The organism is Corynebacterium gottingense (assembly GCF_002285125.1).
Lineage (GTDB): Bacteria > Actinomycetota > Actinomycetes > Mycobacteriales > Mycobacteriaceae > Corynebacterium > Corynebacterium gottingense.
The window spans coordinates 57,142-114,007 of the sequence record NZ_NSGN01000001.1 but is presented as its reverse complement, the minus strand read 5'-3'; the positions used below and the strand labels follow the sequence as shown (position 1 = coordinate 114,007).

Here is a 56,866-nt window from a genome sequence, read left to right as displayed (position 1 = left end):
GTCGCCGCGCACGCGGTAGGACAGAGGCCTGACGTTTTCCGCTTCCCGGTCCGCAGCGCCGAACGCGCGCAGCGAGTCGTTGAACGTTTCCAAGTCCAGCGCTTGCGCGGTACCGAACGATACGAGCGGGTAGTCCTCGTGGGAGGTGAGCTCCGCCGGCTCGCCGGTGGCAACGACGCGCCCCCGATCCACAATGACCACGCGGTCCGCCAGCGATTCGGCCTCGTCCATCAGGTGGGTGGTCAGCACGATCGTGGTGCCATCGCGCTTCATCGCATTGACCAGCTCCCACACCGCGAGCCGGGACTGCGCGTCCATGCCTGCGGTGGGTTCGTCGAGGAAGAGGAGTTCGGGCCTGCCGATAATGGCCAGGGCGAGGGAGAGTCGCTGCTGCTGCCCGCCGGAAAGTCTGCGGTACGTCGTTGACGCTACCCCCTCGAGCCCGAGCAGCTCGATGAGCCAGTCGGGGTCGTGCGGGTCCTCGTTGTAGGACGCCGCGAGGTGCAGCATCTCCCGCACCTTGACCCCGGAGTATGATCCGCCGCCCTGGAGCATGATGCCGATGCGGTCTCGAACCCGCTGTGGCTCGGTCGCGGGGTCGTACCCTAAGACTCGGATGGACCCGGAGGTCGGCTGCGTGAACCCCTCGCACATCTCGATGGTGGTGGTCTTGCCCGCCCCGTTTGGCCCCAGCAGCGCGAGAAGCTCGCCGCGTCGAGCGGTGAATGAGACCCCGTCGACAGCGCGCTTGGGCCCGAATTGCTTGACTACCTCGTTGAGCACGAGGGCTTCAGGTTCCATGCTTGGCATGGTTGGTTAGTGTAGACCTCTCCCGGCCGTACGGCGGTACCAGAACCACGCGGCGGCGCACATGACCGCAAACCACACCGCGGCAGCGAGATAAATCGTCGCGACGGTCCCCGGCGGCAGCGCGAGCCCGCGCGGCAGCACCAAGAAGCTAAAAAGCGCAGAGTAAATCGCGACGGCAGCCCGGAAGAAGAAGCGATTCGCCCACGCCGCGAGCGGCAGGATCCCCCAGAGCGGATACCAGGGGTGAACCACTGGGAAGAGCAGGACGAGCACGAGCGTGGCCACACCCAGCCCGCCGACAGGGTGGATGGAACCGCGGAACGTCGCCCAGAGCATGCGCACGAGGAACGCGCCGGCGACGAGGAGTCCCACGCCGCGCGTGATGCTCAAGATCGCCTCCGTGTGGTCGCCCAGCTGCAGCAGCATCCCCGTAAAACCGCTGATCACGCCGATGTCCGTGGTCAGCGACAGCCAGCTGCGGATCGTCGCCGCGCCGCCTTGCCCGGTGACCCACCCAAGCCCGATTCCGGTGAACCAGGAGATCAGCCCAGCCGTCACCGCAAGGCACCCCGCCTGGACGAGGGCCGCGGTGCAAATTGCGCTTATCGACGCCCGCTTGCCCCCACCTCGCGCCCACACCCGCGCCAGCGCCATGCCCGTAAACCCGAGGGCAATAAACCCGGTGACCTTGACCAGCCCGCCGCAGGACAGGAGTGCCCCGGAGATGAGGAACAGCGCCCACCCCCGACGCCGCTGCCCGCCGGCCGCAAGCGCGTCGATGCCCCGTAGCCCTACCTCCATACCGACGAGGAGGAACCCGAGCATGATCGACTCGTTGTGGATGCCGGCAATGAGGTGCAGGATTGCCAGGGGGTTCAAGACCCCCAGCCAGAGCGCGGTCGCGCCGTGGACGCCGCACCGTCGTGCCAGCGCGCGGATACCCCACGCCGCGGCCACCACGCCGGCGAGCGACAAGACGCGGTGGCACAACACCCCGAAGTAGATCGAGTCCTGGGTGATCCATGACACCGCGGAAGCAATCCCGAGCGCAACGGGGCCGTACGGGCTGGGGGAGTGCGCCCAGATGAACGGGACGGACCGTGCGAGCCGGTTCTCGGTGCCCAGCAGCTCGACGGGGCCCGCGGCGTAGGGGTCCAGCCCCTGCCGAACGATGGATCCCTGCGCCAGGTACGAGTAGATGTCCTGGGTAAACAGGGGCGCGGTGAGCAGCAGGGGCGCCGCCCACACCAGGAAGGTCCGAAACACCACCCGGGCGCTGATTCGCGCATGGTTGGTCCCGGCACCGACGAACGGTCCCATGAGCAGCCACGCGACCACGAGACAGCCGACGCCGATGAGCACGAGTGAGGAAGAGGCCTGCAGCATCCTCCCCATGAACGCGCCGCCGGGAAGGTCGAACCAGGGGTTGTCCACCACGGGCAGCGCCCCGCCACCGAGCCCGCCGAGGCCGATCAGGAGCGTGCCGACCGCGCCCAACCAGCGCAAAAGCGCGAATCGATTGAGCTCGACGACGGACGCGCGAACCCCCTCGTCCGAAATCCCAGCGCGGTGCAGCGCGGCTGAGCGGGAGCCGGGCGCACCGAATCGGGGCAGGGCGTCGACAAGCGTGGACGGCCGCGTGGTCTCGGGGGTGGGGCGTGCAGGGGTCACATCACGCATTCTAAGGCCCGGGCGCTCGCAGAGCGGCAATGCTTTGCGACACGCTGGGGACCCGCCGCAGCGGAAATATTTTGGAAACACTAGTGTTGTGTAAAGGCGAAAGGATCGTCCTTTTGTCCGCGGATTTCGCGGAGACGTCGAGCGACACGGAAGCTGAGGTGAAGCAATGGCCGAGCAGCACCACGCTGCGGGGAGCGATACCCGCACCGAAGTCATGCGCGCGCTTCTCACGCTTGGCCCGGTGACCGCCACCGACATAGCCGCGCAATTAGGCCTTTCTGCCGCCGGTGTGCGCCGCCACCTTGACAAACTCATTGAGTCGGAGCTGGCGGAGACGTGCGGTCCGCGCGCCATCGCCGGAGAAGAAGCGACGCGGGGGAGACCCGCCAAGCACTTCCGGCTCACTGACAGCGGGCGGCGCTCATTTGGCACGCAATATGACGACCTCGCAGTCGAGGCCGTCGAAATGATTAAGACACTCGGGGGTGAGGCGGCCGTGCGCGATTTTGCCCGCGCCCGGATTGACAAGATCCTCCAGGGTGTCGACGGGGCCCACGGGGCCGACACATCGCCGGAAGGAGACAGCGAGGCGGCGCGCACGCAGGCTACCGTTGAAGCTGTCGCCGAGGTGCTTGATCAACATGGGTACGCGGCAACGGTGAGCGCCGTTGGCAACGGAATCCAGTTGTGCCAGCACCACTGCCCAGTCTCCGAGGTTGCGTCCGCGCACCCGGAGATCTGCGAGGCAGAGCACGAGGCGATCTCGGCTCTGGTGGGCAAACACGTGCAGCCGCTCGCGCTGATCGCAGACGGCAACGGCATCTGCACAACCAACATTCCACTCGCCGCTACCGCTACGGCGGCGGGAACCATAAACGAAAGGAGCGGAGACTATGACGAAAGCTAACCCCGCACCCGGCCTGGACAAGCCGATGAATGATGATGAGATCATCGACTCCATCGGCGCCTACAGCTACGGCTGGCACGACTCCGATGTGGCTGGCGCCTCCGCACGGCGCGGTCTGAACAAGGACGTTGTCAAGGACATCTCCGGGATCAAGAACGAGCCGGAGTGGATGCTTAACCAGCGTCTCAAGGCGCTCGACATCTTTGACAAGAAGCCGATGCCGACCTGGGGCGCAGACCTCTCCGACATCGACTTCGACAACATTAAGTATTACGTGCGCTCCACGGAGGAGCAGGCGGCCTCTTGGGACGATCTTCCGGAGGACATTAAGCACACCTACGACAAGCTCGGTATTCCTGAGGCGGAGAAGCAGCGCCTCGTCGCCGGCGTCGCGGCTCAGTACGAGTCCGAGGTGGTCTACCACCAGATCCGCGAGGACCTGGAGGAAAAGGGCGTTATCTTCGTCGACACCGATACCGCGCTGCGCGAGCACGAGGAGCTGTTCAAGGAGCACTTCGGCACGGTGATTCCGGCCGGCGATAACAAGTTCTCCGCGCTGAACTCCGCTGTCTGGTCTGGTGGCTCCTTTATCTACGTTCCGCCGGGGGTCCACGTGGACATTCCGCTGCAGGCCTACTTCCGCATCAACACGGAAAACATGGGCCAGTTCGAGCGCACCCTGATCATCGTCGATGAGGACGCGTACGTCCACTACGTCGAGGGCTGCACAGCCCCGATCTACAAGTCGGACTCCCTGCACTCCGCGGTCGTGGAGATCATCGTGAAGAAGGGCGGCCGCTGCCGCTACACCACGATCCAGAACTGGTCCGGCAACGTGTACAATCTGGTGACCAAGCGCGCGAAGGCCGAAGAGGGCGCCACCATGGAATGGGTCGACGGCAACATCGGCTCGAAGGTGACCATGAAGTACCCGGCCGTGTGGATGACTGGCGAGCACGCGCGTGGCGAGGTCCTTTCCGTCGCGTTTGCGGGCGAGGGCCAGTTCCAGGACACCGGCGCGAAGATGACCCACATGGCACCGCACACCTCCTCGTCCGTGGTATCCAAGTCCGTGGCTCGCGGCGGCGGACGTTCCGCGTACCGCGGCCTGATTCAGGTGAACGCGAACGCGCACCACTCCACCTCCAACGTCGAGTGTGACGCCCTGCTGGTGGACGACATCTCCCGTTCCGACACGTACCCCTACAACGACATTCGTAATGACCGAGTCACCCTCGGCCACGAGGCGAAGGTTTCCAAGGTCTCTGAGGAGCAGCTGTTCTACCTCATGAGCCGCGGCATTCCGGAGGAAGAAGCAATGGCCATGATCGTGCGCGGCTTCGTCGAGCCGATCGCCAAGGAGCTCCCGATGGAGTACGCCCTTGAACTGAACCGTCTCATCGAGCTGCAAATGGAAGGATCGGTGGGCTAACCCCAATGACCGTCTCTGTTGATCCCGTACAAAACGCCACCCCGCACAACAACAAGGGTGACCTCTTCCAATCCTTCACCGTCGACGACTTCCCGGTCCCGGGCGGTCGCGACGAGGTCTGGCGCTTCATCTCCCTGCGTCGCCTTCGTGGTCTGCACAACGGCAAGTTCGCCGACGCTGCAAAGGCGCAAATAAAGATCGACGCCCCCGAAGCGGTCAGCGTCGAAGAGGTCGCAATTGACGACGATCGCCTCAAGGTCGTTGGCGGCGCCGTCGATCGCGTCGCAGCGCAGGCCTGGTCCTCTGCGAAGTCCGGCTACATCGTGTCCATTCCGGCAGATACAGAGTTGGACGAAGACGTGACCATCACCGTTAGCGGTGCAGGTGAGGATGTCACCACGTTCGGCAACATCCTGGTTGAATCGGGCACGCACTCCAAGGCGAACGTCATCCTGCGCTACGAGGGCACCGGTACCCACGCCGACAACGTGAACTGGCACATCGGCGAGGGCTCCCGCGTCCACGCGATTGTGGATGCGGAGTGGAACTCCGACGCTGTCCACATCGGACAGCAGTCCGTGCTGGTCGAGCGCGATGCCACGCTGCGCCACCACGTCGCAACGTTCGGCGGCGAGGTTGTCCGCATCACCCCGCGCGTGAAGTTCGCAGCGCCGGGCGGCGACGCGGAGCTGACCGGCGTCTACTTCGCGGACGCGGGCCAGTACATCGAGAACCGCATGCTCGTTGACCACTCCGTCCCGAACTGCCGCTCCAACGTCCTGTACAAGGGCGCACTGCAGGGCGACAAGCAGTCTTCGCTGCCGGAGGCCCGTACCTGCTGGGTTGGCGACGTCCTGATTCGCTCCGACGCGAAGGGCACCGACACCTACGAGACGAACCGCAACCTGGTGCTCACCGACGGCGCACGAGCCGACGCGATTCCCAACCTGGAGATCGAGACCGGCGAGATCGCCGGCGCCGGCCACGCAGCGACCGTGGGACGCTTCGACGATGAGCAGCTGTTCTACCTGCGCTCCCGCGGCATCCCGGAGGACGAGGCGACCCGCCTGATCATCCGCGGATTCTTCAACGAGGTCCTCAACCAGATCCCTGTCGAGTCCGTCCGGGACGAGCTCATCGCCCGCGTTGCCGGCGAGCTCGAGCGGAGCAACTCCTAAGCGCCCCAGCTACGTCGCTGTACACCTGTAAAACCCGCGTCACCGAATAAAGAAAGCTGAAAACACCGAATGTCTACGCTTGAAATTAAGAACCTGCACGCCAACGTCTTGCCCACGGAGGAAGGTCAGGAGCCGAAGCCGATCCTCAAGGGCGTGAACCTGACCATCAAGGCGGGCGAGACTCACGCAATCATGGGCCCGAACGGCTCCGGCAAGTCCACCCTGGCCTACACCCTTGCGGGCCACCCGAAGTACGAGGTCACCGAGGGCGAGGTGCTGCTCGACGGCGAGAACATCCTGGAGATGGAGATCGACGAGCGCGCTCGCGCCGGCCTCTTCCTGGCAATGCAGTACCCGGTTGAGGTCCCGGGCGTGTCTTCGTCCAACTTCATGCGCTCCGCCGTCACCGCGGTGCGTGGCGAGTCCCCGAAGCTGCGCGAGTGGGTTGCTGAGCTCAACGCCGCCCGCGAGTCCCTGCAGATGGACGCCTCCTTCTCCGAGCGCTCGGTCAACGAGGGCTTCTCCGGCGGCGAGAAGAAGCGCCACGAGGTCATGCAGCTCGCGCTGATGAAGCCGAAGTTCGCTGTCATGGACGAGACCGACTCCGGTCTTGACGTTGACGCGCTGCGCATCGTCTCCGAGGGCATCAACAAGTACCAGGAGGAAACCAACGGCGGCGTCCTCATGATCACCCACTACAAGCGCATCCTCAACTACGTCCAGCCGCAGTTCGTGCACGTGTTTGCTGACGGCAAGATCGTGCAGACCGGCGACGCATCGCTGGCAGACCAGCTCGAGGCAGAAGGCTACGAGAAGTTCATCTAATGGGATACGTCAACGACAACGGAACACTCAACGTGGAGGCGATCCGCGCGGAGTTTCCGATCCTGTCGCGCACCGTGAGGGACGGCAAGAAGCTCGTCTACCTCGACTCCGGTGCGACGTCGCAGCGACCGGAACGCGTGTGGAACGTCGAGCGAGACTTCGTCCTCAACACCTTCGCGCCGGTGCACCGCGGCTCCTACCAGCTTGCTGAAGAAGCCACGGATGCCTATGAGACGGCACGCGACGCCATCGCGGCGTTCGTCGGCGCGGACGGGCACGAAATCGCGTTTACAAAGAACGCGACTGAGGGACTCAACCTCGTCGCCTATGTGCTTGGCGACGAGCGCGCGGGCGATCTCGCGGTGCGTGAAGGCGACACCATCGTCATCACCGAGCTTGAGCACCACGCCAACCTCGTGCCGTGGCAGGAACTCGCCGAGCGCACTGGTGCGACCCTGAAGTGGTACACGATGACGCCGGACGGGCGGATCGATCTGGACTCGCTCGAGGTGGACGAGACCGTCAAGGTCGTGGCGTTTACGCACCAGTCGAACGTCACCGGTGCTGTCGCTGACGTTGACGAGCTGGTGCGCCGCGCGAAGGCCGTCGGCGCCTTGACGGTGCTCGACGCGTGTCAATCGGTGCCGCACATGCCGGTCGACCTGCACGCGCTCGACGTCGACTTCGCTGCCTTCTCCGGCCACAAAATGTGCGGGCCATCGGGCGTCGGCGCCGTGTACGGCAAGGGCGACATTCTCAATCAGCTGCCGCCGTTCCTCACGGGCGGCTCGATGATTGAGATTGTGAAGATGGAAAAGACCACCTTCGCGCCGGCACCGCAGCGATTTGAGGCGGGCACCCAGATGACCAGCCAGGTCGTGGGGCTAGGTGCCGCAGTCGAGTTCCTCAACGAGGTCGGCATGGACGCCATCCACGCCCACGAGCAAGAGCTCACCGCGTACGCGCTCGAGCAGATGCAGGGCATCGAGGGGCTGCAGATCGCGGGGCCGCTCACCGCCGAGCAGCGTGGCGGTGCGATCTCGTTTACCGTCGACGGTGTGCACCCGCACGACCTCGGTCAGGTGCTGGACTCCGAAGGCGTGGCAATCCGCACCGGGCACCACTGCGCGTGGCCTGCCCACCGCGGCCTGAACCTGCAATCCACCTCGCGCGCAAGCTTCTACCTGTACAACACGAAGGAAGAAGTGGATACGCTGGTGGCAGCGATTGGCAAGGCGAAGGAGTTTTTCGCACGATGAACCTTGAATCGATGTACCAGGAAGTGATCCTGGACCACTACAAGAACCCCCAGTACGCCGGGCTGCGCGAGCCGTACGAGGCGGAGGTGCACCACGTGAACCCGTCCTGCGGCGACGAGCTGACGCTGCGCGTTCACCTTTCCGAGGATGGGAAAACGGTGGAGGATGTTTCCTACGATGCGGCCGGTTGCTCGATCTCGCAGGCGTCGACAAGCGTGATGGCGGAGGAGCTGAAGGGGCTCCCCGTCGAGCAGGCGATGGAGAAGCTGGGGTCGTTCGAGGAGATGATCACCTCGCGCGGCACCATCGAGGGCGACCCGGAGCTGATTGGCGACGGCGTTGCGTTCGGTGGCGTGGCGAAGTTCCCGGCGCGTGTGAAGTGCGCGCTGCTCGGGTGGAAGGCCTTCGAGGCGGCAACGCACGAGGCCCTGGAGAAAAAGGAGAGCTAGGACATGGCTGAAGACAACGTCAACGAACAGACCACTGCTGCCGACGTTGATGCTGCCAAAGGCGGCTCCGCGTCGAACTTCGGCGGCGCGGGCGAGCGTCCGCCCCAGACCGATGCACAGCTCAAGCTGGCCGGAGAGGTGGAGGAGTTCCTCCGCGACGTGATCGACCCGGAGCTGGGGATCAACGTCGTCGACCTCGGCCTGGTCTACGACCTGTGGATTGAGGAGCGCGACGGCAAGACGATCGCGTGCATCAACATGACGCTCACCTCGCCGGCATGCCCGCTGACAGATGTGCTCGAAGAGCAGGCGCAGCAGGCCGTGGTGGGCAACACCGAGGCGGACGACATCGTGCTCAACTGGGTATGGATGCCGCCGTGGGGCCCGCAGATGATTACTGAAGAGGGCCGCGAGCAGCTCCGCGCTCTCGGGTTCGCGGTGTAGCACCCCTCGGTGTCCCCCTCACGGTTCGCGCCGTGAGGGGGACCTTTTGCATTGCTGACCCTGCTGACCCTGCGGTGTCGATTTGGGGGTGCTTGCTACAGTGATCCCGTGATTGTCACCAATGATCTCGAAGTCCGCGTCGGCGCACGCACGCTCCTGTCTGCGCCCGGTCAGCACCTGCGCGTGCAGCCGGGCGACCGTATCGGGCTGGTGGGGCGAAACGGCGCGGGCAAGACGACGACCATGCGCATCCTCTCGGGGGAAACGGAACCGTATGGCGGTTCGGTGACGCGTTCGGGCGAGATCGGCTACCTGCCGCAGGACTCCAAAGAGGGTGACATCGAGCAGACCGCACGCGCGCGAGTGCTTTCCGCTCGCGGCCTCGACCAGATCCAGCGCTCGATGGCCAAGCAGCAGGAGATCATGGAGACCACCGACGGGGCGGAGCGCGACAAGGCGATTGCCAAGTTCTCCCGCCTGGAGGAGCGGTACCAGGCGCTCGGCGGCTACGAGGCGAACGCGGAGGCGGCGCAGATTTGCGACAACCTCGGTCTGCCCAGCCGAGTCCTGGACCAGCAGCTGAAGACCCTGTCGGGTGGCCAGCGCCGCCGCGTGGAGCTCGCGCAGATTCTCTTCGCCTCGCGCCAGGGGTCGGGCAAGTCGCAGACCACGCTGCTTCTCGACGAGCCCACGAACCACCTCGACGCCGACTCGATTAGCTGGCTGCGCAACTTCCTGTCCAAGCACGAGGGCGGCCTCATCATGATCTCGCACGACGTCGAACTGCTCGACGCCGTGTGCAACAAGGTCTGGTTCCTCGACGCCGTCCGCGCCGAGGCGGACGTGTACAACATGGGCTTTGCCAAGTACAAAGACGCACGCGCGCTCGACGAAGCGCGCCGCCGCCGCGAGCGCGCCAATGCGGAGAAGAAGGCGTCTGCGCTGCAGAAGCAGGCGGCAAAGCTCGGTGCGAAGGCCACGAAGGCAGCTGCGGCGAAGCAGATGCTCGCGCGCGCCGACCGCATGATGGAGCAACTCGATGAGGTCCGGGTGGCAGACAAGTTTGCGTCGATTAGCTTCCCCGAGCCAGCGCCGTGCGGCAAGACTCCGCTGTACGGCAAGGGGCTGACCAAGATGTACGGCTCGCTCGAGGTCTTTGCCGGGGTTGACCTGGCGATTGACAAGGGCTCGCGCGTTGTCGTGCTCGGCACCAACGGCGCGGGTAAGACGACGCTGCTGAAGCTGCTGGCCGGTGTGGAGCGCACTGACGGCGAGGGCGGCCTCGTGTCCGGGCATGGGCTGAAGATCGGATACTTCGCGCAGGAGCACGACACGATCGACGGCGACAAGAGCGTCTGGGAGAACACCATCGAGGCCTGCCCCGATGCCGGCCAGCAGGACCTGCGAGGCCTGCTCGGCGCCTTTATGTTCTCGGGCGACAAGCTCGAACAGCCGGCTGGCACTCTCTCCGGCGGTGAGAAGACGCGCCTCGCGCTCGCCACGCTCGTTTCCTCCCGCGCCAATGTGCTGCTTCTCGACGAGCCCACGAACAACCTGGATCCGCAATCTCGCGAGCAGGTGCTTGACGCGCTCAAGACCTACACCGGGGCCGTCGTCCTGGTCACCCACGACCCGGGGGCAGTGCGCGCGCTCGAGCCGGAGCGCGTGATCATCATGCCCGAGGGCGACGAGGACCTGTGGAGCGACGAGTACATGGAGATCGTGGAGCTGGCGTAGCGGGATGAGTTCGCCCGGCTAGACTCGCTGGTATGACGAAGAACAACGACCTCATCACCATGTTCCGCGACGCGTGGAACGCCATGTCGAGCGACCAGAAGACCATCGTCGGCATGCTGGCCGCCATTGACGCGCTCGGCAAGGCGCTTGCGCTGCGCGACCTTGCGCGTGCGAAAGACGGCAGGGTGCGCGGCCCGAAGTGGCTGTGGGCGCCCATCATCGGCGCGGTGAACACGCTTGGCTGGGCGGCCTACTTCCTCATCGGGAGGAAGCGCCACTAGTTCCTAAAACCGTGCACCGGTGCCGGGATGAAGCCGCCGCGCCGGATCATCTCGGCGCTGCCCTTCGTGTTCACCGGAATGACTGGCGCGTAGCCGAGCAGTCCGCCGAAGTTCACCTCGTCGCCCGGCTTCGTGCCCGGGACTGGGATGAGGCGTGCGGCGGTGGTCTTATGGTTCATGATGCCGATCGCGGCTTCGTCGGCAATCATGCCCGCGATGGTTTCGGCCGGGGTGTCGCCGGGGATCGCGATCATGTCGAAGCCGACGGAGCAGATCGAGGTCATCGCCTCGAGCTTGTCCATGGAAATTGCGCCGGAGTGCACGGCGTCAATCATGCCCTGGTCCTCGGAGACCGGGATGAAGGAGCCGGACAGGCCACCGACGCGGGAGCAGGCCATCATGCCGCCCTTTTTCACCGCGTCGTTGAGCAGGGCGAGCGCCGCCGTAGTGCCGTGGGTGCCCACCTGCTCGAGCCCGATGTGTTCGAGGATGTGCGCCACGGAGTCGCCGACCTCCGCTGTCGGGGCGAGCGAGAGGTCGACGATGCCAAACGGCACGCCGAGTCGTTCGGCGGCCATATTGCCCACGAGCTGGCCAGCGCGCGTGATCTTAAACGCGGCCTTCTTGATCTCCTCGGCGATCTCGTTGAGCGAAGCACCCTTGAGCGGGGTGATCGCGTTGTCCACGACGCCCGGGCCGGATACGCCGACAGAGACGACGGTGTCCGGCTCCTCAATGCCGTGGAATGCGCCAGCCATGAACGGGTTGTCTCCCACGGCGTTGGCAAACACGACGAGCTTCGCGCAGGCGATGGAGGACTCGTCCTTGGTCAGCTCGGCGGCCTCCTTGACTACCTCGCCCATGCGCGCCACGGCGTCCATGTTGATGCCGGCGCGCGAGGTACCCACGTTCACGGAGCCACAGACGGCCTGGGTCACGCTCAGCGCCTCGGGGATCGAGTCGATGAGCCGACGGTCCGAGGACGTCGTACCCTTTTCCACGAGCGCGGAGTAACCACCGACGAAGTTCACGCCGAGCTCCGACGCCGCCTTGTCCAGGGCACGTGCGATGTCGACCGGGTTTCCATCCACGCCGGCGGCGACGAGCGAGACGGGGGAGACGGAGATGCGCTTGTTCACAATCGGGATGCCCAGCTCGCGCTCGATGCCCTCGCACACCTCGACGAGGCGGGCGGCGCGTGCGGTGACGCGGTCGTACACCGCCTGGCAGGTGGCGTCCATGGTGGAGCGGGTGCAGCCGATGAGCGAAATGCCCATGGTTACGGTGCGGATGTCCAGGCGGTAGTCCTCGATCATCTTAATGACGTCGAGGATGTGGGCGGATTTGAAGTCGAAGTCTGTAGCCATCGCGCCGCCCCTAGACTTCGTTCATCGCGGTGAACAGGTCCTCGGACTGAATGCGCACGACCACCCCGAGCGCGTCGCCCACTTGCGTCAGGTGATCCTGGAGTTCGCCCATATCCGGGGTGTCGTCCGGCAGCGCGACGCGCATGACCATGGTGAAGTAGTTGTCCATGAGCGTCTGCGAGACGTCGAGAATGTTCAGGTTGCGCTCTGCTGCGGCGCCCGCGACTGCGGCGATGATGCCAACACGGTCCGGGCCGGTAGTCGTAATAATTGCGTGCATGAGGGACCATCATAGTGGCACGTACGGACGCGGGTGAGAGTTGCGCCACAGCGAGTCCGCGCCGACTTGGTTACGGTGGGTCGCATGACTGAATCTGCGAACACCCCCAATGCTTCTGCACCCCAACCATTTGCCACCACGGCGTCGGAAACGCCTGAGCGCACCGCGCGTGTGCTCGTCATCGGCGCGGGCGGTCACGTGAGCCGCCACTCGGTGCCGCTGCTGGTCCAGCAGGGCCACGAGGTCACCGGCCTTGTGCGCAATCCCGATCACGTCGCCCGCATCGAGCAGGCGGGCGCGCAGGCAATGGTGCGCGACATCACGGGGCTCTCCGTAGAGCAGTGGGCGGCGCTGCTGTCCAAGTTTGATGTGGTGGTGTGGTCCGCTGGCGCGGGCGGAAGCTCCGCCGAGGCGACCTACGCTGTGGACCGAGACGCGGCGCTGCGCGTCGTGGAAGCGCTTGAGCAGCTCACCGAGCACACGCCCCGACTTCTCATGGTGTCCTACGCGGGCGCGCGCTTCGCCACCACGGATGATGACGGCGCGTGGTACGCCTACGTCGAGTCCAAAAAGACGGTCGATGTGCGCATCATGGACAGCGACCTCGAGCAGGTCATTCTTGGCCCGGGCATGCTTGTCGACGGCCCCGTGCCCGGCTACGCCACCATCGACCTCGAGGGCGACGACGCCCAGGGCCACCCGCAGACCTCGCGCGAGCTCGTCGCTGAAGTGATCGTCGAGCTAGCTGGTCGCGACAGCGTCGCGGGCATTGCGAACCCGTTCGAGTTCCAGAACGGGCAGACCCCGGTGCGCGAGATCGGGCGCTAACCCGCCACGGGACTCCCTCCAGGGCTCCTGCTACACCTTCGGCGCGTGGGCCGGGCTGCGGTCGAAGCAGTACTGTGCAAAGTTCCGCAGGATCGCGTTGGCCCAGGCGACGTCGTGGTTGGGCAAATCGGCGACGATACGAGCGTAGTCCTCGGCGGGGAAGTACCCGTAGTTGTAGAAGAAGTCCATCCGGGTGTGCATCGCGGCGGCGTCCATTTCAGCGTGGAACTGGGTGGCCCACACGTGGTCGCCGTAGCGGACCATCTGGACGGGGCAGGTGGGTCCGGTGGCGAGGACGGTAAGCGCCTCCGGGAGACTGTCTACGTCCGGGTTCTCGGTGTGCCCGGTGAGTGCTGTGAACTGCTCCGTGGCGCCGCGCAGCAGCTTGTCGCCGCGGCCGGCTTCCGTCAACGCAACGCTCGTCGGGCCTGAGTTCTCCGGGTGTGTGTGGCCGACGGTGCCACCGAGGTGATCAACCAGCCACGAGATGCCAAAGCAGACGAAAAATACTGGCAAGCCCGATTCGACCACGCCCGCGAGCACGTCGTTAATGTGGCGCTGCCACGGTGAGTACTCGGCGTTGCTGACGTTGAGCGAGCTGCCGCCGATGATGATCCCGCTAATGGCCTCCAGCGAGCCAACTTCCTCGTCAACCCGGTCCAGGATCTTGAGCTCGACGTCAACCTCGCTCAGGCCGGCGGCGTTAAGGACGTCGTGGTATTCGGCACGCGCGATCTCGGGTGCGAGCTCGCCTTGTCGCAGGGAGAGGAAAAGCAGCTTGGACATAGCGGTAATTCTATACCGCTTGGTCTATTTTTCACTAACCGGCTTACGGACCGACTGCTCGACGAGCGAGAGCATGGCCTCTAGGCGCTCGACGGGCTCGCCCGCAGCGAGCTTGACCACGAATCCTTCGAACACCGTCTCCAGGTAAGTCTGGACAACGTCGATGGCGACGTCCTCGCGCATGGCTCGGTTGGACACGATGCGATCATGGACAGCTTGGTCCAGAACCTCTTGGTGAGCGCGCCACCGTTGCTCAAACTCCGGGTCGGTGCGGAGCTTGCGGACGATCTCCGCGCGGGTGACAAACCAGTCGTTCTTTTCGCGGTGGTGGAGCATGTCGCGCATGACCTCGACCAGGCCCTGGTTGCTCACCACCGCCGCCTGCCGCTCCGCGTCCTCGCTCGCGATGGCGAGAAACAGCGCTTCCTTATCCGCAAAGTGATGGAAGATTGCCCCGCGCGTCTTGCCCGTAGCCTGTTCGAGCTTGGCCACGGTAGCGCCTTCGAAGCCGTAGTGGGCGAAGCAGAGCCGAGCGGCATCAATGATTTCTTGGCGCCGACGTGCGAGTTCGCCTTCACTGACGATGGGCATGCGCGGTGCAATCCTTCCTGTAATAGGGGTGCGGGATGAATGGTTCGGTGGTGAGAAAACGAAGAGGGGTACCCGGGCGGGAAGCCCGGGTTACCCCTCTACAGGGTCAAGGAGTTAGTTCTTGACCATCTGGCGCAGCACGTACTGCAGGATGCCGCCGTGGCGGAAGTACTCTGCCTCACCAGGCGTGTCGACGCGGACAACTGCGTCGAACTCGACCTTCTCGCCGCCGTCCTTCGTTGCTGCAACGTGGACGGTCTCCGGGATCGTGTCGCCGTCGTTAAAGGCGGTGATGCCCGTGACCTCGAAGGTCTCGGTGCCGTCGAGGCCCAGGGAGCCGTGCGACTGGCCCTCGGGGAACTGCAGCGGCAGCACGCCCATGCCGATGAGGTTCGAGCGGTGGATGCGCTCGAAGGACTCCGCGATGACGGCCTTCACACCGAGCAGGTTGGTGCCCTTTGCGGCCCAGTCGCGGGAGGAACCGGTGCCGTACTCCTTGCCGGCGATGACCACGAGCGGGATGTTCTTCTCTGCGTAGTTCATCGCGGCGTCGTAGATGTACGCCTGCGGTGCGCCCTCCTGGGTGAAGTCGCGGGTGTAGCCGCCCTGCTCGTCCACCAGCTCGTTGCGCAGGCGGATGTTGGCGAAGGTACCGCGGACCATGACCTCGTGGTTACCACGACGGGAACCGAAGGAGTTGTAGTCGTGGCGTGCCACACCGTGCTCGTCCAGGTAGTTCGCCGCCGGGGTGCCCGGCTTGATGGAGGAAGCAGGGGAGATGTGGTCGGTGGTCACTGAGTCGCCGAGCTTGGCCAGCACGCGTGCGCCGGCGATGTCCTCGACTGCCTCCGGCTGCTCCGGCATACCGTCGAAGTACGGAGCCTTGCGGATGTAGGTGGAGTCCTCGTTCCAGTCGAAGGTCTTGCCCTGCGGGATGTCCAGGTTCTGCCACTGCTCGTCGCCCTTGAACACGTCGGCGTAGTCAGCCTCGTACATCTCGCGGGAGATGATGCCGGAGATGGTGCTCTCGATCTCTTCGGTGGACGGCCAAACGTCCTTGAGGAAGACGTCGTTGCCGTCGGCGTCCTGGCCGAGCGGCTGGGCGTCGAAGTCGAAGTCCATGGTGCCGGCAATGGAGTACGCGATAACCAGCAGCGGGGAGGCCAGGTAGTTCATCTTCACGTCGGGGGAGATGCGGCCCTCGAAGTTACGGTTACCGGACAGGACCGCGGTGGCGGTCAGGTCGTACTCGTTGATGGCGTCGGAGACCTCGGTCGGCAGCGGGCCGGAGTTACCGATGCAGGATGCGCAGCCGAAGCCGGTGAGGTAGAAGCCGACTGCCTCGAGGTCCTTCCACAGGTCGCCGCGCTCGTAGTAGCCGTCGACAACCTGGGAACCGGGAGCCATGATGGTCTTGACCCACGGCTTGGCGTGCAGGCCCTTTTCAGCAGCCTTGCGCGCGAGCAGTGCGGCGCCGACCATGACGGACGGGTTGGAAGTGTTGGTGCAAGAGGTGATTGCAGCGATGGCAACCATGCCGTGGTCGAGGGTGTACTCGCCGCCCTGCGGGGACTCGACGATGACCGGCTTGGAAGCGCGGCCCTCGGCGCCGTCAGCGGCGGACTCGCCGTGACCCGGCCAGGACTGGTTGTAGTCCACGGTCTCGGACTTCTCGGCGCGCACCGGCTCGGTGACGTCGTTGCCAGCGGTGTTGTAGTCCGGCAGCTGGGTGCGGAAGGTGTTCTTGGCCTCGGACAGCAGGATGCGGTCCTGCGGGCGCTTCGGGCCGGCGATGGACGGCACGACGGTGGAGAGGTCCAGCTCGAGGTACTCGGAGTACTCGGCCTCCTCGGCGTCCTGCTCCAGCCACATGCCCTGTGCCTTGGCGTATGCCTCGACGCGGTCGATGTCCTCCTGGTCGCGGCCGGTCAGCTCGAGGTAGTTGATGGTCTCCTCGTCGATCGGGAAGATCGCGCAGGTGGAGCCGAACTCCGGGCTCATGTTGCCGATGGTGGCGCGGTTTGCCAGCGGGATCTGCTTGACGCCGTTGCCGTAGAACTCGACGAACTTCTGCACCACGCCATGCTCGCGGAGCATCTCGGTGATGGTCAGCACGACGTCGGTAGCGGTCACGCCGACCGGGATCTCACCGGTGAGCTTGAAGCCGACAACGCGGGGGATGAGCATGGACACCGGCTGGCCCAGCATGGCCGCCTCTGCCTCGATGCCGCCGACGCCCCAGCCCAGGATGCCCAGGCCGTTCTCCATGGTGGTGTGGGAGTCGGTACCAATGCAGGTATCCGGGTAGGCAAGGCCCTCGTTGTCAAAGACGACGCGGGAGAGGTACTCAATGTTGACCTGGTGGACGATGCCGGTTCCCGGCGGAACGACGCGGAAGTTGGAGAAGTTCTCAGCACCCCAACGCAGGAACTGGTAGCGCTCCTCGTTGCGCTGGTACTCGATCTCGACGTTCTTATCCAGTGCAGCGTCGGAGCCGAATGCCTCGATGATGACGGAGTGGTCAATGACCATCTCGGCCGGGTTCAGCGGGTTGACCTGGTCCGGGCTGCCGCCGAGGTCGCTAACTGCCTCGCGCATGGTTGCAAGGTCGACGACGCAGGGCACGCCGGTGAAGTCCTGCATGAGGACGCGGGCCGGGGTGAACTGGATCTCAATCGACGGTTCTGCCGACGGATCCCAGTTGGCGATTGCCTTGATGTGGTCTTCGGTGACGTTCTTGCCGTCCTCGGTGCGCAGCAGGTTCTCGCCGAGCACCTTCAGGGAGTAGGGCAGCTTCTTCATGCCGTCAACCGCATCGAGGGCAAAGTAGTCGTAGGACTTACCGCCGACCTCGAGGGTCTGCTTAGCGTTGAAGGAGTTCTTGCTTTCAGCCACAGTGAGCTCCATTTCTCGTCGTAATGCAAATCTGGGAACTATGACACGTGATGGTCAACCAATAATGATATGCGACCTCTCACGGTTCCGTCGCCATAATAACAGTACGGTCGTTATGTTTTGCGCTGGGGCGCGCTTATCGACGCCCCGGAGCATCCAAATCCCCTCATCCGCGGGGGCAAACGCACCCGGATAACCAAAGCACCTGGGCAAACGCAGCGACGGCGAGGGCGGAGCGCGCTCACTCTGGCCACACTGCTTACCCCCAAATGCGTGGTAGGTTTCCGGCTGCGTGTTGGAAGACCGGAGCGCAAAGGGTGACGGCGAGCCGATTACACTCCGTAACGACGGCGAATGAGAGCGGAAAGGGACGACGTGATTCCAGTAGACGTTGACATGGCGAGTCTGGAAGCCCAGCTCCAGGAGGATGGGATCGCCTTTGGGACGGAAAACCCCGTCAACGTACCGCTCGAAGCCGCAATGCGCGACGCGCTGACGCAAGCACCGTCCGACGACATGGGGGCGGCCGGGCTCGTTGTGCTTGAGCAGACCCCACTGCAGATTGCAGACCTTCGCGACGTCGCACAGGACCTCCTCAATGGCACCGGTTACGACACGGTCGTGGTCCGGACGCCGAACGCCGCTATCGCGGTGAGCGATTCGCTCAGCCGGGCGGCGATCGAGCGCGGGCAAACCGCAATGGTGGCCCAGCCTGACTACCCGCAAGGGGTCGTCGCGTTCGCGGAGGCGGCGCAGGGACACTCCGTGGCGTGGGGGATTGCCGTTGGATCGGTGGTGCTCGCGCTTGCGTGCATCGCGGCGTTGTCCGCCTGGCGCGCACGCCGTTAGCCACCCCCTCAATAAGTCAAGTCGTTCGCCTTGACGGTTCTGTCTTGCATCAAGGGATACGCAGCCACATCGCGATCCCAGCGCAACGGCCATGGCGACTTGTTCCCCCTGCCGGGAAATGTGTCGAACTTCACACTACTTGTTCGTATCGGCTATATCTGCTGTACCTGGCGCTATCAGGTCATGTGAAAAGCCTTGACTGTTGTGGTTTTTGGTAAAGATTGTGCAACAAGTTGATTACGTGTCGTATGGTCTTGCTGTCGGCTCGTGAGCTGAATGCAACACCAATCGTTTCAGGCCTTACTCCTTGACTGAACTCGTCATTCGGTCAAGGCCCCGGTTCGGGCATGTGGGGAAGCACGCCAAGAACCAGGCCAGTAACGAAGGTGGGGCTGAAGGCTCGCGTGCCTGCATCAGTAGTCAACCCATTAGGGCTGCGCGTCAAGGCTGCAGGCTAGTCACCTGTGGCGGTGAATCGTCGAGAAGCACTTTGCTCCTCGCTTGATTTGTCATGCCTGGGCGCGCGGCGTGAGGAGCCCCATTCCGTGGTAGAACCATCGAGGTTCACCCGGTCGGGTCGCGCGCGCATTGCGCTCGGCACGATCGCGTGTTCCACAACTCTGTCTCTCGCGGCGACGCTGGTCACCCCAGTGGCAACCGCGCAACCTGCGTCCATGACGGAGCTGGTCACCAGCATTTCGCAGGCGCAGTCCAACATCGATGACCTGAACTTGAACATCGGCGACCTGCAGGAAAAGGTCAATCAGGCGCTCGTGGACCTCAAGGATGCCCAAGGCCGCGCCGAGCAGGCTCGCCAGGGTGCAGAGGAAGCGAAGAAGCGCCTGGAAGCCTCGGAACACGCCGTCGAGGAGGCGCGAGCAGCGCTCGACGAGGTCACGCGGTCGCAGTACCGCGGCGCCGGCCAGAGCGGCGGGCTCGACATGGCCACCAGCGGTGACGCCCAGAAGGACGTGCTCGACCGTTCGCTGTACCTGCGTCAGCGCAGCGACGAACGCCGGGCGAAGCTCGACGAGGTCGAGCGCGCACGCACCGAGGCAGCCAACGAGGCGTCGATCCAGCGCAAAGCGAGCCAGCTCGCGGAGTCGACCGCCAGCGAGGCGGAGGCCGCGGAGGCCGAGGCCCGCGAGCTGCTCGACTCCACCAGCGAGGCCCTGGCCGAGCAGCGTCGGGAGCGTGATCGGGCGCAGTCCGAGTTGGACAGCGCTCAGGCGTCGTTAGCCGAGCAGCGCCAGGCGTCGGGATCGGCCCCCCAGACCGATGCGAGCGAGTCCGGTAGCCCGACTGAGGCGGCGGACTCGGGCGAGACGGCGGCACTTGCAACCTCCCAGACGGCTGAGTCGGAGGGGGCGCAGCAACAGTCCGCGCAGGGCCAAGCCGCGCAGCCGAGCATTGAAGCGTCCGCTGCCGCCCCTGAGCAGCAGGTCACTGCTGACGAGATCCCCGAGGACGTGGTGCTTCGCGTCGAGCAGCACGCGGCGGACATCGATCCCTCGGTCGCACAGCTGAGCTCGGAGACGGTCGCGCAAGCCCTCACCAACGCCGCCGCAGCGAACGGGGAGAGCCTGCAATCGGAGCCGGAGGCGGGCGCAGCCGGCGCACCCGACGCGCCAGCGCCGTCCTTCAGCGGCATGTCCAGTGACCTGAACATCTCCGAAGACACCATCGCCGCGGCGGCAGGAATCATCGCCGCCGCCGCGATGGTTGGCGCGACCCAAGCCAACCACACAAGCCTGGAAAGCCCGTACGGCTCCTCGAGCGACAGCGAGGTCATCGCGGCGTTCGCCGGCGGGCTGAGCGACGCGCTCGGTGGCGGTGCGGCCGCGCAGGTGAGCCAGACCTCGGACGAAGAATCCGCATCCACTGGCACCACTGAGGATCTCAACTCCGTGCTTCCGGAGGTCGACTCCGCAGCAACGGTCTCGGACACGATTCAGAGCGCCGTGGGCAAGGCCAGCGGCTCGCAGAGCGCCTCTAGCTCCGGTTCCATCGAGACCGTGATCGCCCGCGCCCAATCCGCCATCGGCACCCCGTACGTGTGGGGCGGCGGTGACGCCAACGGTCCGACCACGGGCGTGGACGGCGGCAGCCAGGCGGGCTTCGATTGCTCGGGCCTCGTGCTCTACGCCTTCGCTGCGGTGGGCATTTCGCTGCCCCACTACACCGGGTACCAGTACCAGCGCGGCACCCAGGTGCCGGCGAGCGAGGCGCAGCGCGGCGACCTCCTGTTCTGGGGTCCGGGCGGCAACCAGCACGTGGCCATCTATCTTGGCGACGGCACCATGATCGAGGCCCCGCAGGCCGGGCAGAACGTGCAGATTTCCCCGGTGCGCTATTCCGGAATGGCCCCGAACGCGGTGCGTTTGCTCTAGGCGGCGAAGCGGTGTGACGCCGCGGATTGCCACCGAACTACCATCAGTGGCATGAAGCTATCTGACTACGATGCACTCCTCGTCCTTTCCTTCGGCGGACCCGAAGGAAAGGACGAGGTTATTCCGTTTTTGGAGAACGTCACGCGCGGCCGGGGCATTCCCAAGGAGCGACTGGCCAAGGTCGGCGAGCACTACTTCCACTTTGGTGGTGTGAGCCCCATCAACCAGCAGAACCGCACGCTGATCGCCAACATCCGCGCCGAGCTGGAGCGCCGCGGGATCGAGTTGCCCGTTTATTTTGGCAACCGCAATTGGCACCCCTTTGCGGAGGACACCGCGAAGCAGCTCGCCGCAGACGGCGCGCGCCGCGTCCTCGTCTTTGTCACGAGCGCGTGGGGTGGCTATTCCGCCTGCAGGCAGTACGACGAGGACATCCAGCGCATGCGCGAGGTGGCACCCGAAGTCGAGTTCACCAAGCTGTGGCAGTTCTACGGCAATGAGGCGTTCATCGACCAGGTCGCAGCAGGCCTCAAAGGCGCAATCGCACGGGCGCAGGACAAGGACTACCGGGTGCTGTTTACTGCCCACAGCGTGCCCACGGCGGCCGATGTCAGCTCGGGCGGCCCCGATAACGCAAACCTCTACTCCCGGCAGGTCGCGGAGGCCGCGCGGCTCGTCGCGGAGCGCGCTGGCGCGCCCGACTACGAGGTGGTCTGGCAGTCCAGGTCGGGCAACCCGGCCACGCCGTGGCTCGAGCCGGATGTGGTGGACCGGGCGGAGGCGCTTGCCGACGCCAACGTGCAGCACCTCATCTGTGTCCCCATCGGGTTCATTACGGACCACATGGAGGTCGTGTGGGACCTGGACACTGAGCTGCAGCACGCCTGCGACAACCGCGGGGTCACGCTGGACCGCGTCGCGACCGTCGGGCTGACCCAGGAGTTTGCGTCCATGGTCGTCGACATCGCGGAGGCGGTCGCCCGGGGCGAGCAACCAGCGAGCCTGTCGACGCTCACCGTCCAGGGCTGCACCCGCAACGGCGCCCCGTGCTGCGAGGGGTGCTGCGAGCCGCAGAAGCGGCCCGCCCGCGCGCTTAACGGCTAAGCGCCGCCGGTGGACCCCGCGTACTCGCGCTGGTAGTCCACCACCGCGTCGGCGACGCCTGCCATGCGGGCGGTGCGGATATGGCGCCACAGCGCGAAGAGCTGGGGGTCGAAGGAGTGATCGTCCAACCGGTCGGTCACCGTCTCAATGATCGCCGCCACCCGGTCAGCGCGGGCGAACAACCTCGCGGCGCGCGACGTGACGCCCGCGGGCAAGCCGGGCGTGTCGTAGAAGTCCGCGAGCGTCCCCACAGTCAGGCGCGGGTTGGGGAGTTCGCGAAGCGCTTGGTTTGCGGGGCTCGCGGAGCGCGTGGCGTCGATAAGCACTGCTGCCTGGTTGGTTGCCTGGGACAGAAGCGCGTCGGCCTCGCCGGGGCTGAGCCACGCGGGCTCCGGGAGCCGGCGGGACTCCTCGAACCACCGCCAGTGCACGGACGCGCCCGTGTACTCGGGGACGAGGATGTGCGATTGGTCCGCGCCACGGACGACGATCGCGCCGGCCGGGGTGAGAGCTTCCATAGCGGGGCTGCCTGCGATGAGTCCGGCGGCCTGGCCCGGTCCCCAGAGGATGAGGCGGACCGCTGGACCCGGGGTGTCCAGGTCGGCTGCGGCGCGGACGTCGCGAAGCAGCGGCAACAACGGGCCGCCGAGGTATTCGTGGGTGCCGCCGAGGTCGCGCAAGGCGTCCATGGTTTCGTCGCTGGTTTCGACGTTGTACAGCCATGCGGCGAGCCACACGGCAGTGTTCTGGAGCGGTGAATAAACCTCGGCACGAGTTTGCATCCGGGGTATCCTAACAGGAACCGGGGGTTGGGGAAGATACACTCTGGTCACTATGAGCTATGACGACCGCTACGGAGCAGACATTTTTCAGGGTCATGTGCGACGCAAGCGCCCGACCTACCCGGAGATGCCGGCAAAGCCCGGGATCATCGTCGAGATCGTGGGCAACGACTTCGTCGGGGCGGTCATCGGCTTCGAGCGCACCTACGACGGCGACTTCGTCCGCCTCGAAGACCGCTACGGCACCGAGCGACTGTTTAAGATGCTCCCCGGCGCGTTCATGGTGGAGGGACAGCGCGTCACGCTGACCCGCTACGTACCCAAGCAGGACTCCGGGCCGAAGCGCTCCAACTCGGGCTCCCGGAAGGTTGAAAATGTCCGCGCGAAGGTGGCCATGCCGAGCCGGATCTGGGTCGAGGGCATTCACGACGCCGCGATTGTGGAAAAGGTCTGGGGCCACGACCTCCGGGTCGAAGGCGTCGTCGTGGAGTACCTCGAAGGGTTGGACAACCTGCAGGCGCGCCTGGACGAGTTTCAGCCGGGGCCGGGGCGCCGAATCGGCGTGCTCGCAGACCACCTCATCGAGGGCACGAAGGAGTCGCGCCTGGTCCGCAACGTCGGTGAACACGTGCTCGTGACGGGGCACCCATACATCGACATTTGGGCAGCGGTGAAGCCGGAGAAGCTGCGAATGCGCGCCTGGCCAGACGTGCCGTACGGGGAGGACTGGAAGACGGGCGTGTGCAAACGCCTCGGCTGGTCGGACCCGAAGGAAGGGTGGCGCCGCGTCTATTCGGCGGTGGAGACGTTCCGCGATCTCGACTCGACCCTGATCGGCGCGGTTGAACGGCTCGTCGACTTTGTCACCAACCCAGAGTTATCCAAAGAGGATCTGTAAGCTCCTGTAACCTTGAGCACGTGGGAGCACTCGTTTGGTTTGTCGCAGCAGCTGTCCTCGCCGGCCTTGAATTGGCGGTGGGTGAGTTCACGCTACTCATGCTCGGGGCCGGCGCACTCACTACCGCCGGGGTGGCACTGGCCGGGGTTCCGCTGTGGGCGGAAGTCCTCGCGTTCGTCGCCTCCTCGGCGGCGTTCTGGTTTTTCTTGCGGCCTTACCTGCACAAGCGCTACCACCAGCCGAAGGTGTACGACGATTCCCCGCGAGCCCTGGTGGGGCAGCGCGCGGAGGTGCTCGAGGCCTTCGGCCCCACCGGCGGCCAGGTCCGGATGGACGGTTCCATCTGGTCCGCGAGGTCGCTGGATCCGGCGGACACAATCGTCGCCGGCGATATTGTCACAGTGGCAGACATTGACGGCCCTGTCGCGGTCGTCTGGAAGGAACGTTAGATGGGCCCAACTATTGTCCTCGTCGTCATCATTGCGCTGGTGGCGGCGCTCCTCTTCGCATCGGTGAAACTGATTCCACAGGGTGAAGCCGCGGTGATCGAGCGGCTTGGCCGCTACACCCGCACGGTCTCCGGTGGCTTGACCCTCCTCATCCCGTTCATTGACTCCGTCCGCGCACGCGTGGACACCCGCGAGCGCGTCGTGTCCTTCCCGCCGCAGGCCGTGATCACGCAGGACAACCTCACCGTCGCCATCGACACGGTGGTCACGTTTCAGATCAACGATCCCGCCAAGGCCATCTACGGCGTGGACAACTACCTTGTCGGCGTGGAGCAGATTTCTACCGCCACACTGCGCGACGTGGTTGGCGGCATGACGCTTGAAGAGACGTTGACCTCCCGCGAAACCATCAACCGCCGCCTGCGCGGCGAACTTGACGCGGCCACCGGCAAGTGGGGCCTTCGTATCAGCCGAGTTGAGCTTAAGGCCATTGAACCGCCGCCGTCGATCCAGCAGTCCATGGAGATGCAGATGAAGGCGGACCGAGAAAAGCGCGCAATGATCCTCACCGCAGAGGGCAGGCGTGAATCCGACATCAAAACTGCCGAGGGCGAGAAGCAAGCACGCATCCTCTCCGCCGAGGGCGAGAAGCACGCCGCCATTCTGAACGCGGAGGCGGAGCGTCAGGCTATGATCCTGCGCGCAGAGGGCGAGCGCGCCGCGAAGTACTTGGCCGCACAGGGCGAGGCACGCGCGATCCAGAAGGTCAACGCGGCCGTGAAGTCCTCCGGCGTCACACCGGAACTCCTGGCGTACCAGTACCTGGAAAAGCTGCCCAAGATCGCGGAGAACGAGGCAGCCACGATGTGGATGATCCCGTCCCAGTTCGGCGATTCGCTGCAGCAGTTTGCGCAGGCGTTCGCGGGCAAGGGCGAGGACGGCGTGTTCCGCTACGAACCTGCAAACGTGGACGAGGAAACCAAGGAGATGGCGGAGGCGGAAAACACGGACTCCTGGTTCGACACCTCGACCGACCCGGAGCTGGCTAAGGCGCTCGCCGAGGCCCGCGCGGTAGCCAACAAGCATGTCGACGACCCGGATCCGACGCAAGACGCCCCGCAGGTTGCCCCGGGAAGCAGTCGCCGTGAACTCGGTGCGGGCCCGCAGGATCCGCTGCCGGCCGACGAACCGAATCGCCCGTACCAGGGGTAGCGCATTAAGCGCTTTGCGACGCCTGCGTGAGCAGGTTCAGCGCCAGCTTCCACCCCGACTGCTCCGCCTGCCAGCCGGCGGCCTGCAGCCGCTGGCTTATCGCCTGCTTGGAGATGCCTAGCTCCGCAGCCGCTTCGTTCTGATTGAGGCCACCTCGCACCAGCGAGGTGGCCTCTCGGCCTTCCAGGGTGCGCTTGTGCAGCACATACCCCAGGAGCGCGAACGTCGCCTCGATGTCGTTGGCGGAGGTGCCGGGGTCCGGCGTGTCCACTACGACCTTCACCTGCGCGGGTCGCGTGCCCACCGCGTCCGTCGCCGCGAAGACGGCGCGTCCATGTCCCGTGATCCCCAGGCCGATGGCCCAGTCGCCATCAGAGAGTAGCGCCATAATCACGTTGAGCGCGTGCTCGGGCCCGACGACATCGGCGCGGATGTCCTCCACGCTGCACAATTCAAACTCGCCGACGCCAGGCAGCGTCGCGAGCGCCTCGGCCGAGCGCCGTACGACCTCGGCGCGCGCCTTATCCCTTCCCCGGTACCTCGCGTGGACTGCAATCATGACCGAGATGTTACGCCTGGTCTACGTTCAGGCCTTTACTCTTCGGGGTGGGCGTGTCGCGGGTGGGCAGGGTGGCGTCGATAAGCAAGCCCCCGACACCCAGCACTGCTAACACGACAACGGCGACGATGACCCACGGGTTGGCGTGGCCCGTGAGCGTGTCTCCGAAGACTGCGACGAGCACGGTGTTGGGCGCTGAGCCGAGGAGCGTGGCGATGGCGAAGGGAAGGACGCGTACGCGGGTGAGTGCTGCGGCATAGTTCATGATGGAGAAGGGGACTCCAGCGATCATGCGCAGGCTGGTCACGGCCAGCCAGCCGCGCTGCTCCAGGCGCGCGTTGATTTTTTGCACGGCGGGGTGGGTGAGGCGGGGCTCGACCCAATCGCGCAGCAGGAATCGCACGATGAGGAGCGAGATGACCGCGGCGACCGTGGTCGCCGTCAGCGAGAGCGCGATGCCGAGCCCGGTGCCGAAGAGGATGCCCGCAGACAGCGTCATGACCGTCCGCGGGATGGGGAACTGCGTGATGAGTACGTAGAGCAGCCAGAAAACGAGCGGGAACCAGGGGCCGGTCGATTCCGCCCACGTGCGGAGCGTGGCGAGGGAGGGGACGTCCAGGAGCCACCACGCGGCTACGAACCCCACCGCAGCGAGCGCGAGCAGCGCGATCCGACCGGTTGAGGGGCGCGCTGTAGGTTGACGCTGCGCCACCGCCAAACCTCCTTGTACAAAAAGAAAGCCGGCCTCCATCGTAGGAGGCCGGTCGGTTGTGCCCGAGGGGGGACTTGAACCCCCACGTCCGTTAATAGGACACTAGCACCTCAAGCTAGCGCGTCTGCCATTCCGCCACCCGGGCCGGGTGTTTCAGCCTCTCGGCTGGGCACTTGAAACACTATAAGGTGCACGGCGTAAAACACACAAATCGCCTGCACAACACCGCTTTTTTAGGGCACAATGGACAAAATTGCGCTTCCAAACCACACCCTTGGCATTCTGCTGCCCCCTCCCATCACGCATCACGCCGTGATCCCACAGAACTTTTAGTGAAAATCATGGCGAAAGTCACAGCGCTGGGGTAGGAATATCTGTATGACTGCTTCCTACGTTTCAGACCGTTTTCCCGGCCCGGACCCGTACGCAGCGTTGAAGGACCTGCCGTCGTTCCCGCTTAGCTCCACCGACTTCGAGGACGGCGCCGAGCTGCCCGACTCCCTGGTCGGCGACGATGCCACGTCGCCTCAGCTGGCCTGGTCCGACCTTCCGGAGGGGACCAAGTCCCTGGCCATTACGTGCTACGACCCAGACGCGCCGACGACCTCTGGCTTCTGGCACTGGGCCGCGTTCAACATTCCGGTGAGCACGCAGTCCATTGCGACCGGCGATGCGTCCAAGGAGGACTTGGGCGTCGGTGCGATCCAGCTGGTTGGTGATTCGGGCGCGCCTGGCTTCTACGGCGCGAACCCGCCCGCGGGGCACGGCCCGCACCGCTACCTGTTCGCGGTGCACGCGGTCGACGTGGAGGAGCTGCCGGCGGACCAGATCGCGAACCCGACGCAGCTCGGCTTTAACCTGTACTTCCACAGCGTGGGCCGCGCGATCGCGTGGGGCTGGACCGAGACCAAGTAGACCGATCCGTCATGGCCCCGCTTCAACTTCGCGTCGGCGGAGCGTTTATCACGCTCGCCGCCGCGCTCTTCCTCTTTACTATTCTCTCGGTCTTGCGTGGTGAGGAGCTCTTTGCCCTCACACTCCAAACCCTGACCGTCCTCATCGCTGCGGTGATCATCGGCGCGTTCGCTACGGTGAGCACCTCGCACGAGGGTTCGCGCACGCAGGTCGCCGCGCTTATTATCGCGCTCGTGCTCATCGGCTTGGGCGTCGCGTTGCCTACGCACACGCTCTTCTACACGCAGACGTACTGGCCCGCCCTGTGGGGCGTCGCAGCGTTACTCTGCGCCATCGTGCTGCGACGCACTACGCGCCCACGGGCGTAAGCGGGGGAGCGACTACCGCAGGTAGGGCAGCTCGCTGCCCACCGCCTGCGCGATGTTTTCCAGCCCGTGGGCGCGCACCTGCGCCGCGATCCCGCGGTGAATACGGCTGATCCAGGCCGGACCGCCGTAGATGAACCCGGTGTAGCCCTGGAGAAGGCTGGAGCCTGCGGCGATGCGCTCCCACGCCTGCTCCGGCGTGGAAATACCCCCAACGCTCATGAGCGTCAGCTGGTCGCCCACGCGCGCGTGCAGCCGGCGCAGGACCTCAAGGGCGCGATCGTTCAGCGGCGCGCCTGAGATGCCACCGGCGCCCATCGCTTCCACCTCATCCGCGGGGGTGCGCAGGCCCTCGCGCGAAATGGTCGTGTTGGTGGCCACGATGCCGGCGAGCCCCAGCTCCACGGCCAGGTCGGCGACCGCGTCGATGTCCTCGTCGGAGAGGTCCGGGGCGATCTTGACCAGCACCGGAGTGGCGGTGGACTCTGCAACGACGGAGAGGATCGGGCGCAACTCCTCAACCGCCTGGAGGTCGCGCAGGCCGGGCGTGTTTGGCGAGGACACGTTTACCACCAGGTAGTCGGCGTGTGGCCCCAGCACGGTGGCGCCGGCCCGGTAGTCCGCCACCGCGTCGGTCGCCGTCTTGTTCTTGCCGATGTTGATGCCCACAATGTCGTCCGACTTCCGGGCGTCCAGGTTCAGCGCGGCGGGCAGGGCGCCGTCGTTGTTGAACCCCATGCGGTTGAGGATCGCTTTGTCCGCGGGGAGGCGGAACAGGCGCGGAGCCGGGTTACCGGGCTGCGCCTTCGGCGTGACCGTCCCGACCTCCGCGTAGCCAAAGCCGAGCGCGCCCCACGCGTCGAGGGACGACGCGTTCTTGTCAAAGCCGGCGGCAAGGCCCAGCGGCGCGGGGAAACGAACGCCAAAGCACTCCTGCTCGAGCGCGGAGTCGTGCACGCGCACGACGCGCTCCGCGAGTCGGTTCACCGGGCTCGCCACGTGCAGCGCGCGCAAGCCTGCGTTGATGATCCCGTGGATGCGCTCGGGCGGAAGGAGGAACATCGCCTTCAGCGCGGCGGCGTACGCCGCGTCGTAGGCCGCTTCGGAAGCCTTCGTCAGTTGCGTACCGTCGGGCAGGGAGTGCATTGCTTTTTGGAGAAACGTCATGATTAACCCTCGTTGTGCTGGGAGGAAGGAGACTGTTGGGTCGGGGCGTCGGCCGCTGCGGTCGCCGCCGGCAGTTCGTCGAGGTGGAGCTCGTCCGGCTCAACGACCTGGAGGCCGCCGCCGGAGGCGGAGGCGATGAGCAGCGTGGCGTCGTCAAGCGTGGCAATGCTCTGCGCATCGCCCACCGTGGCCAGCTCACCCCGCTGAAGCGGAACGCCGCGCGAGATGTCGTAGCCGGTGGCGGTGTTCGTCGCCGTCGAGGTGACCCACGCGACCTGGTTGCTGTTGTCCCAGGCGGCGTCCCACGGGCTCTCCGGGACCGGGGCCATCTGGTGCAGACGGATGATGTCGTCGGTGGTGTAGACGAGGAGCTGGTCGCCCGTGGCGTCGGCGGCAAGCAGCAGACCATTCGCCCCGGCGGCGATCTTGCCCACACCGAGACCTGCGCGCAGTGTGCCGCCCTGGCGCCCGTTGCCCCAATCGATGTCCTGGACGGTGGTGTCGAAGCGGTTGGTACGCACGACGCTGTCCGCCTGGCCGTCGACGGGTACGGCCTGGAGCTGGTCGGTCTCGCGCGCCACCGAGAAGGTGTCCGCGAGCTCACCGTCGCGGTAGAGCCAGACATCGCGCTCGCTGTTGCTGCCGGCGAGCACGTCACCACTGGAAGTCACCGTCGCGGACGTTACGCGCTCATCCACATCGAGCGTGTCCGCCTGCCCGGGGTCATCGGCGCGCACCAGCATGATCGAGGTGCCGCAGCCCAGCGCGAACGTGCCCGCGTTTGCAGAGACATCGCCGCACTCGCCGGAAAGCGGATGCGCGGCGGCGCTGCCGTCCCGCAGCTGGTCGAGGGTGCCCACCGTGAGTGCATTGGCGGTGCGGACGGCGATCACGCCGTCGGTGGTGTCGAGGTCTTCGATGGCGTCGAAGGGGAAGACCGTCCCGGCGGGGTCCGCGGCCTGCGGCGACGGATCGGGCGTCGCGTTGCCCATGCTTTCTTCCAGCTGGTCACCCGTCACATCCGAACCGCAGGCGACGAGCGCCAAGGACGTCGCGGCCGCGAGCGCAACGGCAAATCTCTTTCCGTATTTCACAACCCCTAACCCTAGCAACCTGCCAGCTTCGCTCCGGCCGTGTGTGTTCGGTCCCTGCAGCCACTCGCGGGTAGTGTGTTCTGCCATGACTGATCCGACACAGTTGGCCGAATCCATGTCCTGGGTTCAGGTCATCGTCCTCTCTATCGTGCAGGGGCTCACCGAGTTCCTCCCGGTCTCTTCGTCCGGGCACCTCCGCATCGTCTCGCAGCTCTTCTGGGGCGAAGACGCCGGCGCGAGCTTCACCGCCGTCATTCAGCTGGGGACCGAGCTCGCGGTCCTGGTCTACTTTGCCAAGGACATCTGGCGCTACCTCTCCGGCTGGTTCGTCGGCCTTGCAAACAAGGACAAGCGCGGTTTTGACTACCGCATGGGCTGGATGGTCATCGCCGGCACCATCCCCGTCGCTGTGTTGGGCGTCCTGCTCAAGGACCTCATCCGAGACAACTTCCGCAACCTCTGGATTACCGCGACGGTGCTCATCATTTTCTCGCTCGTCTTCATTCTTGCGGAGCGCCGCGGCACCAAGACCCGCGGCTTCGAGGACCTGACCATGAAGGACGCCGTGCTCATGGGCTTCTGGCAGTGCCTCGCGCTGATTCCGGGCGTCTCCCGCTCTGGCGGCACCATCTCCGGCGGCCTGTTCCTCAACCTCGAACGCGAGGTGGCCACCCGCTTTAGCTTCCTGCTCGCCATTCCCGCAGTGCTCGCGTCGGGCCTCTTTTCGCTTCCCGACGCCTTCAACCCCGAAAGCGGACAAGCCGCCAGCGGCAGCCAACTCCTCATTGGTTCCGCCATCGCGTTCGTCCTTGGCTACGTCTCCATCGCCTGGCTGCTGAAGTTCGTGTCCAACCACTCCTTCGCCTGGTTCGCCGCGTACCGCATCCCGCTCGGCCTCGTGGTCATGCTGCTGCTGGGAACCGGCGTGATGGCGGCAGGCTAAGAGCCATGGGGCCAGCGCACAGCGTCGATTAGCGGCGCCCCCGGCAGCAGTGGGTAGGGTAGTGGCCATGCAATCCTGGCCTACTCCTCATGTCGCTGCTGTTGCTGGCATCCCTCGCCCCCTGCAGCTGTACGACACCGCGGATCAACACGTTCACGCCGTCGACGTCACGCCGAACGCCAACGGGGAGGTGGGCATGTACGTCTGCGGCATTACCCCGTACGATTCCACGCACCTCGGGCACGCCGCGACCTATCTGACCTTTGACCTGGTGCACCGACAGCTGCTGGCCAACGGCCACAAAGTGCACTACGTCCAGAACGTCACCGACGTGGACGACCCCCTCTTCGAGCGCGCGGATCGTGACGGCGTGGACTGGCGCGAGCTCGGCCGCAGCCAGATTGCCCTGTTCCGCAGTGACATGGAGGAGCTCTCCGTGATACCGCCGCGCGACTTCATCGGCGCGATGGAAGCTGTCGACGAAGTTGCCGCCATGGTGCAAACGCTGCTGGACAACGGTTCCGCCTACCGCCTCGACCAGGGCGACGTGTACGCGTCGATTCACGCCACCAAGCAATTTGGCTACGAGTCCAACTACGACCGCGCCACGATGGAGAAGTTCTTCGCAGAGCGCGGCGGCGACCCCGATCGCGAAGGCAAGCAGGATACGCTCGACGCACTGGTGTGGCGCGGCCCCCGTAAGGGCGAGCCCGCGTGGCAGACCAAGATCGGCCCGGGGCGCCCCGGATGGCACGTCGAGTGCTCCGCAATTGCGACCAACCGGCTGGGTCACACGTTTGCCATCCAGGGCGGCGGTTCGGACCTCGCCTTCCCGCACCACGAGTTCTCCGCCGCGCACGCGGAGGCGGCCTACGCGGAACCGCGCATGGCGGGCCACTACGTGCACTCGGGCATGATCGCCCTCAACGGCGTGAAGATGTCCAAGTCGCTGGGCAACCTCGTGTTCGTGCACAAGCTGACCGCGCAGGGACACAGCGCCGCCGCGATCCGACTCGCCGTGTTTGCCGGGCACTACCGCGAGGACCGTGACTTTTCCTACCGCGGCCTCGAGGCCGCAGAGCAGCGCCTGGCCCGCTGGCAGGAGCGACTCGCGCAACCCGTCACGGAGGCGGAAGCACTGGCCAACGTCAACGAGCTGCGCACCGCGCTGGCGGACGACCTGGACACCCCGCGCGCCCTGCGGGTGTTGGACATGGCCCGCGGCGACCACGACAACATCCTGGTGAACGCGATCGACGGCCTGCTCGGGGTGCGCGTTTTCGCGTAGTCGATCACAATGGGAAGCATGACGCAACCAGAGACCTCGATTCGCGCCCGACTGCAGCCGGACGTTGACCAGTTCATCGATGACCTCCGCACCTTTGCCACCGGCTCCTACCTGCAAGAAAGCGACAAGGAGCTGTGGGAGCAGCCGTTCGACCCGGAGGCGCTGCCGGAGCTCAAGCAGATCATCGAGATGTTCCTTGACGCATTCGACCTCATTGAGTCATCGCCGGACGGAGAGCGGTTGAAGGCCCTCGTGCAGCCGTTCTACGACAACCTGGAGCAGTTCAACGCCAAGCATGAGTACGCGGTGCTCGAACCGGAGGAGAAGTCGGAGCTTGCGGACGTGGTCCGTCGCGCCGCAATCGCGTCCGGTGCGGACGATGAGGCCCTCGGGGAGCTGCCCGACTTTGAGTAGCGCGATCGCCGCTCCAGCAGCCATCTTCTGGGACATGGACGGTACTCTCATCAACACCGAACCCCTCTGGGCGGAGGCCACGTTCGAACTCTCGGAGAAGCTCGGACGCAGGCTGTCCCCTGAAGAGCGCAAGAAGACTGAGGGCGCGAGCTTCGCGGAATCCCTGGGCATCTGCGCGCGGTGGGCGGGCTACGAGCTTGCCAACGGCGAGCAGGACGAGCTCCGCGCCTGGATGTACCAGCGCATGGCCGAGAAGTTGGCCGGCGGTATCGAACTCAACCCGGGCATCCGCCCCCTGCTCGAACAGCTGCGCGCTGCCGGGGTGCCCATGTTTGTCACAACGAACACGGAGCGCACTCTGGCGGACCGCTGTATCGCGGCCATCGGCGCGGCACTGTTCACGGACTCCATCACGGGCGACGAGGTCACCCACCCCAAGCCGGCGCCCGACATGTACGAAGAGGCAGCGCGCCGGGTTGGTGCTCCCACCGCGGAGTGTCTCGTCGTGGAGGATTCCTGGACTGGCATGTCCGCCGCCGCGGAGTCCGGGTGCCGCGTCCTCGGGCTCGGCGACCCGGTCCCGAGCGGGGTCTACCAATTCGACCCGGCTCGCTTTGTCGGCGCCACCGCGGAGGATCTCTTTTCCTGGTTTGCCACGGCGGCGCGCGAGGTCCGCTAAGGTTTGAAGGCGTGAAATCCTTCGATGACCTTTTCGCAGAACTGACCCAAAGGACCGCAGACCGCCCGGCTGGGTCCGGCACGGTTGACGCCTTGGACAAGGGCGCGCATTTCATTGGGAAGAAGATCATCGAGGAAGCTGGCGAGGTCTGGATCGCCGCCGAATACCAGTCGGACGAGGAGCTGGCCGAGGAGATGAGCCAGCTGCTCTATTGGACGCAGGTGATGATGCTCAAGCGCGGCCTCACCCCGGACGACCTGTACAAGTACCTCTAGATCCCCAGCGGAGAACCACCCATGGAGAAATCGTTGATCAAGCTCGCCGTTCCAAATAAGGGTTCGCTCTCGGAGCACGCGCTGCAGGTGCTCAAGGAGGCCGGGTACAAGGGCCGCGGCGCGAACAAGGCGCTCAATATTGTTGACGAGCCCAACGGCGTCGAGTTCTTCTTCCTCCGCCCGAAGGACATCGCCATCTACGTTGCCCAGGGCCACCTCGACCTGGGAATTACCGGCCGCGACCTCGCCGCAGACTCCCGCGCGCAGGTCGAGGAAGTCCTGGACCTCGGGTTCGGCTCCTCCACCTTCCGCTTTGCCGCGAAGCAGGGCGAGCAGTGGGCGGTCGAGGACCTCGCAGGCAAGCGCATCGCCACCTCCTACCCACACCTCGTGGAGGACTACCTCGCCCAGCGCGGGATTACCCCCAGCCAGGTCATCCGCCTCGACGGGGCAGTGGAGATCTCAATCAAGCTCGGCGTCGCCGACGTGATCGCGGACGTCGTCTCCACGGGCGCCACCCTTCGCCAGCAGGGGCTCGCTCCGTTCGGCGAGCCGATTATTTCCAGCGCGGCGGTCGTCGTGAAGCGCCAGGGCATGCAGCTTGACGACGCCCATGTGAAGGTCCTCAACCGCATCGAGGGCATCCTCAACGCGCACAACTACCTGATGATCGACTACAACGTCTGCCGCGATAACCTCGACGCGGTACTGGCGCTGACCCCGGGCATCACGGGGCCGACGGTCTCGCCGCTGTCGCGCGAGAACTGGGTTGCGGTCCGCGCGATGGTCCCGCGCGCGACGGCTAACCAGGTGATGGATCAGCTGGCTGAGCTGGGCACAGAGGGCACGATCGCCACTGAGCTGCGCATCGCGCGCCTCTAGTTTTCACCCCCGAAGCGGGCAAATGATGAGCGGTAAAAGTCCGTTCCGTACGATGGTCCGCATGACGACTCGCAAAGAAGAAGACCTGCTCGGCACGATGGACGTCCCGGCGGACGTCTACTACGGCATCCACACCCTGCGCGCCATGGAGAATTTCCAAATCTCCGGCGAAACGATCAATGATGTGCCCGATTTTATTCGCGGCATGGTGCAGGTGAAAAAGGCTGCGGCGCTGGCCAACCGCCGCCTGCACGCGCTGCCCAAGGCGAAAGCGGAGGCGATCGTGTGGGCCTGCGACCAGATCCTGGAAGAGGGGCGCTGCATGGACCAGTTCCCGATCGACGCGTTCCAAGGCGGCGCCGGCACCTCGGTGAACATGAACACCAACGAGGTCGTGGCGAACCTTGCGCTGGAGCACATTGGCAAGGACAAAGGCGAGTACAGCGAGATCAACCCGAACGACGACGTGAACATGTCGCAGTCGACGAACGACGCGTACCCGACCGGCTTCCGCCTCGGCTTGTACTACGCCGTCCAGGGCCTCATCGAGGAATTCGACCTCTTGCAGAAGGCGTTCCGCGCCAAGGGCGATGAGTTTGCGGACATCATCAAGATGGGACGTACGCAGCTCCAGGACGCCGTCCCGATGACGCTGGGCGAGGAGTTCACCGCCTTCGGCGAGAACCTGGGCGAGGAGAACCGCACGCTGGTCAACGCGGCGAACGTGCTCCTGGAGATCAACCTGGGTGCGACCGCCATCGGCACCGGCATCAACACGCCGAAGGGCTACCGCGACCAGGTTGTTGCGGCGCTGCGCGAGGTCACCGAGCTGGAGATCCAGGCGTCCCCGAACCTGATCGAGGCGACCTCGGATACCGGCGGCTACGTCATGATGCACGGCGCGATCAAGCGCGCTGCGATGAAGATGTCCAAGATCAGCAACGACCTGCGCCTGCTGTCCTCCGGGCCGCGCGCCGGCCTCAATGAGATCAACCTGCCGGAGCGCCAGGCCGGCTCGTCGATCATGCCGGCGAAGGTGAACCCGGTCATCCCCGAGGTAGTCAACCAGGCCTGCTTCAAAGTGTTTGGCAACGACCTCACCGTGTCCATGGCGGCGGAGGCCGGCCAGCTGCAGCTCAATGTGATGGAGCCGGTGATCGCGCAGTCACTGTTCAGCTCGATTTCGCTGCTCTCCAACGCGGCGCGCACGCTGCGCGAGAAGTGCGTCACCGGGATCACCGCCAACAAGGAGGTGTGCGAGGCCTACGTTGCCAACTCGATCGGCATCATCACCTACCTCAACCCGGTGATTGGCCACCACAACGGCGACCTGATTGGCAAAGAGGCCGCGGCGACCGGCCGCGGCGTCCGCGAGCTCGTCCTGGAGAAGGGGCTGCTCAGCGAGGAGGAGCTCGACGCGGTGCTAAGCAAGGAAAACCTCATGCACCCGGAGTACCGCGGGAAGCTCTACGTCGACGAAGACTAGGCCGACATCAAGCACGCCACATTGATCGGGGGTGCGCGGGTGCCGGTGGCGTGGCGTCGATAGGCGCAGGCACCCGCGTTGCAGGGGAGGAGCACGCACCGCGAGTTGGAATGGTCGTACCATCCGGGCGATAATGGTACGCGATTTATATTCGTTGAACTCGTGAGGGGAATGGTCTGTGTCGCTGCTGCTCGTCGTGCACATCATCATCCTGTTCGGCGCCATTGTGCTGGGCGCGCGGATGGGGTCCATCGCTATCGGTTTCGCCGGCGGGCTCGGGGTGCTGCTCCTCGGCGCGACCGGCATCCCGGTGAGCGCGGAAGCGATCCCGTTCGACGTCATCGGCATCATCATGTGCGTGATCGCGGCGATCTCCGCCATGCAGCTCGCCGGCGGAATGGACTATCTGGTGTACCTGGCGGAGAGGTTCCTGCGCAGCAACCCGAAGCGGGTGACCGTGTACGCGCCGGTGGTCACCTGGCTGATGACGGTGCTGGCGGGCACCGGCCACACCGCCTTCTCTACGCTCCCCGTGATCGTTGAGGTGGCGAAGGAGGGCAAGGTGCGTCCGTCGCGGCCGCTTTCTGTCGCGGTCATTGCCTCGCAGATGGCTATTGTGGCCTCGCCGATCTCCGCGGCCGTCGTGTTCATGGCCTCTCTCCTGGAGGATCACGGGGTGGGCTATCTGCAACTACTCGCGGTGATGCTCCCGGCGACGCTGCTGGCCATCTTCCCCACGGCGTGGCTGGCCAACCGCCTGGGCAAGGATCTCGAGGACGACCCCGTGTACCAGCAGCGTGTGGCTGACGGGCTCGTCGCGCAGCCGCAGGCGTCCGCGGAGTTCGCACCGAAGGCGGGCGCGAAAACCTCGGTGGGCATCTTCGTCGCCGCGATCCTCATCGTGATGGCCTACGCCACGTTGATCTCGGACCAGATCGGGCTCATTCCGAACCCGACGGTGCCGCGCAACGAGGCCATCATGGCGATCATGCTGTCGGCCGCCGCCATCATCCTCTGGGTGACCAAGCACGCAGCGGCCGAGGTGCTCACCACCCAGGTGTTCCGCTCCGGGATGTCCGCCTGCGTGTGCGTCCTGGGCGTGGCGTGGCTCGGCACGACGTTTATCAACTACTACATCGACGACATCCAGGCGGTCGCCGGCACCGTGCTGCAGGCGCAGCCGTGGCTGCTCGCCGTGGTCCTCTTCTTCGCCGCGTGCCTGCTGTACTCGCAGGCGGCAACGGCGAAGGCGCTCATGCCGGCAGCGCTCGCCATCGGAGTGAGCCCGCTCACCGCCGTCGCCGCGTTCCCGGCGGTCTCGGCGCTGTTCGTGCTACCGACCTACCCGACGCTGCTCGCGGCGGTGGAGATGGATGACACCGGCAGTACCCGCATCGGCAAATACGTTTTTGACCACCCGTTTATCGCCCCCGGCGTCGTCTGCATCTCCACGGCGATCCTGCTGGGGTACGGCATCGGCGCCCTCGTGCTCTAACGACACATCGCACGGGGGGGGGGTGGCGTCCCTGGCACCGGGTACTGTGGTGGTATGTCAGACACCACAGTAACGCAATCTGCGTCCCAAAACCACACCCCGAAATCCGACGTTGAGATCGCGCAGGCGCACCAACTCGCGCCCATCTCGGATATTGCGGCGAAGGCCGGCGTTTCGGCCGACGCGCTCATCCCGTACGGCACGCACATGGCCAAGGTCGACGTGACCAAGCACCCGGGTCAGCCGAAGGCGAAGCTTGTCCTGGTCACCGGCGTGTCCCCAACCCCCGCCGGGGAGGGCAAGTCCACGGTGCTCATCGGGCTTACCGACGCCCTCTCGCTCCTCGGCCACAACGCCATGGTCGCGCTGCGTGAGCCCTCCCTCGGCCCCGTCATGGGGATCAAGGGCGGCGCGGCCGGTGGCGGCTACGCGCAGGTCGTGCCGATGGAGGACATCAACCTCCACTTCACCGGTGACTTCCACGCCATCACCTCAGCCAACAACACGCTCGCGGCGCTGATTGATAACCACATCCACCAGGGCAACGAGCTGGGCATCGACCCACGTCGCGTCACTTGGCAGCGCTGCCTGGACGTGAACGACCGCTCCCTGCGCAACGTGGTCACCGGCCTCGGCGGGCCGACCAGCGGTGTTCCGGCACAGACGGGGTTCACCATCACCGCCGCCTCGGAGATCATGGCCATCCTCGGCCTGGCCACGGACCTGCAGGACCTCAAGCGGCGCCTGGCCAACATCACCATCGGCCTCACCTACGACCAGAAGCCGGTCACCGCGGGCGACCTCGGTGCGGAGGGGGCGATGGCGGCACTGCTCAAGCAGGCGATTCACCCGAACCTGGTACAGACCCTCGGCGGCACGCCCGCGTTTATCCACGGCGGCCCCTTTGCCAACATCGCGCACGGCTGCAACACGCTGCTGGCCACCCGCACCGCGATGCAGTACGCGGACATCGTGCTCACGGAGGCCGGCTTCGGCTCCGACCTGGGCGCGGAGAAGTTCTTTGACATCAAGGCACGCTACGGCGACCTGGACGTCGCCGGTGCAGTCGTCGTCGCCACCGTGCGCTCGATCAAGTACAACGCCGGCATCGCGCGCGAGGAGCTCAAGCAGGAAAACGTCGATGCGCTGGAGCAGGGGATTGCCAACCTGGAGCGCCACGTGGACAACATCCGCAAGTTCGGCGTAACCCCGGTGGTCGCCCTCAACCGCTTCGACACGGACACGCCGGCGGAGCTTAAGTGGGTCCGCGACTGGGCGGAGCGCACCGGCGTGGCCATCGCAGAGGCGGACGTGTGGGCCAAGGGTGGCGAGGGGGCCAGGGAGCTGGCGACCACGCTGCTGGACAACCTGACCGAGGGCACGTCCACGCAGCTCTACGACCCGGCCAACGGTATAGAGGCCTCTATCGAGACCATCGCGCGCGAGATCTACCGTGCAGACGACGTCCAGTACTCGGCGGCCGCCCTGCGCGACCTCAAGATGCTCAAGGACAACGGCTTTGACACGCTGCCGGTGTGCGTGTCCAAGACGCAGTACTCGTTCTCGGACGACCCGCAGCAGCTCGGCGCCCCGGAGGGACACACGCTGCACGTGCGCAACCTCATCCCGCGCACCGGTGCCGGGTTCGTCGTCGCGCTGACCGGCGACGTCATGACCATGCCCGGCCTGCCCAAGAAGCCGGCGGCGAACAACATCGACGTCGACAGCGAGGGTCGCGTCTCCGGGCTGTTCTAGTCCTGCGACGCCTCCTCCGCCGCGGGGCCGTCTACCGCGCGGCCGTCCGCCGCGGAGCCCGGCCAGCCCGGGTACTCCGGCGGCGTTCCGCCGAACTCGGGGCACAGGTCCTGGAATGCGCACCAGCCGCACAGCTTGGACTTCTTCGGCCGGAAGTGACCGTCCTTCCCGTCTGCCTCGATCTTCGCCCACAGGTCCGCGAGGTCGCGCTCGAAGTACTCCAGCTCCTCGCGCGACGGGGTGAGGATCATCGAGTCCATAACCTTGAGGTACATCAGCCGCAGCTGGGTGGGGATGGTCTGGAACAGCCGCCAGTACACGAGCGCGTAAAACCGCATCTGGAACTGCGCGTCCTGCGAGTAGCGGGGCAGTGGCTTCTTCCCGGTCTTATAGTCCACCACGCGAACCTCGCCCGTGGGCGCGATGTCCACACGGTCGATGAATCCGCGCACGGGCACCCCGTTGGGCAGGACGGTGTTCACGTACATTTCCTGCTCGTGCGCGTCGAAACCGAGCGGGTTTTCCATGTGGAAGTACCCGCGAAGCAGCTCGCGTGCGGCTTGGAAGAGCGCCAGTTCGTTGTCAATCGGCTCCGCGCAGCTCGGGTCCTTCTCGCGCATTTCCTCCCACGCCGGTTTGATGCGCTTGACGGCGGCCGGGAACGTGCGTGCCTCGCGCGGCCAGCCGAACATTTCCTCGAGCACCGCGTGCACCAATGTGCCTTTGACCTGCGCTTCCGTGGTCGGCTCCGGAATCTTGTCAATGGTGCGCAGCCGGTATTGCAGCGGGCAGCGCTGGTAGTCGGAGGCGCGGGACGGGGAAAGTGCGAGCGGTCGTGGAGTCATCGTGTCCCACATCTTAGAGTGGAGGTATGCACGCTCGCTTCATCGACTTCCTCCACACCAGCCCCAGCGCCTTCCACGCCGCGCACAACGTCGCGCAGGCACTCACCGCGCAGGGCTTTTCGCTTATCGACGCCACGTCGCCCGCCCCCGCCGACCCGGCCGCACCCGGCGGCCACGTCCTGGTCGACGGCGGCGCCGTCATCGCGTGGTGGGTCCCCGAGCACCCGCGCCCGCGCTTCCGCATCGTCGGCTCCCACACGGACTCGCCGGGCCTGATGGCCAAACCGCAGCCGGACTTCCAGCGCGAGGGCCTGCGCCAGGTGGCGGTGGAGGTGTACGGCGGACCAATCCTGCAGACGTGGCTGGACCGAGACCTGCGATTTGCCGGACGGGTGGTCACCGATGATGGCGCGCAGCATCTCGTGGATACCGGCGCCGTCGCCCGCGTGCCCAACCTGGCAATCCACCTCTACCGCGCCGACGCGCCCACCGTGGAGCGCCAGGCGCACACGCCGCCCGTCCTCGGCGGGGATCGACCGCTCATGGAGCTCGTCGGTGAATCTGCCGGCGTGGACCCGCAGCGCATCGTGTCCCACGAGCTCATCACCGCCGACGCGCAGCGCGGCGAGCTGCTCGGGGACATGCTCGCCGCCGGGCGCCTGGACAACCTTTCCAGCGTGTGGGCATCGCTCGAGGCGCTGCTGGCCGCGAAGAACGCCGCCCAGGACATCCTGGTGCTCGCCGCATTCAACCACGAGGAGGTCGGCTCCGCGTCGACCACCGGTGCCGGCGGCCCGCTCCTCGAGCGCGTGCTGACCCGCATCGCCCGCGAGGTCGGCGAGCCCTTCGACGTGTTTGCTGAATCGTTCCAGGTCTCCGCGGATGCCGCGCACGCCGTCCACCCGAACTACCCGGAGAAGCACGACCCAACGCACCGGCCGCGCCTCAACGGGGGGCCGGTGCTCAAGATCAACGCGAACCAGCGCTACGCCTCGGACGCGGTCACCGAGGCGGAGTGGCTCCGCGCCTGCCGCGCGGCCGAGGTGCCCTCGCAAACCTTCGTGGGCAACAACAGCGTGCCCTGCGGATCCACGATCGGGCCGATCTCATCGACGCGCATGGGCATCCGCACCGTCGACGTGGGCGTGCCGCTGCTGTCGATGCACTCGGCGCGCGAGCTGTGCGGCGCGCGCGACATGGAGTACTTCGTCCGCGCGCTCACCGCGTTTTACGGTGCGCGAGCCGAGTAGGGCATACTTAGGCGCATGTATTCAGGCCCGTTCCAAGCAGGAGACAAAGTCCAGCTCACCGACGCGAAACGCCGTCACTTTACGATCCAATTGGTCGAGGGCGGCCAGTTCCACACGCACAAGGGCATCGTCATGCACGATGACATCATCGGCGCGGACGAAGGCTCGGTGGTCAAATCCACGCTGGGCAGTGACTACCTGTGCTTCCGCCACCTCCTGGTCGACCACGTGCTGTCCATGCCGCGCGGCGCCGCGGTGATCTACCCCAAGGACGCCGCGCAGATCCTGGTGGAGGGCGACATCTTCATGGGCGCGCGCGTGCTGGAGGCGGGCGCGGGCTCCGGCGCGCTGACCATGTCGCTGTTGCGCGCGGTCGGGCCCGAGGGCCGGGTGTTCTCCTACGAAATCCGAGACGACCACCTCGCCTTTGCCAAGGACAACGTGGCCGATTACTTCAACGGCACCCCGGAGTGGTGGACCCCGCGCTTAGGCGACTTCGGCGAGATCACCTCCGAGGACCTCGACGGCCCGGTCGACCGCGTCATCCTGGACATGGTCGAGCCCTGGCACTTCATCGACACGGTGAAAAACGTACTCATCCCCGGCGGCGTGTTCATGACGTACGTGGCCACCGTGCCGCAGCTGATGAACATCATGGAAGCGATCCGCGAGGCGAAGTGCTTCACCGAGCCGCGCGCCTGGGAAACGCTGCTGCGTGAGTGGAAGGTGGAGGGCCTGGCCACCCGTCCGGAGCACCGCATGAACGCGCACACGGCATTTCTCGTGTGGACCCGCAGGCTTGCCGACGGCGTCACGCCGCCTCGCCCGCAACGCCGGGCACGCAAGTAGCTGTTACCGGCACCCACTAGTGTGGTGGGTATGGCTGGCAACACAATCAACGACGACGCATTCGGCCCCGAGCTGCGGGAACTCAAGCGCGAGAATCAGGCGATGAGCTCGCGAAACAAGAAGTTGGCGGAGCTGCTTAAAGCGAGCCGCGACAAGCTCAACGACCTGTATGCGCAGGTGGAAGCACTCGGCGATCCGGCGTCGACGTACGGGGTGTTCCTCGAGGGATCCCCGCGCGGCCACGAGGCCGAGGTGTTTACCTCCGGACGCCGCATGCGCGTCAAGGTCGCGCCGACCGTGTCGCCGGACGCGCTGCGCCCGGGCACGCTGGTCCGCCTGGGCGACGGCGCCATCGTCGTTGAGTCCTGCGGGTACGAGGCCGTCGGCCAGCTCGCCACCCTGTCCGAGAAGATCAACACCGAGCGCGCGATCGTGGCGGACCAACAGGGTGCCGAGCACCTGGTCTACCTCGCGCAGCCACTCCGGGAGCACGCACGCGCAGGCGATACGGTCCTGGTGGACACCCGCGCCGGGTACGCCTTCGAGCGAGTTCCCAAGACCGAGGTCAACCAGCTTTCCCTCGATGAGGTTCCGGACGTCACCTACGCCGACATCGGCGGACTGAGCTCGCAGATTGAGATGATCCAGGACTCGGTCGAGCTCCCGTTCTCGCACCCGGACCTCTACCGAGAGTTCGACCTCACCCCGCCGAAGGGACTGTTGCTCTATGGCCCGCCCGGGTGCGGAAAGACGCTTATTGCCAAGGCCGTGGCCAACTCGCTGTCGCAGCGCATCGGCGACGGGGGACAGGCCCACTTCATCAACGTCAAGGGCCCCGAGCTGCTGAACAAGTTCGTCGGTGAGACCGAGCGACGCATCCGCCTTATCTTCGAGCGCGCCCGCGAGCTGGCCGAGGGCGGCCGCCCCGTCATCGTGTTTTTCGACGAGATGGAGTCCATCTTCCGCACCCGCGGCTCCGGGGTCAGCTCCGACATGGAAACCACCGTGGTGCCGCAGCTGCTCACCGAGATCGACGGCGTCGAGGGTATCGCCAATGTGATCGTCATCGGCGCAACCAACCGCGAGGAGCTCATCGATCCCGCCATCCTGCGCCCCGGACGCCTGGACATCAAGGTCCGCGTCTCGCGCCCGAACCGCGCGGAGGCCGAAGACATTCTCGCCCGCTACATCACGCCGGCTATCCCGCTCGCTGCGGCACCCGAGGAGCTCATCGCCGCGGCCGCCGACGCCATGTTCGCCCCGCGTCCGTTCGTGCGCTTGGAGCTTGTCGACGGCACGTCGCAGCTCCTCCACTATTCCGACTTCATCTCCGGCGCGATGATCGCCAACGTGGTGGACCGCGCGAAGAAGCTGGCGATTAAGGACTGGATCGGGGCGGTGGGCGTCGATAAGCAGCCCAGCGCCGTGCAGAAGGGGATTAACGCGGAGCATCTCCGGGCGGCCGTGCGCGCTGAGCAGGACGAGAGCGAGGATATGCCGAACACGGCGAACCCCGATGAGTGGGCGCGCATTTCCGGCCGGCAGGGCAAGCGAGTGGTGGCCGCGGAGGTCGTCGGGTAGCAATCGGGCGAAACGCCCAAACATGTGCGCGGCATCACTTATACTCACCCATATTCCGTTATGCGGAGTTTCATCCCACAGAGTGAGTGGGAGTTCGCCATGAGCACACAGGAAGATCGCTCGGCAGCCATCGCCGTCGCCGCGTTCCCGGCCTTTATTCTGCTCGGTTCGGTGCTCGCGTTTGTCGCGCCAGGGCCGTTCCTCCCGCTGACCAGCTTCATCACGTACTTCCTGATGATCATCATGTTCGGTATGGGGCTCACGCTGACCATCCCGGACTTTAAGGAGGTGGCGAAGCGGCCCGTCCCGATCGCCATTGGCGTCGTCGCGCAGTTCGTGATCATGCCGCTCGGCGCGGTCGCGGTGGCCAAGCTCCTAGGCCTGAGCCCTGCGCTCGCAGTGGGGCTGCTCATGCTGGGCTCGGTTCCCGGCGGCACCTCCTCGAACGTGATCGCGTACCTGGCCAAGGGGGATGTCGCGCTGTCCGTGGCGATGACGAGCGTTTCCACGCTGCTCGCCCCGATTGTGACCCCAGTTATCATGTTGCTACTCGCCGGCGCTGACATGGCGGTGGACGGTGCGGGGATGGCCTGGTCGCTCGCGCAGACCGTGCTCATCCCGGTGATCGGCGGGATCGCGCTGCGCTACGCGCTCGATGCGTGGATGGGCAAGATCGCTCCGGTGCTGCCGTGGATCTCCATCCTGGGCATTGGCGGCGTGGTCTTCCCAACCGTGGCGAAGAACCACGAGGCGCTCATCGAGGTCGGGCTGCTCGTGTTCGCGGCGGTGCTGCTGCACAACGCGCTCGGCTACCTGCTGGGCTACTTCACGGCGAAGGTGACAGGGCAGCCAGAGAGCTACCGCCGGACGGTGGCGATCGAGGTGGGCACGCAGTCGGCGGGTCTTGCAAGTGGCATGGCCGGCAAGTTCTTCTCCCCAGAGGCGGCGCTGCCCGGCGCGGTCGCCGCGGTGCTACACAACATCACCGGCGCGATCTACGCCTGGGCAGTACGCCGGAAGGCGGGGACACCTGCCGGCGAGCCCCCGCGTCGCGCTGAGGTCGCGGCCGCAGCTGGCTAGGTCAGGCCGTCTTTCCCGGGTGGATGGCCTCGAGCGCGTACTCGAAGTCCTCATCCGTCAGGTGCGAAAAGCTCAGGACAAGCCCATCCCCACCACCCGACCACAGGCTGGACTCGTGGCCGCACTCCACGCCGCTGGCGGCAAGCTGGTCCTCGAACTGTTGCCGCAGCGCAACGGTGGGAAACTCGGCGGTAATGTCCGCGCCGCCTGCTTCCGGCACGGTCACCCGCGCGCCGCGCGCCTCCAGGGCGGGGACCACCGCGGCGGCAACGGCTTTGCGCCGTCGCGCGAGCCGATTGTGTGCTGCACGCGCGTTTCGGCGCACGTACCCGCGGTCGAGGAGGTGCGCGATGGCGCGCTGCGTCACCGTGGCCACAGGCATTCCCAGGAGCTCTCGGGTCTCTCGCAGCGCGGGAGCAAGCGTGGGGGAGGCCACGACATACCCCGCGGCGAGCTCGCGGGAGAGGAGCGTGGAGAACGTGCCGAGCGTGAGCACGTCGGCGCCCGGTGACAGCGCCGCGAGCGGGGGCTGTGGCGAGATGAGGTAGCGCAGCTCGGTGTTGAAGTCGTCCTCGATGAGCACGGCGCCGGTCCGCGTTGCCCAGTTGAGCAGGGAGGAGCGGCGCGAGGCGCTCATCGCACCGCCAAAGGGGTACAGGTGGGACGGAGTGACCAAGAGCGCGTTGAGGCGGTCTGAAAGCTCGCCCACGACCACCCCGCCGGGATCGGTGGTGCAGGGGACCACCTCGTGTCCGCTGAGGGGGATCACGCGACGCAGGCCGGGGTGGCCCGGGTCTTCAACGCCCACGCGCAGCCGCGACCCCAGTGTGTACAGGATGAGCTGCAGCCCTTCGCGCGATCCTCCAGTGACCACCACGTGTGCGGGGTCGACCTGTATGCCACGCGCGAGGCGCAGGTGCTCGGCGATGGCGGCTCTGAGTTCTGGTTCTCCGGTCTTATCCAGGCTGGCACCGTCCGCGTTAAGGGCGTCCCTCCAGGCCTTGCGCCACGCGGCCGGGCGCACTGCGCCGGCGCTGCCCGCGGACGGCCGCAATGACACCCGAGGGCGGGGTGTCGTCCTTGGGCGCGTGTCGCGCTGCGGCTCCTGCGCCGGTGGCGCAAGCGTGAGCGCCGGGTGGATCCGAGTCGGTGCGCCCTGTGCAGCGAGAAGGAAGCCCTCACTGATGAGTTGGTCGTAGGCGGTAACGACCGTGCCACGGGAGACGCCGAGCTGGCGGGCGAGTGCGCGTGTGCTGGAGACCGTGTCTCCGGGCTGCAGCGTGCCGTTGGTAACGGCGAGCCGAATCTGCTGCGCGATCTGTGTGGGCAAGGGGATGGGCAGCTCGGAGGAGATGCTGAGGAGCACACGATCACCAACTGGTACAAGGAATGAAAATGATACTGGACCTTGGAATCTACCAGTTATGCACTGACAATGGAGCACTATGACAGATTTCACCAAGTTTGCAGAACTCACCAACTCGTTCAAGGGCGGCGTGATCATGGACGTCGTCACGCCGGAGCAGGCGAAGATCGCCGAAGCGGCCGGTGCCGTGGCCGTCATGGCGCTCGAGCGCGTTCCCGCGGACATCCGCGCCGAGGGCGGCGTTGCTCGCATGTCCGACCCCGACCTCATCGAGGGCATCCTGAACGCCGTAAACATCCCGGTGATGGCGAAGGCCCGCATCGGCCACACCATGGAGGCGCGCGTCCTCGAGCACCTGGGCATCCACTACATCGATGAGTCCGAGGTGCTCAGCCCCGCCGATTACGCCCACCACGTGGACAAGCGCGCCTTCGACGTTCCCTTCGTCTGCGGCGCCACCAACCTCGGCGAGGCGCTGCGCCGCGTCAACGAGGGCGCCGCGATGATCCGCTCCAAGGGCGAGGCTGGCACCGGTGACGTCTCCGAAGCCACGAAGCACATGCGCGCCATCCGCAGCGAGATCGCAGCGCTGCAGGCCACCTACAATGCCAACCGCGACGAGCTCTACGTCGCCGCTAAGGAGCTGCAGGCACCCTACGAGCTGGTCTGCTACGTCGCGGAACACGGCAAGCTGCCGGTGCCGCTGTTTACCGCCGGCGGCGTGGCAACGCCTGCCGACGCCGCGCTGATGATGGAGCTCGGCGCCGACGGCGTCTTCGTCGGCTCCGGCATCTTCAAGTCCGGGAACCCGGAGGCACGCGCCAAGGCAGTGGTCAAGGCCGTGCGCAACTGGGACGACATCGCCGTCGTCACCGAGGCGTCCCGCGGCCTGGGCGAGGCGATGGTGGGCATCAACGTTGCTGACCTGCCCGCACCGCACCGCCTGGCAGAGCGCGGCTGGTAGCGCACGCCCCGCTCGTCGCGGAACTGAGGTAACGAGGAAAGCCGGCCCCGAGGGGCCGGCTTTGTGGTTGGGATGGGGACGCGGTGGCGTCGTGAAGCGAGGCGCGCTAGCGCACGTCGACGAACTTCTTCAGCACCCAGCGGCGAATCGAGATCAACCCTACGCCAAGCACAATGGTGATCACCGACAGCGTAATGAAGAACGTCCGCTCGGCGGAGGCATCATCAGGGTTGTACAGCGAGCCGAGCACGCCAGATAGCGCCGTGCCCATAGACAGCGACATCAACCAGGCAGCAAACAGCCGAGATTTAAACGCCTCAGGTGCTACCTTCGTTGCCAGCGAGTTGCCCACAGGAGACAACAGCAGCTCGCCCATCGTGAACATAAAGAGGATAAGCACCAAGACCAGCAGCGGCGTCGACTTCGGACCACCACCCGCGTACGGCAGGAAGAAGAAGAGCGCGCTACCTGTAACCAAGTTTGCCACACCAAACTTCACCGCAGATGACCACTGGCGCTGCCCCAGCGCAGTCCACATGGCTGCAAAGATGGGGGAGAAGACCACGATGAAGAAAGGGTTAAACGCCTGTACCTGGGCCGGCGTGAGCTCCCACATCAAGAAATTCAGGTTAGCGCGCTGATCGGAGTAGACCGCGACCACAGTGAATTGGGATTGAAAGATCGCGAAAAACGCCACAGAACCAAACAGGAGCGGAATGTAGCCGGTTAGACGCGACTTCTCAGCAGGGGTAACTTCATCAGAGTGGAACATTTCCCACAACAGGTAAATCGTGGCGATAAGAGCGATAGCAAACACGATCCACGACAGCGATCCGAGCGGAACAATGCCGGTGACCAGCAGCGCGACTACGACAACAACGACAGCAATTGCACCAATCGCCCACATACCACGCCGCTCGCGCGGCAGTGGATTTGGAACTTCAGATCCGACAGCGCCGATGGAAGACTTCCGCATAATGATGTACTGCGTCAGTCCCATTGCCATTCCGATCGCGGCAAGCCCAAAGCCCCAGTGGAAACCGGCCTTGCCCCACACTAGGCCAGTCAACGCCGGGCCAAATAGGGAACCAATATTGACCGACATGTAGAAGATGGAGAAGCCAGCGTCTCGGCGGGGATCCTCACGCGAGTACAAATCACCGAGCACCACCTGCGAGGACGTTTTGACTCCACCGGAGCCTATACCGATGCACACCAAGCCAGTGGCAAGGCCTAGACCGCCAGGCACAAGGGCGAGGACGATGTGTCCGACCATCACCAGGATCGCGGAGTAGAACAGTGTGCGCTCCGCGCCAAGCAACCGGTCACCCACAAACGAGGCGACCAGCGCCATCATGTAGACGAAGCCACCGTAGGCGCCCACGAGGTTAAGCGCCGTGGTCTGGTCAATGCCCAGACCACCTTCAGTGGTGGAGTAGTACATGTAGAAGGCCAGGAGGGCCTGCATGCCGTAGAAGCTGAAGCGCTCCCACAGCTCAATGCCGAAGAGGTTAGCGAGTCCCCAGGGCTGACCGAAGAATTTACGTTCCTTCGGCGCTACACCTGGGTCGCTTGCGAGGGTCTCAGAACTCATGTAAATAAAATACGCCAGTATGCATTTTTCACACAAATAGGCATACCAACGAGTACGGTAGTTCAGTATGACACGTTACATGGGGACCGAGACCGAGTACGGGATCACGACCCCGGACGACCCGTCGATAAGCCCGCTGCTCACCTCGACGCACGCGGTGGTGGCGTATGCCGCAATGAATACGGCCGCCCGCTCCCGCTGGGACTACGAGGAAGAAGCACCGCTCAAAGACACCCGCGGGTTCGATCTGCAGCGCTACCGCACGGTGCCCGTGGTGGACCCGAACGCGATGGGCGTGGCCAACGTGGTGACCACCAACGGCGCGCGCTACTACGTCGACCACGGCCACCCCGAGTACTCCTCGCCGGAGGTGTCCAACGCATGGGACGCAATGATTTACGACGCCGCCGGGGACTACGTCCTCAACAAGGCCGCGTCGGACATCCGCGAGCTGTGGGAGCAGCAGGTCAGCGTGCTGGACAAGACCGCGCCGTGCCCGCCGCTGAAGTTCTACAAAAACAACGTTGATGGCAAAGGCCAGTCGTACGGCAGCCACGAGAACTATCAGTACTCCCGCCAGACGGACTTCTCGCGGCTCACCCAGGCGCTCGTCCCGTTCTTTGTCACCCGCCAGGTCATCATCGGCGCAGGCCGCGTGGGCATTGGTCAGGAGTCAGAGCGCGACGGCTTCCAGATCTCGCAGCGCGCGGACTACTTCGAGCAGGAAGTCTCGCTGGAAACCACGCTCAACCGCGGGATCGTCAACACGCGCGACGAACCGCACGCACTGGCCACGAAGTTCCGCCGCCTGCACGTCATCGTTGGCGATGCGAACATGAGCCAGTTCTCCAACTTTCTCAAGTTGGGGATGACCAAGCTCGTGCTCGACTGCATCGAGGCTGACGTCGACTTCAGCGACCTGCGGCTCGCCAACGCCGTCGACGAGATCAAGCAGGTCTCCCACGACCCAACGTGCACCCATCGCCTGTTGCTTGTCGACGGACGCCGGCTCACCGCAATCGAGCTCCTCCGCGAGTACCGCGAGCGTGCCGCAGCGCTCCCGGACCTTGACGAGGTCGATGCAAAGGTCCTGCGCCTGTGGGGCGAGGTGCTCGACGACCTCGAGCGCGACCCGCTGTCTACCGCGGACCGCCTCGATTGGACGGCGAAGTGGGCCCTCATCAGCCGGTACCTGGAGCGCGGCGTACCCATCTCGGACCCGAAGCTCAAGCTGATTGACATCCAATACGCCGACATTGACCCCGCGAAGTCGCTGTACCACGCTCTCGTGCGCAAGGGACAGATGCGCACGCTCGTGGACGAGGAAGTCATCCGCCGCGCCGTGACCGTGCCGCCGGAGGACTCCCGAGCGTGGTTCCGCGGCAAGGTGAGCGAAAAGTTCGGCGAGGCCATCATCGCGTCGAGTTGGCAGTCCGTCCTCTTTGCGGTGGGCGACCAGCCGATCCGGTTCCCCATGGACGAGGTCGACGGCTTGACCAGGGCGGAGGTCGGCGAGCTTATCGAGCGCGCCGAGACCGTCGAATCACTACTGAAAGGATTAGAATCGCACCATGTCTGACATGTCTAAGCAGCAGTTTGTACAAGGTGGCAACCACGGCGATGACGGCGCGGACGAGGGCGCCGTTGATGCCGGGCAGGCCCAGCTGAACACCTCTGGCACCGACGACATCCTCGACGAGATTGACGCCCTGCTGGACACCAACGCCGAGGAATTCGTGCGCTCGTTCGTGCAGAAGGGCGGGCAGTAACCCGCATGGCCACCGTCTACCCCCGCCGCATCATGGGCGTGGAGACCGAGTTCGGCGTCACCGCGTTCGAGCACGGCAAGGCCGTGCTGACGCCCGAGGAAATCTCCCGCTACCTCTTTCGCCCGGTCGTCGCCGAGCACCGCAGCTCCAACATCTTCACCGACAACGCCTCGCGCCTCTACCTCGACGTTGGCTCGCACCCCGAGTACGCCACCGCCGAATGTGACTCTATCACCCAGCTGCTCAACTACGACAAGGCTGGCGAGGTCATCTTCAGCGACCTCGCCACGCAAGCAGAGCAGGCGCTCGAGCGGGACCGTGTGGGTGGCAAAGTCTTCCTGTTCAAAAACAACGTGGACTCGAAGGGCAACTCCTACGGCACGCACGAAAACTACCTGATCAGCCGCGAGCTCGCCCTGAAGTCGTTCGGCATGCAACTGCTGCCGTTTCTCATCACCCGCCAACTTCTCTGCGGGGCCGGGATGATCAAGAAGGGGCGCTTCGTCCTCTCGCAGCGCGCGGACCAGGTGTGGGAGGGCGTCTCCTCGGCCACCACCCGTACCCGGCCGATCATCAACACCCGCGACGAACCCCACGGCGATTCCCACCGCTTCCGGCGCATGCACGTCATCGTCGGCGACTCGAACATGGCGGAGCCCACGTTCGCGCTCAAGGTCGGCTCGACACTGTTGGTCATTGAGATGCTCGAGGCTGGTTTCGACCTCCCGGATTTCACGCTCGACAACGCCATCAATCACATCCGCGACATCGCGGCGGACCCCACGGGCCAGACGCCACTCGCGCTCAAGAGCGGGGGCACAGTCACCGCGCTCGAGGTCCAGCAGGCCACGTTGGATGCCGCACGGCGCTGGTTGGAGTCCCGGCCGGACGAGGGCACGCCGAACGAGGAAATGGCACGCGTCATTGACTTGTGGCAGCGCACCCTGGACGCGATTGCGTCTCAAGACTTCTCCGGCGTGGACCAAGAGATTGACTGGGTAATCAAGCGAAAGTTGTTACTCCAGGTCAAAGACAAGCTTGGGGCTGAGTGGGACCATCCAAAGCTCGCGCAGATCGACCTGACCTACCACGACATCAACCGCGAGCGCGGGCTGTTCTACCTCCTGGAGCGCAAGGGCCTCGTGCGCCGGTGGACCACCGACGAAGCGATCTCCCACGCCGCGACGGCACCGCCGGAGACGACGCGCGCGTCGTTGCGCGGCCGGTTCCTCAGCGCTGCGCGCTCGGCGGGGATGGACCACAATGTGGACTGGGTCCACCTGAAAACCAACCGCCCGGAGCCCCGCACCTTGGAGCTGCTCGACCCCTTCGCTACCGAGGACCAGCGTGTCGACGAGTTCATCGCACAGATCCGCGCGATGGGCGCCGCCGACTAGCCGGACCGGGGACGAGGGAGAAAGGCAGTTACGTGGCAGAGCTCGAACCGGAAGTCCGGCAGGCGAACCTGGCCTTTGCCATGCTGGGGTCCTCGCACGACCGCGAATCGGAGTGGGTTGCCCGCAACGTGGACGGCTACCAAGACCTGGAGACCGAAGCGCTACGCGTGAAGATCCGGCGCGATGTTGAGGCGCTGCGCCGGGCAGGAGTGCCTATTTCGTATTCCGGCGGGACCCTCACCATGGACCGGGACCGCTACGAGCTGGAACCCGTTGACCTCACCGAAGAAGAGGCAAGCGCCGTGGGCTTGGCGGTGGATCTCAGCACTGGCGGCTCTCTCGGCGCGTTTGCCCGCTCCGGCTGGACCAAGCTCGCGGCATCCGGCGCGACCCGCGTGTTTGACAGCGCGCCGTTGACCTCTGCGGCCGGCGACGCCAACCGCATCGACCCGCAGGCATTCCACAACCTCCTCGCCGCGATTGAGCTGCAGAAGCGAGTCTCGTTCGACTTCACCCCAGCCGGCGGAGGCCACCCGCAGCGCCGGACGTTGGACCCGTGGGACATCGTCTCGCTGAACAACCGCGCCTACCTCGTAGGATGGGACATCGAGCGCGACGCCGACCGTATCTTCCGGCTGGTCCGCGTCGCCAACGTGACCCTCGTGCGCGAGACCGAGGACTTCCACCAGTCGCCCGAGAACACCGGGGAGCTGGTTCGCGACGTGCTGCGCGGACCGGTCACCGACGCCATCGTCACCGTGCGCCGCGGCACCTGCGAGGAACTCGCCGCCGCCGGCACTCGCGCGCCGGGCACCCGGGGCGACTCCCTCGCGGACGGCGACGAGATTCGTCTGCACGACGCCGAGCTCGACTGGGTGGTGCGCACATCGGCGGCCCACGCCGCCGACCTGGTCGCCGTGGAGCCGGAGACGGTCCGCGAACAGGTCATCGCCCTGCTCAAACATTCCGCCACGCCACACGACGCCCCGCTCCGCAGCGCAACGAGCGCCAAGGCCCCGTCGCCGGAAGACTTGGGGAGCAAGCGCCCCGCGGGTCACGCAAACGCCACCGGGTCAACCAGGCTCGTCCGCCTCCTCAACCTCCTGCCGTACATCACGCGGCACCAGGGGAAATCGCTCATGGAGATCGCTCGCGACCTCGGGTCCAGCGTGGACGAGGTCCGCGATGACCTCAACCGGCTCCTGCTTTCCGGGGTCGGGCGCGGCCCGGGCGAGATGTTCGACCTCGAGCACACCTGGCGCGGTGTGACCGTCCTGGATGACCAGGGTCTCACCGCGCCACTCCATCTCAAGCCCACCGAGGCCCACGCGCTGCTGCTCCTGCTCGAATCGCTCGAGACGCTGCCCGGCCTGGTCAACGTCGACGCCGTGCGCTCCGCCGCGGACAAGATCCGCCGCGTCAACCGGAAGCGCGGGGTAGCGGACGTGGACCAGGTCGGCGGCCTGGGGCCCGTCGCGCAGGAGATCCGCCAGTCAATCGACGCTGGCAAGCAGCTCGAGCTCCGCTACTATTCCGCTTCCTCGGACCGGGTGACCGAGCGAGCCGTTTCCCCGCTCGGCGTTTTTCAGCGCGACGAGCAGGCGTACCTGCAGGCGCTCGACGGCGACCGCGTCAAGTCCTTCCGGCTCGACCGAATTCGTGAGGTCAGGCAGGGGGAGGGGGACGCGGAGGCGTCGATAAGCGTCGCGCCCCTTGACCCCGACAACCCTTTCGGACTGGCCGATGCGCCACTCGCGCAACTGCTGGTGCGCAGCGACGCGACGTGGATGGCCGACTACTGGGAACTGGAGATCGACGAGGCGGGCGGCACCGGAACGTGGGTGCCTGCGACGTTCCGCTTTGGCAGTGAGGACTGGCTGGTGAGGTTCTGCCTGGCCCACGCGGACCGCCTGCGCTTGGTGCAACCGGAAAGCTTGGTGGACGCGGTGCGCGAGCGTTCACTTCGCGCGCTCGACGCGTTAAGATGACGCGTGAGATATTCAGAAATCCAAACATTCGATGTCGATGTTTTCGTTGCAGGGCATCGCTGATACCCGTGGAAAGAGAAACCATGCCAAACATTGGTTGGACCGAGCTGCTCATCATCCTGGTCATCGTGTTGCTGCTGTTCGGTGCAAACAAGCTGCCGGACCTCGCACGATCGATGGGTCGCTCCGCGCGCATCTTCAAGTCCGAGGTTGATGAGATGAAGCACGACGACGCGGGCGAGGCACCCAAGGCTCAGCCGAACGCGATCGAGTCCGGCCGCAACGCGGAGACCCAGTCCGTTGCGCAACCGGAGAGCTTCTGGAACAAGCCGGAGCACCAGCGCAACCAGACCCCGCCCGCGCAGCAGTAACCGCTCGCGACAGAGAGGGGAAAAGCGTTGGCGCTGAAGCTCAAGCGCGCGAGGAAGCCGAAAAACCCAACCGGTGAAATGAGCCTGGTGGAGCACCTCCAGGAGCTACGTCGGCGCGTCATGGTGTCCATGGCCGCAATTTTGGTGGGCACCATTGTCGGCTTCATTTGGTATCAGACCGCCCCGCCGGGCATCTTTCCGTTGGGCGAGATCATTCGCGGCCCCTATTGCAACCTGCCCAGCGAACTGCGCGTAGACCTGGCCGGCGACGGCGAGTGCCGCCTGCTTGCCACCAGCCCGTTCGAGATGTTCATGCTGCGCCTGAAGGTCGGCGCCCTCGCCGGTCTCGTCCTGGCCTCACCGGTGTGGCTGACGCAGATCTGGAACTTCATCACCCCGGGGCTGCACAAGAACGAGCGCCGCTACACCTTTACCTTTGTCACGCTGGCGGTCGCACTGTTTGTGGCTGGCGCTGTGCTCGCGTACTTCGTGCTGGACAAGGGCCTGTACGTGCTCATGTCCATCGGCACCGAAGTGCAGGTCGGCGCACTCACCGGCGGCAATTACTACAGCTTCCTGCTCGCGTTGATCGTCATCTTTGGCGTGAGCTTCGAGCTGCCGCTCATCATCGTGATGCTCAACCTCGTCGGCGTGCTGCGCTACGAGCATGTTCAGGACAAGCGCCGCATGATCATCGTGCTCATCTTCATCTTCGCCGCCATCATGACGCCGGGCCAAGACCCGTTCTCCATGGTCGCGCTCGCGCTGTCCATCACCGTGCTAGTGGAGATGGCCTTCCAGTTCTGCCGCATTCATGACAAGCGCACGAACCAGTCGCGCCCGGAGTGGATGGACCTTGACGACGAGCAAGCGTCCGGCCCCGTCACCTCCTCCGGCTCCATCGGGCGCGCACAGCCCGTCGGCGCGACCTCCCGGCCAAGCGCGCCGTCGAGGGTTTCCCCGTCGGCACCGCCGGCGGCCCCGAGCGCCCCGCCCGCCCCGGGCCGCGGTGGCTCGCACACCTACGGTCACGGGGATCCGTTCAACGACGTACTGTAAGGGGCATGGATTCCAGCGTTACCCCCTCACAGTCAGACAACCAAAGTCTTTCGGAGGACAACACCGCCGAGACCACAGGGGCCACTGAGGCTTCCGCACCCTTAGCGTTTCTGCCGGAGTTCCGCGACGCTCAGCCCTTCCCACTCGACGACTTCCAGGTGGAGGCCTGCGCAGACATCGAGCGCGGCCACGGCGTCCTCGTGTGCGCACCGACCGGCTCCGGCAAGACGGTTGTTGGCGAGTTCGCCGTTGCGCTGGCCCTGCACCAAGGCACGAAGTGCTTCTACACCACGCCCATCAAGGCGCTGAGCAACCAGAAGTACCACGACCTCGTCGCCGAGCACGGCGAGGACGCCGTCGGCCTCCTCACCGGCGACACCTCAATCAACGGGTCCGCCGAAATCGTCGTGATGACCACCGAGGTGCTACGAAACATGATCTACGCGGACTCCCGGCAGCTTGACCGGCTCTCGCACGTGGTGATGGATGAAATCCATTACCTCGCCGACCGGGACCGCGGCGCGGTGTGGGAGGAAATCATCCTCAACCTGGACGAGTCCGTCAGCCTCGTCGGGCTGTCCGCCACCGTGTCCAATTCCGAGGAGTTCGGCGAGTGGCTCGACGCGGTGCGCGGTGATACCCGCGTGATCGTCTCCGAGCACCGCCCGGTCCCGCTGAGCCAGTACATGATGGTGGGCCGCAAGATCTTCCCGCTGTTCGAACCCGACACTGGCGGTACCGATGACACAGAGGGCGGGAAAGTGAACCGCGCCCTCGTCCACGCGATCGAGCGCATCGAGTCCGGCTCCCGCGACGAGGGACGCAGCGACTTCAAGGAGGGCCGCGGCTTCCGCGCCCGCTCGACCGGCCGCCGCAGCGGCGCCCAGCGCGCCCAGGACAAGGTCAAACCCGTCGGCCGCCCGCAGGTCGTCGCAGCACTGGGAAGCCGCGACATGCTCCCGGCCATCGTCTTCATCTTCTCCCGCGCGGGCTGCGACGGCGCCCTCTTCCAGTGCTTGCGCTCCCGCAAAGAGCTCACCACCCCGGAGGAGCAGGAGGAGGCAAGGGCTATTATCGACGCCGGCGTCGAAGGCATCCCCGACGAAGACCTCGACGTGCTCAACTTCCGCCAACTCCGCACGGCGTGGCTGCGCGGCTTCGCCGCCCACCATGCCGGCCTGCTCCCCGCGTTCAAACACATCGTGGAGCAGCTGTTCGTCCGGGGTCTGGTCAAAGTAGTCTTCGCCACCGAAACGCTTGCGCTGGGTATCAACATGCCGGCGCGCACCGT

General features: G+C 65.5%; 54 protein-coding genes and 1 tRNA gene (2 of these 55 running past the window's edge). 39 read left to right on the top strand and 16 right to left on the bottom strand.

Annotated features, from left to right (window positions below; all coding sequences use genetic code 11):
• Together CKJ82_RS00550 and mptB are read right to left on the bottom strand one after the other, a co-directional pair.
• Positions 1-810, bottom strand: the 5' portion of a protein-coding gene (locus CKJ82_RS00550; protein ID WP_240510571.1) for an ABC transporter ATP-binding protein. It extends 135 nt beyond the left edge of the window; the window shows 810 of its 945 coding nt (coding positions 1-810); its start codon is at positions 808-810; the stop codon falls past the left edge of the window.
• Positions 811-816: 6 nt separating this feature from the next.
• Positions 817-2,481 (bottom strand): polyprenol phosphomannose-dependent alpha 1,6 mannosyltransferase MptB, encoded by a 1,665-nt coding sequence (gene mptB, locus CKJ82_RS00545; protein ID WP_240510629.1) that lies wholly within the window; start codon positions 2,479-2,481, stop codon positions 817-819.
• A gap of 175 nt (positions 2,482-2,656) precedes the next feature.
• Here mptB and CKJ82_RS00540 point away from each other — a divergent pair, with 175 nt between their 5' ends.
• The 9 genes from CKJ82_RS00540 to CKJ82_RS00500 all read left to right on the top strand — a co-directional run bounded on the left by CKJ82_RS00540 (position 2,657) and on the right by CKJ82_RS00500 (position 11,002).
• Positions 2,657-3,397, top strand: coding sequence for a helix-turn-helix transcriptional regulator (locus tag CKJ82_RS00540; RefSeq protein ID WP_095536608.1), 741 nt, complete (start codon positions 2,657-2,659; stop codon positions 3,395-3,397).
• Positions 3,384-4,829, top strand: coding sequence for a Fe-S cluster assembly protein SufB (sufB, locus tag CKJ82_RS00535; RefSeq protein WP_095276483.1), 1,446 nt, complete (start codon positions 3,384-3,386; stop codon positions 4,827-4,829). The genes CKJ82_RS00540 and sufB overlap by 14 nt, the downstream gene beginning before the upstream one ends.
• A gap of 5 nt (positions 4,830-4,834) precedes the next feature.
• Positions 4,835-6,007 carry a Fe-S cluster assembly protein SufD gene (gene sufD / locus CKJ82_RS00530; protein WP_095536607.1) on the top strand — a complete coding sequence of 391 codons (1,173 nt, stop codon included), beginning with the start codon at positions 4,835-4,837 and terminating at the stop codon, positions 6,005-6,007.
• 69 nt (positions 6,008-6,076) lie between these two features.
• Complete coding sequence (sufC, locus tag CKJ82_RS00525; protein ID WP_095276490.1) at positions 6,077-6,832, top strand: Fe-S cluster assembly ATPase SufC; 756 nt, start codon at positions 6,077-6,079, stop codon at positions 6,830-6,832.
• Positions 6,832-8,091 carry a cysteine desulfurase gene (locus CKJ82_RS00520; protein ID WP_095536606.1) on the top strand — a complete coding sequence of 420 codons (1,260 nt, stop codon included), beginning with the start codon at positions 6,832-6,834 and terminating at the stop codon, positions 8,089-8,091. The genes sufC and CKJ82_RS00520 overlap by 1 nt, the downstream gene beginning before the upstream one ends.
• On the top strand, positions 8,088-8,540 hold the full coding sequence (sufU, locus tag CKJ82_RS00515) for a Fe-S cluster assembly sulfur transfer protein SufU (RefSeq protein ID WP_095536172.1): 453 nt from the start codon (positions 8,088-8,090) through the stop codon (positions 8,538-8,540). Before CKJ82_RS00520 ends, sufU begins: the two co-directional genes overlap by 4 nt.
• Before the next feature lie 3 nt (positions 8,541-8,543).
• Positions 8,544-8,984 carry a metal-sulfur cluster assembly factor gene (locus tag CKJ82_RS00510; protein WP_095536605.1) on the top strand — a complete coding sequence of 147 codons (441 nt, stop codon included), beginning with the start codon at positions 8,544-8,546 and terminating at the stop codon, positions 8,982-8,984.
• A gap of 108 nt (positions 8,985-9,092) precedes the next feature.
• Positions 9,093-10,721, top strand: a complete 1,629-nt coding sequence (locus tag CKJ82_RS00505; protein ID WP_095536604.1) for an ABC-F family ATP-binding cassette domain-containing protein — start codon at positions 9,093-9,095, stop codon at positions 10,719-10,721.
• 32 nt (positions 10,722-10,753) lie between these two features.
• Complete coding sequence (locus tag CKJ82_RS00500) at positions 10,754-11,002, top strand: PLDc N-terminal domain-containing protein (RefSeq protein WP_240510628.1); 249 nt, start codon at positions 10,754-10,756, stop codon at positions 11,000-11,002.
• Here the strand turns inward: CKJ82_RS00500 and CKJ82_RS00495 are convergent.
• On the bottom strand, positions 10,999-12,369 hold the full coding sequence (locus tag CKJ82_RS00495) for a PFL family protein (RefSeq protein ID WP_095536603.1): 1,371 nt from the start codon (positions 12,367-12,369) through the stop codon (positions 10,999-11,001). The two genes, CKJ82_RS00500 and CKJ82_RS00495, sit on opposite strands and share 4 nt — an antisense overlap.
• A gap of 10 nt (positions 12,370-12,379) precedes the next feature.
• Complete coding sequence (locus CKJ82_RS00490; RefSeq protein WP_095276510.1) at positions 12,380-12,649, bottom strand: ACT domain-containing protein; 270 nt, start codon at positions 12,647-12,649, stop codon at positions 12,380-12,382.
• An 84-nt stretch (positions 12,650-12,733) separates the two neighbouring features.
• On the opposite strand from CKJ82_RS00490, the gene CKJ82_RS00485 reads away from it, so the two are divergent.
• Positions 12,734-13,477 carry an NAD(P)H-binding protein gene (locus CKJ82_RS00485; RefSeq protein WP_095536602.1) on the top strand — a complete coding sequence of 248 codons (744 nt, stop codon included), beginning with the start codon at positions 12,734-12,736 and terminating at the stop codon, positions 13,475-13,477.
• A 30-nt stretch (positions 13,478-13,507) separates the two neighbouring features.
• Here CKJ82_RS00485 and CKJ82_RS00480 read toward each other — a convergent pair whose 3' ends face one another.
• The 3 genes from CKJ82_RS00480 to acnA all read right to left on the bottom strand — a co-directional run bounded on the left by CKJ82_RS00480 (position 13,508) and on the right by acnA (position 17,749).
• Positions 13,508-14,263, bottom strand: a complete 756-nt coding sequence (locus tag CKJ82_RS00480; RefSeq protein ID WP_095536601.1) for a glutamine amidotransferase — start codon at positions 14,261-14,263, stop codon at positions 13,508-13,510.
• A 24-nt stretch (positions 14,264-14,287) separates the two neighbouring features.
• A complete protein-coding gene (locus CKJ82_RS00475) occupies positions 14,288-14,854 on the bottom strand; it encodes a TetR/AcrR family transcriptional regulator (protein WP_095536166.1) in 567 nt (188 codons plus the stop codon).
• Positions 14,855-14,968: 114 nt separating this feature from the next.
• Positions 14,969-17,749: an aconitate hydratase AcnA gene (gene acnA, locus CKJ82_RS00470; protein WP_205691162.1), complete on the bottom strand. Its 2,781-nt coding sequence runs from the start codon at positions 17,747-17,749 to the stop codon at positions 14,969-14,971.
• A 396-nt stretch (positions 17,750-18,145) separates the two neighbouring features.
• Here acnA and CKJ82_RS00465 point away from each other — a divergent pair, with 396 nt between their 5' ends.
• The 3 genes from CKJ82_RS00465 to CKJ82_RS00455 all read left to right on the top strand — a co-directional run bounded on the left by CKJ82_RS00465 (position 18,146) and on the right by CKJ82_RS00455 (position 22,092).
• On the top strand, positions 18,146-18,598 hold the full coding sequence (locus CKJ82_RS00465) for an Rv1476 family membrane protein (RefSeq protein ID WP_133063987.1): 453 nt from the start codon (positions 18,146-18,148) through the stop codon (positions 18,596-18,598).
• A 545-nt stretch (positions 18,599-19,143) separates the two neighbouring features.
• A complete protein-coding gene (locus tag CKJ82_RS00460) occupies positions 19,144-20,988 on the top strand; it encodes a DIP1281 family NlpC/P60 protein (RefSeq protein ID WP_095536598.1) in 1,845 nt (614 codons plus the stop codon).
• Between the two features lie 51 nt (positions 20,989-21,039).
• Positions 21,040-22,092 carry a ferrochelatase gene (locus tag CKJ82_RS00455; RefSeq protein ID WP_095536597.1) on the top strand — a complete coding sequence of 351 codons (1,053 nt, stop codon included), beginning with the start codon at positions 21,040-21,042 and terminating at the stop codon, positions 22,090-22,092.
• Here CKJ82_RS00455 and CKJ82_RS00450 read toward each other — a convergent pair.
• Positions 22,089-22,874 carry an Rv1486c family protein gene (locus tag CKJ82_RS00450; protein WP_095536596.1) on the bottom strand — a complete coding sequence of 262 codons (786 nt, stop codon included), beginning with the start codon at positions 22,872-22,874 and terminating at the stop codon, positions 22,089-22,091. The genes CKJ82_RS00455 and CKJ82_RS00450 overlap by 4 nt on opposite strands.
• A 52-nt stretch (positions 22,875-22,926) precedes the next feature.
• On the opposite strand from CKJ82_RS00450, the gene CKJ82_RS00445 reads away from it, so the two are divergent.
• From CKJ82_RS00445 to CKJ82_RS00435, 3 genes are read left to right on the top strand one after another with little or no spacing between them, the layout of a single operon-like run.
• Positions 22,927-23,772, top strand: coding sequence for a DUF3097 domain-containing protein (locus tag CKJ82_RS00445; RefSeq protein ID WP_095536595.1), 846 nt, complete (start codon positions 22,927-22,929; stop codon positions 23,770-23,772).
• 20 nt (positions 23,773-23,792) lie between these two features.
• Complete coding sequence (locus tag CKJ82_RS00440; RefSeq protein WP_095536594.1) at positions 23,793-24,221, top strand: NfeD family protein; 429 nt, start codon at positions 23,793-23,795, stop codon at positions 24,219-24,221.
• Positions 24,222-25,433: an SPFH domain-containing protein gene (locus CKJ82_RS00435; protein WP_095536159.1), complete on the top strand. Its 1,212-nt coding sequence runs from the start codon at positions 24,222-24,224 to the stop codon at positions 25,431-25,433.
• Positions 25,434-25,437: 4 nt separating this feature from the next.
• Here the strand turns inward: CKJ82_RS00435 and CKJ82_RS00430 are convergent, their stop codons facing one another.
• From CKJ82_RS00430 to CKJ82_RS00420, 3 genes are all read right to left on the bottom strand, one after another.
• The gene (locus tag CKJ82_RS00430; RefSeq protein WP_095536158.1) at positions 25,438-25,992 is read right to left on the bottom strand and encodes a MarR family transcriptional regulator; all 555 of its coding nucleotides are present in this window, start codon (positions 25,990-25,992) and stop codon (positions 25,438-25,440) included.
• 10 nt (positions 25,993-26,002) lie between these two features.
• Entirely contained in the window at positions 26,003-26,704 is a 702-nt protein-coding gene (locus CKJ82_RS00425; RefSeq protein WP_233125442.1) for a TVP38/TMEM64 family protein, read from the bottom strand.
• Positions 26,705-26,763: 59 nt separating this feature from the next.
• Positions 26,764-26,849 (bottom strand) — tRNA-Leu (locus CKJ82_RS00420).
• A 233-nt stretch (positions 26,850-27,082) separates the two neighbouring features.
• On the opposite strand from CKJ82_RS00420, the gene CKJ82_RS00415 reads away from it, so the two are divergent.
• Positions 27,083-27,619, top strand: a complete 537-nt coding sequence (locus tag CKJ82_RS00415) for a YbhB/YbcL family Raf kinase inhibitor-like protein (protein WP_095276558.1) — start codon at positions 27,083-27,085, stop codon at positions 27,617-27,619.
• A gap of 11 nt (positions 27,620-27,630) precedes the next feature.
• Positions 27,631-27,987: a hypothetical protein gene (locus CKJ82_RS00410; RefSeq protein ID WP_095276562.1), complete on the top strand. Its 357-nt coding sequence runs from the start codon at positions 27,631-27,633 to the stop codon at positions 27,985-27,987.
• Positions 27,988-27,999: 12 nt separating this feature from the next.
• Here the strand turns inward: CKJ82_RS00410 and CKJ82_RS00405 are convergent, their stop codons facing one another.
• Both CKJ82_RS00405 and CKJ82_RS00400 read right to left on the bottom strand, forming a co-directional pair.
• Entirely contained in the window at positions 28,000-29,130 is a 1,131-nt protein-coding gene (locus CKJ82_RS00405; RefSeq protein WP_095536832.1) for a quinone-dependent dihydroorotate dehydrogenase, read from the bottom strand.
• Between the two features lie 23 nt (positions 29,131-29,153).
• Positions 29,154-30,245 (bottom strand): hypothetical protein, encoded by a 1,092-nt coding sequence (locus CKJ82_RS00400; protein ID WP_233126964.1) that lies wholly within the window; start codon positions 30,243-30,245, stop codon positions 29,154-29,156.
• Positions 30,246-30,330: 85 nt separating this feature from the next.
• On the opposite strand from CKJ82_RS00400, the gene CKJ82_RS00395 reads away from it, so the two are divergent.
• From CKJ82_RS00395 to CKJ82_RS00355, 9 genes are all read left to right on the top strand, one after another.
• Complete coding sequence (locus CKJ82_RS00395) at positions 30,331-31,188, top strand: undecaprenyl-diphosphate phosphatase (RefSeq protein ID WP_095536156.1); 858 nt, start codon at positions 30,331-30,333, stop codon at positions 31,186-31,188.
• A 67-nt stretch (positions 31,189-31,255) separates the two neighbouring features.
• Positions 31,256-32,476, top strand: a complete 1,221-nt coding sequence (gene mshC / locus CKJ82_RS00390; protein WP_095536593.1) for a cysteine--1-D-myo-inosityl 2-amino-2-deoxy-alpha-D-glucopyranoside ligase — start codon at positions 31,256-31,258, stop codon at positions 32,474-32,476.
• Positions 32,477-32,485: 9 nt separating this feature from the next.
• Entirely contained in the window at positions 32,486-32,890 is a 405-nt protein-coding gene (locus tag CKJ82_RS00385; RefSeq protein WP_095536154.1) for a hypothetical protein, read from the top strand.
• Complete coding sequence (locus CKJ82_RS00380) at positions 32,856-33,569, top strand: HAD family hydrolase (protein ID WP_276289732.1); 714 nt, start codon at positions 32,856-32,858, stop codon at positions 33,567-33,569. The genes CKJ82_RS00385 and CKJ82_RS00380 overlap by 35 nt, the downstream gene beginning before the upstream one ends.
• Positions 33,570-33,580: 11 nt before the next feature.
• Positions 33,581-33,844: a phosphoribosyl-ATP diphosphatase gene (locus CKJ82_RS00375; protein ID WP_095536592.1), complete on the top strand. Its 264-nt coding sequence runs from the start codon at positions 33,581-33,583 to the stop codon at positions 33,842-33,844.
• A 33-nt stretch (positions 33,845-33,877) separates the two neighbouring features.
• Complete coding sequence (gene hisG / locus CKJ82_RS00370) at positions 33,878-34,726, top strand: ATP phosphoribosyltransferase (protein WP_095536152.1); 849 nt, start codon at positions 33,878-33,880, stop codon at positions 34,724-34,726.
• A 61-nt stretch (positions 34,727-34,787) separates the two neighbouring features.
• The gene (aspA, locus tag CKJ82_RS00365) at positions 34,788-36,212 is read left to right on the top strand and encodes an aspartate ammonia-lyase (protein WP_095536228.1); all 1,425 of its coding nucleotides are present in this window, start codon (positions 34,788-34,790) and stop codon (positions 36,210-36,212) included.
• A gap of 187 nt (positions 36,213-36,399) precedes the next feature.
• Positions 36,400-37,707, top strand: a complete 1,308-nt coding sequence (locus CKJ82_RS00360) for an anaerobic C4-dicarboxylate transporter (protein ID WP_095536831.1) — start codon at positions 36,400-36,402, stop codon at positions 37,705-37,707.
• Positions 37,708-37,761: 54 nt separating this feature from the next.
• Positions 37,762-39,462 (top strand): formate--tetrahydrofolate ligase, encoded by a 1,701-nt coding sequence (locus CKJ82_RS00355; RefSeq protein ID WP_095536591.1) that lies wholly within the window; start codon positions 37,762-37,764, stop codon positions 39,460-39,462.
• Here CKJ82_RS00355 and CKJ82_RS00350 read toward each other — a convergent pair.
• Positions 39,459-40,307 (bottom strand): RecB family exonuclease, encoded by an 849-nt coding sequence (locus CKJ82_RS00350; RefSeq protein WP_420838537.1) that lies wholly within the window; start codon positions 40,305-40,307, stop codon positions 39,459-39,461. The genes CKJ82_RS00355 and CKJ82_RS00350 overlap by 4 nt on opposite strands.
• Positions 40,308-40,333: 26 nt before the next feature.
• On the opposite strand from CKJ82_RS00350, the gene CKJ82_RS00345 reads away from it, so the two are divergent.
• From CKJ82_RS00345 to CKJ82_RS00330, 4 genes are all read left to right on the top strand, one after another.
• Positions 40,334-41,557 carry a M18 family aminopeptidase gene (locus tag CKJ82_RS00345; RefSeq protein ID WP_095536589.1) on the top strand — a complete coding sequence of 408 codons (1,224 nt, stop codon included), beginning with the start codon at positions 40,334-40,336 and terminating at the stop codon, positions 41,555-41,557.
• 15 nt (positions 41,558-41,572) lie between these two features.
• Entirely contained in the window at positions 41,573-42,406 is an 834-nt protein-coding gene (locus CKJ82_RS00340) for a tRNA (adenine-N1)-methyltransferase (RefSeq protein ID WP_095536588.1), read from the top strand.
• A gap of 30 nt (positions 42,407-42,436) precedes the next feature.
• The gene (arc, locus tag CKJ82_RS00335) at positions 42,437-43,987 is read left to right on the top strand and encodes a proteasome ATPase (RefSeq protein WP_095536587.1); all 1,551 of its coding nucleotides are present in this window, start codon (positions 42,437-42,439) and stop codon (positions 43,985-43,987) included.
• A gap of 99 nt (positions 43,988-44,086) precedes the next feature.
• Complete coding sequence (locus CKJ82_RS00330) at positions 44,087-45,067, top strand: bile acid:sodium symporter family protein (RefSeq protein WP_095536586.1); 981 nt, start codon at positions 44,087-44,089, stop codon at positions 45,065-45,067.
• A 1-nt stretch (position 45,068) separates the two neighbouring features.
• Here the strand turns inward: CKJ82_RS00330 and pdxR are convergent, their stop codons facing one another.
• Positions 45,069-46,433, bottom strand: coding sequence for a MocR-like pyridoxine biosynthesis transcription factor PdxR (gene pdxR, locus CKJ82_RS00325; RefSeq protein WP_095536585.1), 1,365 nt, complete (start codon positions 46,431-46,433; stop codon positions 45,069-45,071).
• Positions 46,434-46,512: 79 nt separating this feature from the next.
• Between pdxR and pdxS the strand changes: the two genes are divergently transcribed.
• Complete coding sequence (gene pdxS, locus CKJ82_RS00320) at positions 46,513-47,397, top strand: pyridoxal 5'-phosphate synthase lyase subunit PdxS (RefSeq protein ID WP_095536145.1); 885 nt, start codon at positions 46,513-46,515, stop codon at positions 47,395-47,397.
• 106 nt (positions 47,398-47,503) lie between these two features.
• On the opposite strand, the gene CKJ82_RS00315 is transcribed toward pdxS, so the two are convergent.
• Entirely contained in the window at positions 47,504-48,991 is a 1,488-nt protein-coding gene (locus tag CKJ82_RS00315) for a peptide MFS transporter (protein ID WP_095536584.1), read from the bottom strand.
• Positions 48,992-49,058: 67 nt separating this feature from the next.
• On the opposite strand from CKJ82_RS00315, the gene dop reads away from it, so the two are divergent.
• The 7 genes from dop to CKJ82_RS00280 all read left to right on the top strand — a co-directional run.
• The gene (gene dop, locus CKJ82_RS00310; RefSeq protein ID WP_095536583.1) at positions 49,059-50,570 is read left to right on the top strand and encodes a depupylase/deamidase Dop; all 1,512 of its coding nucleotides are present in this window, start codon (positions 49,059-49,061) and stop codon (positions 50,568-50,570) included.
• 1 nt (position 50,571) lies between these two features.
• A complete protein-coding gene (locus CKJ82_RS00305) occupies positions 50,572-50,760 on the top strand; it encodes a ubiquitin-like protein Pup (RefSeq protein WP_154878256.1) in 189 nt (62 codons plus the stop codon).
• Positions 50,761-50,765: 5 nt separating this feature from the next.
• Positions 50,766-52,157 carry a Pup--protein ligase gene (gene pafA, locus CKJ82_RS00300; protein WP_095536582.1) on the top strand — a complete coding sequence of 464 codons (1,392 nt, stop codon included), beginning with the start codon at positions 50,766-50,768 and terminating at the stop codon, positions 52,155-52,157.
• Between the two features lie 32 nt (positions 52,158-52,189).
• On the top strand, positions 52,190-54,145 hold the full coding sequence (locus CKJ82_RS00295; RefSeq protein ID WP_095536581.1) for a helix-turn-helix transcriptional regulator: 1,956 nt from the start codon (positions 52,190-52,192) through the stop codon (positions 54,143-54,145).
• A gap of 83 nt (positions 54,146-54,228) precedes the next feature.
• Positions 54,229-54,516, top strand: coding sequence for a Sec-independent protein translocase subunit TatA (gene tatA / locus CKJ82_RS00290; RefSeq protein ID WP_095536580.1), 288 nt, complete (start codon positions 54,229-54,231; stop codon positions 54,514-54,516).
• Between the two features lie 78 nt (positions 54,517-54,594).
• Positions 54,595-55,575, top strand: coding sequence for a twin-arginine translocase subunit TatC (gene tatC / locus CKJ82_RS00285; protein ID WP_095536830.1), 981 nt, complete (start codon positions 54,595-54,597; stop codon positions 55,573-55,575).
• Between the two features lie 5 nt (positions 55,576-55,580).
• A protein-coding gene (locus tag CKJ82_RS00280) for a DEAD/DEAH box helicase (RefSeq protein WP_095536579.1) crosses the window boundary here: on the top strand, positions 55,581-56,866 show its 5' portion. Its footprint extends 1,582 nt past the window's final position; the window shows 1,286 of its 2,868 coding nt (coding positions 1-1,286); the start codon lies at positions 55,581-55,583; its stop codon lies beyond the right edge, outside the window.

Coding starts and splice junctions, on each gene's coding strand:
- CKJ82_RS00485 (WP_095536602.1), top strand. CDS start 12,734: ATGACTGAATCTGCGAACACCCCCAATGCTTCTGCACCCCAACCATTT.
- CKJ82_RS00465 (WP_133063987.1), top strand. CDS start 18,146: ATGGCGAGTCTGGAAGCCCAGCTCCAGGAGGATGGGATCGCCTTTGGG.
- CKJ82_RS00430 (WP_095536158.1), bottom strand. CDS start 25,992: ATGATTGCAGTCCACGCGAGGTACCGGGGAAGGGATAAGGCGCGCGCC.
- pafA (WP_095536582.1), top strand. CDS start 50,766: ATGGCCACCGTCTACCCCCGCCGCATCATGGGCGTGGAGACCGAGTTC.
- CKJ82_RS00315 (WP_095536584.1), bottom strand. CDS start 48,991: ATGAGTTCTGAGACCCTCGCAAGCGACCCAGGTGTAGCGCCGAAGGAA.
- CKJ82_RS00480 (WP_095536601.1), bottom strand. CDS start 14,263: ATGTCCAAGCTGCTTTTCCTCTCCCTGCGACAAGGCGAGCTCGCACCC.
- CKJ82_RS00490 (WP_095276510.1), bottom strand. CDS start 12,649: ATGCACGCAATTATTACGACTACCGGCCCGGACCGTGTTGGCATCATC.
- CKJ82_RS00405 (WP_095536832.1), bottom strand. CDS start 29,130: ATGCACTCCCTGCCCGACGGTACGCAACTGACGAAGGCTTCCGAAGCG.
- CKJ82_RS00395 (WP_095536156.1), top strand. CDS start 30,331: ATGACTGATCCGACACAGTTGGCCGAATCCATGTCCTGGGTTCAGGTC.
- CKJ82_RS00340 (WP_095536588.1), top strand. CDS start 41,573: ATGTATTCAGGCCCGTTCCAAGCAGGAGACAAAGTCCAGCTCACCGAC.
- CKJ82_RS00305 (WP_154878256.1), top strand. CDS start 50,572: ATGTCTAAGCAGCAGTTTGTACAAGGTGGCAACCACGGCGATGACGGC.
- CKJ82_RS00540 (WP_095536608.1), top strand. CDS start 2,657: ATGGCCGAGCAGCACCACGCTGCGGGGAGCGATACCCGCACCGAAGTC.
- sufD (WP_095536607.1), top strand. CDS start 4,835: ATGACCGTCTCTGTTGATCCCGTACAAAACGCCACCCCGCACAACAAC.
- sufU (WP_095536172.1), top strand. CDS start 8,088: ATGAACCTTGAATCGATGTACCAGGAAGTGATCCTGGACCACTACAAG.
- CKJ82_RS00495 (WP_095536603.1), bottom strand. CDS start 12,369: ATGGCTACAGACTTCGACTTCAAATCCGCCCACATCCTCGACGTCATT.
- CKJ82_RS00350 (WP_420838537.1), bottom strand. CDS start 40,307: ATGACTCCACGACCGCTCGCACTTTCCCCGTCCCGCGCCTCCGACTAC.
- CKJ82_RS00380 (WP_276289732.1), top strand. CDS start 32,856: ATGAGGCCCTCGGGGAGCTGCCCGACTTTGAGTAGCGCGATCGCCGCT.
- CKJ82_RS00410 (WP_095276562.1), top strand. CDS start 27,631: ATGGCCCCGCTTCAACTTCGCGTCGGCGGAGCGTTTATCACGCTCGCC.
- CKJ82_RS00450 (WP_095536596.1), bottom strand. CDS start 22,874: ATGCAAACTCGTGCCGAGGTTTATTCACCGCTCCAGAACACTGCCGTG.
- pdxS (WP_095536145.1), top strand. CDS start 46,513: ATGACAGATTTCACCAAGTTTGCAGAACTCACCAACTCGTTCAAGGGC.
- CKJ82_RS00435 (WP_095536159.1), top strand. CDS start 24,222: ATGGGCCCAACTATTGTCCTCGTCGTCATCATTGCGCTGGTGGCGGCG.
- sufC (WP_095276490.1), top strand. CDS start 6,077: ATGTCTACGCTTGAAATTAAGAACCTGCACGCCAACGTCTTGCCCACG.
- CKJ82_RS00455 (WP_095536597.1), top strand. CDS start 21,040: ATGAAGCTATCTGACTACGATGCACTCCTCGTCCTTTCCTTCGGCGGA.
- CKJ82_RS00415 (WP_095276558.1), top strand. CDS start 27,083: ATGACTGCTTCCTACGTTTCAGACCGTTTTCCCGGCCCGGACCCGTAC.
- CKJ82_RS00520 (WP_095536606.1), top strand. CDS start 6,832: ATGGGATACGTCAACGACAACGGAACACTCAACGTGGAGGCGATCCGC.
- CKJ82_RS00475 (WP_095536166.1), bottom strand. CDS start 14,854: ATGCCCATCGTCAGTGAAGGCGAACTCGCACGTCGGCGCCAAGAAATC.
- dop (WP_095536583.1), top strand. CDS start 49,059: ATGACACGTTACATGGGGACCGAGACCGAGTACGGGATCACGACCCCG.
- CKJ82_RS00355 (WP_095536591.1), top strand. CDS start 37,762: ATGTCAGACACCACAGTAACGCAATCTGCGTCCCAAAACCACACCCCG.
- CKJ82_RS00330 (WP_095536586.1), top strand. CDS start 44,087: ATGAGCACACAGGAAGATCGCTCGGCAGCCATCGCCGTCGCCGCGTTC.
- tatA (WP_095536580.1), top strand. CDS start 54,229: ATGCCAAACATTGGTTGGACCGAGCTGCTCATCATCCTGGTCATCGTG.
- CKJ82_RS00500 (WP_240510628.1), top strand. CDS start 10,754: ATGACGAAGAACAACGACCTCATCACCATGTTCCGCGACGCGTGGAAC.
- arc (WP_095536587.1), top strand. CDS start 42,437: ATGGCTGGCAACACAATCAACGACGACGCATTCGGCCCCGAGCTGCGG.
- tatC (WP_095536830.1), top strand. CDS start 54,595: ATGAGCCTGGTGGAGCACCTCCAGGAGCTACGTCGGCGCGTCATGGTG.
- CKJ82_RS00510 (WP_095536605.1), top strand. CDS start 8,544: ATGGCTGAAGACAACGTCAACGAACAGACCACTGCTGCCGACGTTGAT.
- CKJ82_RS00445 (WP_095536595.1), top strand. CDS start 22,927: ATGAGCTATGACGACCGCTACGGAGCAGACATTTTTCAGGGTCATGTG.
- CKJ82_RS00345 (WP_095536589.1), top strand. CDS start 40,334: ATGCACGCTCGCTTCATCGACTTCCTCCACACCAGCCCCAGCGCCTTC.
- CKJ82_RS00385 (WP_095536154.1), top strand. CDS start 32,486: ATGGGAAGCATGACGCAACCAGAGACCTCGATTCGCGCCCGACTGCAG.
- sufB (WP_095276483.1), top strand. CDS start 3,384: ATGACGAAAGCTAACCCCGCACCCGGCCTGGACAAGCCGATGAATGAT.
- aspA (WP_095536228.1), top strand. CDS start 34,788: ATGACGACTCGCAAAGAAGAAGACCTGCTCGGCACGATGGACGTCCCG.
- mshC (WP_095536593.1), top strand. CDS start 31,256: ATGCAATCCTGGCCTACTCCTCATGTCGCTGCTGTTGCTGGCATCCCT.